Source organism: Litorihabitans aurantiacus (assembly GCF_030161595.1).
Classification (GTDB): domain Bacteria; phylum Actinomycetota; class Actinomycetes; order Actinomycetales; family Beutenbergiaceae; genus Litorihabitans; species Litorihabitans aurantiacus.
This window is the reverse complement of the sequence record NZ_BSUM01000001.1, coordinates 1,267,146-1,322,560: the sequence shown is the minus strand read 5'-3', so window position 1 is coordinate 1,322,560 and position 55,415 is coordinate 1,267,146. Positions and strand designations below refer to the sequence as shown.

At 74.4% G+C, this 55,415-nt stretch carries 59 protein-coding genes, 1 pseudogene and 1 riboswitch (2 of these 61 cut by a window edge); of the genes and pseudogenes, 36 read left to right on the top strand and 24 right to left on the bottom strand.

Features of this window, described 5'->3' with window-relative positions:
• Window positions 1-516, bottom strand: the 5' portion of a protein-coding gene (locus QQK22_RS06215) for an RNA polymerase sigma factor (RefSeq protein WP_284250155.1). It extends 150 nt beyond the left edge of the window; the window shows 516 of its 666 coding nt (coding positions 1-516); its start codon is at window positions 514-516; its stop codon lies beyond the left edge, outside the window.
• A 106-nt stretch (window positions 517-622) separates the two neighbouring features.
• Here QQK22_RS06215 and QQK22_RS06210 point away from each other — a divergent pair, with 106 nt between their 5' ends.
• The 6 genes from QQK22_RS06210 (at window position 623) to rpe (ending at window position 6,840) form a co-directional block, all read left to right on the top strand.
• Window positions 623-982 carry an HAD family hydrolase gene (locus QQK22_RS06210; protein ID WP_284250154.1) on the top strand — a complete coding sequence of 120 codons (360 nt, stop codon included), beginning with the start codon at window positions 623-625 and terminating at the stop codon, window positions 980-982.
• Window positions 964-1,284, top strand: a complete 321-nt coding sequence (locus tag QQK22_RS06205) for an HAD-IA family hydrolase (RefSeq protein ID WP_284250153.1) — start codon at window positions 964-966, stop codon at window positions 1,282-1,284. Before QQK22_RS06210 ends, QQK22_RS06205 begins: the two co-directional genes overlap by 19 nt.
• 21 nt (window positions 1,285-1,305) lie before the next feature.
• A complete protein-coding gene (locus QQK22_RS06200) occupies window positions 1,306-2,346 on the top strand; it encodes a methionyl-tRNA formyltransferase (protein WP_284252581.1) in 1,041 nt (346 codons plus the stop codon).
• Complete coding sequence (locus QQK22_RS06195) at window positions 2,339-4,060, top strand: RsmB/NOP family class I SAM-dependent RNA methyltransferase (protein ID WP_284250152.1); 1,722 nt, start codon at window positions 2,339-2,341, stop codon at window positions 4,058-4,060. The genes QQK22_RS06200 and QQK22_RS06195 overlap by 8 nt, the downstream gene beginning before the upstream one ends.
• A 274-nt stretch (window positions 4,061-4,334) precedes the next feature.
• The gene (locus tag QQK22_RS06190) at window positions 4,335-6,089 is read left to right on the top strand and encodes an HNH endonuclease signature motif containing protein (RefSeq protein ID WP_284250151.1); all 1,755 of its coding nucleotides are present in this window, start codon (window positions 4,335-4,337) and stop codon (window positions 6,087-6,089) included.
• Window positions 6,090-6,174: 85 nt separating this feature from the next.
• Entirely contained in the window at window positions 6,175-6,840 is a 666-nt protein-coding gene (gene rpe, locus QQK22_RS06185; RefSeq protein WP_284250150.1) for a ribulose-phosphate 3-epimerase, read from the top strand.
• Window positions 6,841-7,027: 187 nt separating this feature from the next.
• Here rpe and QQK22_RS06180 read toward each other — a convergent pair whose 3' ends face one another.
• On the bottom strand, window positions 7,028-7,684 hold the full coding sequence (locus QQK22_RS06180) for a hypothetical protein (protein WP_284250149.1): 657 nt from the start codon (window positions 7,682-7,684) through the stop codon (window positions 7,028-7,030).
• A 1,269-nt stretch (window positions 7,685-8,953) separates the two neighbouring features.
• Window positions 8,954-9,847, bottom strand: a complete 894-nt coding sequence (locus QQK22_RS06175; RefSeq protein ID WP_284250148.1) for an ATP-grasp domain-containing protein — start codon at window positions 9,845-9,847, stop codon at window positions 8,954-8,956.
• 145 nt (window positions 9,848-9,992) lie between these two features.
• On the opposite strand from QQK22_RS06175, the gene QQK22_RS06170 reads away from it, so the two are divergent.
• The 8 genes from QQK22_RS06170 (at window position 9,993) to QQK22_RS06135 (ending at window position 15,757) form a co-directional block, all read left to right on the top strand.
• Window positions 9,993-10,406, top strand: a complete 414-nt coding sequence (locus QQK22_RS06170) for a GNAT family N-acetyltransferase (protein ID WP_284250147.1) — start codon at window positions 9,993-9,995, stop codon at window positions 10,404-10,406.
• 122 nt (window positions 10,407-10,528) lie between these two features.
• Window positions 10,529-10,672: riboswitch (FMN riboswitch) on the top strand.
• Between the two features lie 122 nt (window positions 10,673-10,794).
• Window positions 10,795-11,604, top strand: a complete 810-nt coding sequence (locus QQK22_RS06165) for an ABC transporter permease (RefSeq protein WP_284250146.1) — start codon at window positions 10,795-10,797, stop codon at window positions 11,602-11,604.
• 106 nt (window positions 11,605-11,710) lie between these two features.
• Entirely contained in the window at window positions 11,711-12,394 is a 684-nt protein-coding gene (locus QQK22_RS06160; RefSeq protein WP_284250145.1) for an ABC transporter substrate-binding protein, read from the top strand.
• Window positions 12,391-12,720, top strand: coding sequence for a substrate-binding domain-containing protein (locus tag QQK22_RS06155; protein ID WP_284250144.1), 330 nt, complete (start codon window positions 12,391-12,393; stop codon window positions 12,718-12,720). Before QQK22_RS06160 ends, QQK22_RS06155 begins: the two co-directional genes overlap by 4 nt.
• Window positions 12,721-12,730: 10 nt before the next feature.
• Complete coding sequence (locus QQK22_RS06150) at window positions 12,731-12,994, top strand: phosphoribosyl-ATP diphosphatase (RefSeq protein ID WP_284250143.1); 264 nt, start codon at window positions 12,731-12,733, stop codon at window positions 12,992-12,994.
• An 82-nt stretch (window positions 12,995-13,076) separates the two neighbouring features.
• Window positions 13,077-13,919: an ATP phosphoribosyltransferase gene (hisG, locus tag QQK22_RS06145; RefSeq protein ID WP_284250142.1), complete on the top strand. Its 843-nt coding sequence runs from the start codon at window positions 13,077-13,079 to the stop codon at window positions 13,917-13,919.
• A gap of 6 nt (window positions 13,920-13,925) precedes the next feature.
• Window positions 13,926-14,543 (top strand): PH domain-containing protein, encoded by a 618-nt coding sequence (locus QQK22_RS06140; protein ID WP_284250141.1) that lies wholly within the window; start codon window positions 13,926-13,928, stop codon window positions 14,541-14,543.
• Window positions 14,540-15,757 (top strand): GNAT family N-acetyltransferase, encoded by a 1,218-nt coding sequence (locus QQK22_RS06135; RefSeq protein ID WP_284250140.1) that lies wholly within the window; start codon window positions 14,540-14,542, stop codon window positions 15,755-15,757. Before QQK22_RS06140 ends, QQK22_RS06135 begins: the two co-directional genes overlap by 4 nt.
• Window positions 15,758-15,772: 15 nt before the next feature.
• Here the strand turns inward: QQK22_RS06135 and QQK22_RS06125 are convergent, their stop codons facing one another.
• The gene (locus QQK22_RS06125; protein ID WP_348525516.1) at window positions 15,773-17,302 is read right to left on the bottom strand and encodes a DUF3866 family protein; all 1,530 of its coding nucleotides are present in this window, start codon (window positions 17,300-17,302) and stop codon (window positions 15,773-15,775) included.
• A gap of 34 nt (window positions 17,303-17,336) precedes the next feature.
• Between QQK22_RS06125 and QQK22_RS06120 the strand changes: the two genes are divergently transcribed.
• From QQK22_RS06120 to lnt, 8 genes are all read left to right on the top strand, one after another.
• The gene (locus tag QQK22_RS06120; protein WP_284250139.1) at window positions 17,337-18,329 is read left to right on the top strand and encodes a helix-turn-helix transcriptional regulator; all 993 of its coding nucleotides are present in this window, start codon (window positions 17,337-17,339) and stop codon (window positions 18,327-18,329) included.
• Entirely contained in the window at window positions 18,322-19,314 is a 993-nt protein-coding gene (locus QQK22_RS06115) for a helix-turn-helix transcriptional regulator (RefSeq protein ID WP_284250138.1), read from the top strand. Before QQK22_RS06120 ends, QQK22_RS06115 begins: the two co-directional genes overlap by 8 nt.
• The gene (locus tag QQK22_RS06110) at window positions 19,314-19,652 is read left to right on the top strand and encodes a hypothetical protein (protein WP_284250137.1); all 339 of its coding nucleotides are present in this window, start codon (window positions 19,314-19,316) and stop codon (window positions 19,650-19,652) included. The genes QQK22_RS06115 and QQK22_RS06110 overlap by 1 nt, the downstream gene beginning before the upstream one ends.
• A gap of 22 nt (window positions 19,653-19,674) precedes the next feature.
• Entirely contained in the window at window positions 19,675-20,703 is a 1,029-nt protein-coding gene (locus QQK22_RS06105; RefSeq protein ID WP_284250136.1) for a diacylglycerol/lipid kinase family protein, read from the top strand.
• Complete coding sequence (locus tag QQK22_RS06100; protein WP_284250135.1) at window positions 20,700-23,612, top strand: DEAD/DEAH box helicase; 2,913 nt, start codon at window positions 20,700-20,702, stop codon at window positions 23,610-23,612. The genes QQK22_RS06105 and QQK22_RS06100 overlap by 4 nt, the downstream gene beginning before the upstream one ends.
• Window positions 23,609-24,448 (top strand): hypothetical protein, encoded by an 840-nt coding sequence (locus QQK22_RS06095; RefSeq protein WP_284250133.1) that lies wholly within the window; start codon window positions 23,609-23,611, stop codon window positions 24,446-24,448. Before QQK22_RS06100 ends, QQK22_RS06095 begins: the two co-directional genes overlap by 4 nt.
• Window positions 24,449-24,774: 326 nt before the next feature.
• Window positions 24,775-25,113, top strand: coding sequence for a hypothetical protein (locus QQK22_RS06090; protein ID WP_284250131.1), 339 nt, complete (start codon window positions 24,775-24,777; stop codon window positions 25,111-25,113).
• Window positions 25,089-26,378 (top strand): apolipoprotein N-acyltransferase, encoded by a 1,290-nt coding sequence (gene lnt / locus QQK22_RS06085; protein WP_284250130.1) that lies wholly within the window; start codon window positions 25,089-25,091, stop codon window positions 26,376-26,378. Before QQK22_RS06090 ends, lnt begins: the two co-directional genes overlap by 25 nt.
• Before the next feature lie 113 nt (window positions 26,379-26,491).
• Here lnt and QQK22_RS06080 read toward each other — a convergent pair whose 3' ends face one another.
• A complete protein-coding gene (locus QQK22_RS06080; RefSeq protein ID WP_284250129.1) occupies window positions 26,492-26,836 on the bottom strand; it encodes an RNA polymerase-binding protein RbpA in 345 nt (114 codons plus the stop codon).
• A gap of 210 nt (window positions 26,837-27,046) precedes the next feature.
• On the opposite strand from QQK22_RS06080, the gene aroD reads away from it, so the two are divergent.
• Window positions 27,047-27,874 carry a type I 3-dehydroquinate dehydratase gene (gene aroD, locus QQK22_RS06075; protein WP_284250128.1) on the top strand — a complete coding sequence of 276 codons (828 nt, stop codon included), beginning with the start codon at window positions 27,047-27,049 and terminating at the stop codon, window positions 27,872-27,874.
• On the top strand, window positions 27,871-28,422 hold the full coding sequence (locus tag QQK22_RS06070; RefSeq protein ID WP_284250126.1) for a shikimate kinase: 552 nt from the start codon (window positions 27,871-27,873) through the stop codon (window positions 28,420-28,422). Before aroD ends, QQK22_RS06070 begins: the two co-directional genes overlap by 4 nt.
• On the opposite strand, the gene QQK22_RS06065 is transcribed toward QQK22_RS06070, so the two are convergent.
• Entirely contained in the window at window positions 28,380-28,616 is a 237-nt protein-coding gene (locus QQK22_RS06065; protein ID WP_284250124.1) for a PLDc N-terminal domain-containing protein, read from the bottom strand. The two genes, QQK22_RS06070 and QQK22_RS06065, sit on opposite strands and share 43 nt — an antisense overlap.
• A 144-nt stretch (window positions 28,617-28,760) precedes the next feature.
• Between QQK22_RS06065 and QQK22_RS06060 the strand changes: the two genes are divergently transcribed.
• Window positions 28,761-31,166 carry an excinuclease ABC subunit UvrA gene (locus tag QQK22_RS06060; protein ID WP_284250123.1) on the top strand — a complete coding sequence of 802 codons (2,406 nt, stop codon included), beginning with the start codon at window positions 28,761-28,763 and terminating at the stop codon, window positions 31,164-31,166.
• Window positions 31,167-31,286: 120 nt separating this feature from the next.
• On the opposite strand, the gene QQK22_RS06055 is transcribed toward QQK22_RS06060, so the two are convergent.
• Window positions 31,287-31,907: a dihydrofolate reductase family protein gene (locus QQK22_RS06055; protein WP_284250121.1), complete on the bottom strand. Its 621-nt coding sequence runs from the start codon at window positions 31,905-31,907 to the stop codon at window positions 31,287-31,289.
• A 449-nt stretch (window positions 31,908-32,356) separates the two neighbouring features.
• Between QQK22_RS06055 and QQK22_RS06050 the strand changes: the two genes are divergently transcribed.
• The 5 genes from QQK22_RS06050 (at window position 32,357) to QQK22_RS06030 (ending at window position 36,093) form a co-directional block, all read left to right on the top strand.
• Window positions 32,357-32,791, top strand: coding sequence for a hypothetical protein (locus tag QQK22_RS06050; RefSeq protein ID WP_284250119.1), 435 nt, complete (start codon window positions 32,357-32,359; stop codon window positions 32,789-32,791).
• The gene (locus tag QQK22_RS06045) at window positions 32,788-33,675 is read left to right on the top strand and encodes an extracellular solute-binding protein (RefSeq protein ID WP_284250117.1); all 888 of its coding nucleotides are present in this window, start codon (window positions 32,788-32,790) and stop codon (window positions 33,673-33,675) included. The genes QQK22_RS06050 and QQK22_RS06045 overlap by 4 nt, the downstream gene beginning before the upstream one ends.
• Window positions 33,676-33,890: 215 nt before the next feature.
• Window positions 33,891-34,745 (top strand): carbohydrate ABC transporter permease, encoded by an 855-nt coding sequence (locus QQK22_RS06040; protein WP_284250115.1) that lies wholly within the window; start codon window positions 33,891-33,893, stop codon window positions 34,743-34,745.
• The gene (locus QQK22_RS06035) at window positions 34,742-35,659 is read left to right on the top strand and encodes a carbohydrate ABC transporter permease (protein ID WP_284250112.1); all 918 of its coding nucleotides are present in this window, start codon (window positions 34,742-34,744) and stop codon (window positions 35,657-35,659) included. Before QQK22_RS06040 ends, QQK22_RS06035 begins: the two co-directional genes overlap by 4 nt.
• 74 nt (window positions 35,660-35,733) lie before the next feature.
• Window positions 35,734-36,093, top strand: a complete 360-nt coding sequence (locus tag QQK22_RS06030; RefSeq protein WP_284250110.1) for a hypothetical protein — start codon at window positions 35,734-35,736, stop codon at window positions 36,091-36,093.
• A gap of 24 nt (window positions 36,094-36,117) precedes the next feature.
• Here QQK22_RS06030 and QQK22_RS06025 read toward each other — a convergent pair whose 3' ends face one another.
• The gene (locus tag QQK22_RS06025; protein WP_284250109.1) at window positions 36,118-37,218 is read right to left on the bottom strand and encodes a S66 family peptidase; all 1,101 of its coding nucleotides are present in this window, start codon (window positions 37,216-37,218) and stop codon (window positions 36,118-36,120) included.
• 84 nt (window positions 37,219-37,302) lie between these two features.
• Here QQK22_RS06025 and QQK22_RS06020 point away from each other — a divergent pair, with 84 nt between their 5' ends.
• Genes QQK22_RS06020 through QQK22_RS06010 form a run of 3 tightly spaced genes read left to right on the top strand, consistent with a single transcriptional unit; the run spans window position 37,303 to window position 38,583 of the window.
• A complete protein-coding gene (locus tag QQK22_RS06020; protein ID WP_284250108.1) occupies window positions 37,303-38,046 on the top strand; it encodes an alpha/beta fold hydrolase in 744 nt (247 codons plus the stop codon).
• A gap of 4 nt (window positions 38,047-38,050) precedes the next feature.
• Window positions 38,051-38,392, top strand: coding sequence for a DUF1697 domain-containing protein (locus QQK22_RS06015; RefSeq protein WP_284250107.1), 342 nt, complete (start codon window positions 38,051-38,053; stop codon window positions 38,390-38,392).
• A complete protein-coding gene (locus tag QQK22_RS06010) occupies window positions 38,356-38,583 on the top strand; it encodes a hypothetical protein (RefSeq protein WP_284250106.1) in 228 nt (75 codons plus the stop codon). The genes QQK22_RS06015 and QQK22_RS06010 overlap by 37 nt, the downstream gene beginning before the upstream one ends.
• 87 nt (window positions 38,584-38,670) lie before the next feature.
• Here QQK22_RS06010 and QQK22_RS06005 read toward each other — a convergent pair whose 3' ends face one another.
• From QQK22_RS06005 to QQK22_RS05975, 7 genes are all read right to left on the bottom strand, one after another.
• Window positions 38,671-39,261 carry a MerR family transcriptional regulator gene (locus QQK22_RS06005; protein WP_284250105.1) on the bottom strand — a complete coding sequence of 197 codons (591 nt, stop codon included), beginning with the start codon at window positions 39,259-39,261 and terminating at the stop codon, window positions 38,671-38,673.
• 201 nt (window positions 39,262-39,462) lie between these two features.
• On the bottom strand, window positions 39,463-39,966 hold the full coding sequence (locus tag QQK22_RS06000) for a bifunctional nuclease family protein (RefSeq protein WP_284250104.1): 504 nt from the start codon (window positions 39,964-39,966) through the stop codon (window positions 39,463-39,465).
• Window positions 39,967-40,000: 34 nt separating this feature from the next.
• Window positions 40,001-40,759, bottom strand: coding sequence for a transcriptional regulator FtsR (gene ftsR, locus QQK22_RS05995; RefSeq protein WP_284250102.1), 759 nt, complete (start codon window positions 40,757-40,759; stop codon window positions 40,001-40,003).
• Window positions 40,756-41,232 (bottom strand): FHA domain-containing protein, encoded by a 477-nt coding sequence (locus tag QQK22_RS05990; protein WP_284250101.1) that lies wholly within the window; start codon window positions 41,230-41,232, stop codon window positions 40,756-40,758. Before QQK22_RS05990 ends, ftsR begins: the two co-directional genes overlap by 4 nt.
• Before the next feature lie 61 nt (window positions 41,233-41,293).
• Window positions 41,294-42,124 carry a DUF881 domain-containing protein gene (locus tag QQK22_RS05985; RefSeq protein ID WP_284250100.1) on the bottom strand — a complete coding sequence of 277 codons (831 nt, stop codon included), beginning with the start codon at window positions 42,122-42,124 and terminating at the stop codon, window positions 41,294-41,296.
• Window positions 42,121-42,453 carry a small basic family protein gene (locus tag QQK22_RS05980; protein WP_284250099.1) on the bottom strand — a complete coding sequence of 111 codons (333 nt, stop codon included), beginning with the start codon at window positions 42,451-42,453 and terminating at the stop codon, window positions 42,121-42,123. Before QQK22_RS05980 ends, QQK22_RS05985 begins: the two co-directional genes overlap by 4 nt.
• Complete coding sequence (locus tag QQK22_RS05975; protein ID WP_284250098.1) at window positions 42,450-43,403, bottom strand: DUF881 domain-containing protein; 954 nt, start codon at window positions 43,401-43,403, stop codon at window positions 42,450-42,452. The genes QQK22_RS05980 and QQK22_RS05975 overlap by 4 nt, the downstream gene beginning before the upstream one ends.
• A gap of 40 nt (window positions 43,404-43,443) precedes the next feature.
• Here QQK22_RS05975 and QQK22_RS05970 point away from each other — a divergent pair, with 40 nt between their 5' ends.
• Window positions 43,444-44,538, top strand: a complete 1,095-nt coding sequence (locus QQK22_RS05970; RefSeq protein ID WP_284252577.1) for an LLM class F420-dependent oxidoreductase — start codon at window positions 43,444-43,446, stop codon at window positions 44,536-44,538.
• Between the two features lie 7 nt (window positions 44,539-44,545).
• Here the strand turns inward: QQK22_RS05970 and QQK22_RS05965 are convergent, their stop codons facing one another.
• Both QQK22_RS05965 and QQK22_RS05960 read right to left on the bottom strand, forming a co-directional pair.
• A complete protein-coding gene (locus tag QQK22_RS05965) occupies window positions 44,546-44,965 on the bottom strand; it encodes an NUDIX hydrolase (protein ID WP_284250097.1) in 420 nt (139 codons plus the stop codon).
• A gap of 101 nt (window positions 44,966-45,066) precedes the next feature.
• Window positions 45,067-46,421 (bottom strand): annotated as a pseudogene (locus QQK22_RS05960) (UTP--glucose-1-phosphate uridylyltransferase).
• 157 nt (window positions 46,422-46,578) lie between these two features.
• On the opposite strand from QQK22_RS05960, the gene rnhA reads away from it, so the two are divergent.
• Window positions 46,579-47,022, top strand: a complete 444-nt coding sequence (rnhA, locus tag QQK22_RS05955; RefSeq protein WP_284250096.1) for a ribonuclease HI — start codon at window positions 46,579-46,581, stop codon at window positions 47,020-47,022.
• A 148-nt stretch (window positions 47,023-47,170) separates the two neighbouring features.
• On the top strand, window positions 47,171-48,166 hold the full coding sequence (locus QQK22_RS05950) for a siderophore-interacting protein (protein ID WP_284250095.1): 996 nt from the start codon (window positions 47,171-47,173) through the stop codon (window positions 48,164-48,166).
• A gap of 204 nt (window positions 48,167-48,370) precedes the next feature.
• Here QQK22_RS05950 and hemL read toward each other — a convergent pair whose 3' ends face one another.
• The 7 genes from hemL to QQK22_RS05915 form a co-directional block, all read right to left on the bottom strand.
• Window positions 48,371-49,663: a glutamate-1-semialdehyde 2,1-aminomutase gene (gene hemL / locus QQK22_RS05945; RefSeq protein WP_431310137.1), complete on the bottom strand. Its 1,293-nt coding sequence runs from the start codon at window positions 49,661-49,663 to the stop codon at window positions 48,371-48,373.
• Between the two features lie 88 nt (window positions 49,664-49,751).
• Entirely contained in the window at window positions 49,752-50,711 is a 960-nt protein-coding gene (hemB, locus tag QQK22_RS05940) for a porphobilinogen synthase (RefSeq protein WP_284252573.1), read from the bottom strand.
• A gap of 13 nt (window positions 50,712-50,724) precedes the next feature.
• Window positions 50,725-51,381: a uroporphyrinogen-III synthase gene (locus QQK22_RS05935; protein WP_284250094.1), complete on the bottom strand. Its 657-nt coding sequence runs from the start codon at window positions 51,379-51,381 to the stop codon at window positions 50,725-50,727.
• On the bottom strand, window positions 51,327-52,529 hold the full coding sequence (gene hemC, locus QQK22_RS05930; protein WP_284250093.1) for a hydroxymethylbilane synthase: 1,203 nt from the start codon (window positions 52,527-52,529) through the stop codon (window positions 51,327-51,329). Before hemC ends, QQK22_RS05935 begins: the two co-directional genes overlap by 55 nt.
• Window positions 52,526-53,716, bottom strand: a complete 1,191-nt coding sequence (locus QQK22_RS05925; RefSeq protein WP_284250091.1) for a ferrochelatase — start codon at window positions 53,714-53,716, stop codon at window positions 52,526-52,528. Before QQK22_RS05925 ends, hemC begins: the two co-directional genes overlap by 4 nt.
• Entirely contained in the window at window positions 53,713-54,366 is a 654-nt protein-coding gene (gene hemQ, locus QQK22_RS05920; protein WP_284250090.1) for a hydrogen peroxide-dependent heme synthase, read from the bottom strand. The genes QQK22_RS05925 and hemQ overlap by 4 nt, the downstream gene beginning before the upstream one ends.
• On the bottom strand, window positions 54,363-55,415 hold the 3' portion of the coding sequence (locus QQK22_RS05915; RefSeq protein ID WP_284250089.1) for a protoporphyrinogen/coproporphyrinogen oxidase. Its footprint extends 348 nt past the window's final position; only the last 1,053 of its 1,401 coding nucleotides appear in the window; its start codon lies off the right edge, out of view — the gene reads right to left on this strand; it ends in the stop codon at window positions 54,363-54,365. The genes hemQ and QQK22_RS05915 overlap by 4 nt, the downstream gene beginning before the upstream one ends.

The window sequence follows — 55,415 nt, the reverse complement described above, 5'->3', positions numbered from 1 at the left end:
CTCGGGTAGGCGGTCGACGGCCTCGCGCACCGTCGCGCGCGTCGCGATCATCGAGCTGATCCGCGCGCTCGGGAGGAGGTCGTCGGCGGGGAGCGGTTCGGTGGCCCGCAGCCGGCGGAGGTGGTCCACGACGCGCCGCTGTGCGAGGCGGTGCACCCACGTCGTGACCCGGGAATCACCGGCGAACGACGTTATCGAGCCGGCGACGGAGATGAGCGTCTCCTGGACGACGTCGTCGACCGCGTGCTCGTCCAGGAGGGACCGCCGCACGAAGCGGCGCACGGTGCCGGACTCGTCGAGGTCCTCCACCAGCATCTCGACGGCGATCGGCCCGCCTGGCGGGTCGCCCGACGCGGCGATCCGGGCGAGGGCGGCCCACCTCGCGTCGGGGTCGATCTCGGCCGCGCGGACTCGTGCGGCGAAGGCGTCGCCCGCGTGGAGGGCCGCGACCAGCGCGGCGGTCGACGGGGCTGCTGCGCCCGCGGGCGCGGCTGGTGCGGCGTCGTCCCTCGTCATCGCACTCCCCTCGCGCGGCGCCGGTACCGCGGCACCACCCTAGGGCTCGGGCGCGCCGACCGGCGCGAGGACGGGCCCACCGGTCGTGCGTGAGAGCATCCCTGGCATGACTGCACCGGAGACCCCAGGGCCCGACGGCCGGGGCGGCGACGTCGTGGACACGGTGGTGCTCGACCTCGGGCAGGTGGTGCTGCGGTGGGAGCCGTGGCGGGCACACCCCCACCTCTCGATCACCGCGTGGGAGGCGGTCGCCCGCGAGATCGACTTCCCGAGCCTGAACCTCCGCGCCGACGCGGGGGAGTCCTTCGCGTCGCTCGAGGCTGAGGTGGCGGCGTCGTGGCCGGAGCACGCGGGCTTCCTCGCCCGCTACGAGGCCGCGTTCGCGGATGCGATCGTCGGGCCCGTACCGGGGATGCCGGAGCTCGTGACCGACCTGCGGTCCGCGGGGTGCGGCTGCTCGGCCTGACGAACTGGTCGGCCGAGACGTTCGCGCGCGGGGCCGCGGCCGTCCCGACGGTCAGCGAGCTGGAGGCGGTCGTCGTCTCGGGCGAGATCGGCCTGGTCAAGCCCGACCCCGCGATCTACCGGCACCTGGTGGCGCAGCACGACGTCGATCCCGCACGAGCGGTCTTCGTGGACGACCGCGAGGAGAACGTGGTGGCCGCCCGGGCGCTCGGCTTCCACGGTCGCGTGTTCTTGACGGCGGAGCGGCTGCGGGCCGAGCTCGTGGGGCTCGGGGTTCCGGGCGTCGGTGTCGGGCCCACCTAGACTGGACCCGGTGACCACCCCCTGCGCGTGCTGTTCGCCGGCACCCCCGACGTCGCCGTCCCGACCCTCCGGGCGCTCGCCGAGCGCCACACCGTGGTGGGTGCCCTGACCCGCCCGCCCGCGCGGCGCTCGCGCCGCGGCGGTGAGGAGCCCTCGCCGGTCGCGGTCGCGGCCCGCGAGCTGGGGATCGAGGTCCTGGAGTGGACCACCCTGCGGACCCCGGAGGCGCAGGAGGCGGTGCGCGCGCTCGGGGCGGACGTCGCCGTCGTCGTCGCCTACGGGGCGCTCGTCCCGCCCGCGCTCCTGGACGTGCCCGCGCACGGCTGGATCAACCTGCACTTCTCGCTGCTGCCCGCGTGGCGCGGCGCCGCCCCGGTGCAGTGGGCGGTGCGGAGCGGGGACGAGATCACGGGGGCGACGACGTTCCGGCTCACCGCCGGGCTCGACACGGGACCGGTGATCGGGACGATGACGGAGGCCGTGCGGCCGCGCGACACGAGTGGCGACCTGCTGGACCGGCTGTCGGAGGCGGGCGTTCCGCTCGTGCTCGCGACGCTCGACGCGCTCGCCGACGGCTCGGCGAGCCCCACCGAGCAGCCCGAGGACGGTGTGAGCCTGGCGCCCAAGGTCGAGGTCGCGGACGCGCGCGTGCCGTGGCACCTGCCCGCGGTCGCGGTCGACCGGTTCGTGCGGTCGATGACGCCGGCGCCCGGGGCGTGGACCGAGCTGGCGGGGACGCGGGTGAAGGTGGCGCCGGTGGTGCCGGCAGCCGGTGCGTCCGGTGGGGTCGGCGACGACGTCGTGCTCGCGCCCGGTGAGATCCGTGCCGGCAAGAACGAAGTGCTGGTGGGGACGGGGACGTCGCCGGTCGCCCTCGGCGAGGTCGCTCCCGCGGGGCGCTCGTGGATGCGGGCCGCGGACTGGGCGCGAGGGGCGCGCCTGGGGGACGGCGCAGCGTTCGACGGCGTGGTGTCCGGCGGCGACGCCGGTGGCGCTTCCGACAGCGGTGACGCCGGCGCGTCCGAGCGCGCGGGGGACGGCGCGGCGGTGAACCGTGGCTGAGCGCGGCGGCAGGCCCCCGACGGGCCGCGGTGGTGGGCGGGACGACCGGGGTGCGGACCGCCGTCGGGACGGTGGGCGTGACGACCGGGGTGCGGACCGCCGTCGGGACGGTGCGCGCAGGCGTGCCGCGGGGCCGGCGGGAGCTGCCGACCGCGGCCCTCGTACCCGGGCACGCGTCGACCCCGCGCGACAGGCCGCGTGGGACGTGCTGCGCGCCGTCGCCGGCTCGGACGCCTACGCGAACCTCGTGCTGCCGGGCCTCCTCGCCGAGCGGGGGCTGAGCGGACGGGACGCGGGCTTCGCGACCGAGCTGGCCTACGGGACGCTGCGGCTGCGCGGCCGCTACGACGCGGTGCTCGCGATGTGCGCGTCGCGCGGACTGAACGAGATGGACCCGGGCGTGCTGGACGCGCTGCGGCTCGGCGCGCACCAGGTGCTGGGGATGAGGGTCGCGCAGCACGCCGCGGTGTCGGAGACCGTGGACCTCGTGCGGGCGAACGTCGGGACCGGTGCGGCGTCCTTCGCGAACGCGGTGATGCGTCAGGTCACCCGCGCGGACGCGGCCGAGTGGGACCGCCGGATGGCCGAGCGCACGAGCGACCCTGTCGAGCTGCTGGGGCAGCGCCTCGCGCACCCGGCGTGGATCGTGCGCGCGCTGCGGGAGAGCCTCGCGCTGGACCCGGGGACGCCGTCGGGTGATCTCGACGCCGAGCTGGTCGCGCTCCTCGAGGCCGACAACGCGGCGCCCGCCGTCACGCTCGTCGCGCGGCCCGGGCTCGTCGAAGAGCGCGAGCTGGGGGACGCGCAGGACGACGGTCTCCTCGAGCCGGCGGGACTCGCGCCGACGGCGTGGCGGTTGACCGGAGGGAGCCCGGACGCGCTCGGGGCGGTGCGGTCGGGCCGCATGGGGGTGCAGGACGAGGGCAGCCAGCTGGTGGCGCTGGCGCTCGCCGGGGTCGCGCTGCGCGACGCGGGCGAGGCCGGCGACGGCGGTCGTGCGGGTGGCGACAGTGGTGCAGGTGGTGGCGGTCGCGAAGGCGACGGCGGTGCCGCCGACGGCGATGACGTCAGCGCCGTCGGGAGCGACAGCACGTGGGCCGACCTCTGCGCGGGTCCGGGCGGGAAGAGCGCGCTCCTCGGCGCGCTGCTGGCCGAGCGGACGGACGCTCGTGCCGCGGCCGGTGAGCTCGTTCGGGGCAGCGTCCTCGTGGCGGGCGAGGTGCAGCCGCACCGGGTCGGACTGGTGGAGCGCAGCGTCAAGGCGCTGCCGCGCGAGCTCGTGGACGTCGTGCAGTGGGACGGGCGCACGGTCGGCCGCGACCGGGCGGGCGAGTTCGACCGGGTGCTCGTGGATGCCCCGTGCACGGGTCTCGGTGCGCTGCGCCGTCGGCCCGAGGCCCGATGGCGGCGCACACCGGCGGACCTGCGCGGGCTGACGCTGCTGCAGCGCGAGCTGCTCGACTCGGCGATCGACGCCACGCGCGTCGGGGGAGTGGTCGGGTACGTGACGTGCTCACCGCACGTGGCGGAGACGCGGGCGGTGGTCGACGCCGTGACGCGGTCGCGATCCGACGTCGAGGTGCTGGACGCCGCGGCGGCCGTGAACGCGGTGGTGGGGAGTCCGGTGGCCGGTCTCGCGGGACCGTACGCGCAGCTGTGGCCGCACCGGCACGGGACGGACGCCATGTTCCTGGCGCTGCTGCGTCGGGTGTGAGGCGGGTTCGCTTCTCGCGTGTGCGATGCCGTGGCGTGAGGCGGTCGAGGTGAGGTGTCGTGGCGGGCGTGAAGCGGGCTGCCGGGAGTAGGTGCGAAGCGGGCTGCTGCGGTGGGGTGGGGCGGTAGGCGCGAGGCGGCGCCGCAATGCCGCGGCGTGGTGCGGTTGTGGGTTGTCCCCAGGTCGGGTTTGCGTTGCGGTGGCGCCGAAATCTGTGGATACAAGTCTGCTCTCGGGCCTGGTTTATCGAACGATCGTTCGATAAGATCGGGGCATGCAGGGGACGCATCGGGATCAGGGTGAGGCCGCGCTGCGGGCTGCCCGCGAGGCGGTGGCCGCGGCCGAGCCCGGACTGACCGCGGCACTGGCCGCGGCCGATGTGATGGATGCGGTGGAGCTGGCTGAGCAGGTGGAGCAGCTGGCCAGGCTGGTGCACCGGTGGCAGGTGCGTGCGGCGGGTGCGGTGGAGGCGGAGTCCCCGGCGGTGCGGCCGGGTGAGGGTCCTCCGGAGGTGCCGTTCCGGCGGGGGTGTGACTTGCTGCGCAGCCGGTTGCGGATCTCGGGTCGGGAGGCTGCGCGGCGTATCCGTGCGGCGGGTGCGGTGCTGCCGCGCCCGGTCATGAGCGGGGGAGTGCTGGCGCCGCTGGCATCGGTCGCGGCCGCCGGGATCGGGATCACGCCGGTGCCGGCGTTCGGGGTGGTGGACATCGCGCCCGGCCACGGGGCTGAGGGCGACGGGGACGGCGACGGGGGCGGTGTGTCCGGTCTGTTGGCGGATGCGCCGGGGCCGGAGGCGTTAGAGGTGGTGCTGCGCACGCTTCAGGAGGTGGGTCGGGTCGCCCCACCGGAGGTGGTGGCCGAGGCTGAGGTCACGATGGTGGAGCACGCGGCCACGTTCGACCCCGAGACGCTGCGGCGGGTGGGTCGCCGGTTGGTGCACCTGCTGGACCCTGACGGGGTCGAGCTCGATGATCGGGTGCTGCGCAGCCGTCAGGGGGTCAAGGTCGGTGCCAGGTGGCACGGGCTGACCCACCTGGACATCTGGGCCGACCCCGTCCAGACCGAGATCCTCATGACCGTCTTCGACACCGGCACCAACCCCCGCCCCCACGGCGCCACCCAGGACCGGGCCGAGGAGGCCGCAGCGCCCGCGAACCCCACCGACCAGGCCGCCACCCCGGAGGGTCTCGACGCGGAGGCCGGCGCGGACACGGGCGGTCCTGACGTGGGCGCGAATGCCGAGGACCGGTCCGCTGATGGCTCCGACTCGGAGCCGGTCGTCGACGACCGCCACCGTGGTCAGCGGATGCTGGACGCGCTGGTCAGCGCCTGCCACGCCGCCCTGCGATCCGGAACGCTGCCCAGGATCGGTGGGCTGCCACCTCAGGTGCTCGTGACGATCGGGCTGGAAGACCTGCGAGCCGACGTCACCTCTGCCGCACTAGCTCGAACGAGGCACCGACGGACGGCCGGGCCGGAAGAGATCGAGCAGCGTGATCCGGGTCCACCCGGCCACACTCCCGACAGCTCACCCACGAGCCGCGACCGGCACCCGCGACCCATTCACGAAGATCCACGCGCGCCACGCACGGCTCGGACCGGTCGGGGGAACCTGCCGCACGCCGGACCCGTCGCGGTCAGCTCGCTGCGGCGTCTGGCGTGCGACGCCGACCTGATCCCGGTCGTGCTGGGCACCGCCGGTGACGTCGTGGACGTCGGACGCGCCCACCGCCTCGTCCCCGCCTCGATGCGCCGCGCCCTCATCGCCCGCGACGCCGGCTGCATCTTCCCCGGCTGCACCATCCCAGCCACCTGGACCGAGGCCCACCACATCACCCCCTGGTCCCACGGCGGACCCACCTCCACGGCCAACACCACCCTGCTGTGCCCGGCCCACCACCACGCCGTCCACCGCGGCCGATGGGTCATCGAACCCGACACCACCCCCTCACCCCGACCTTTCCGCGTCACCTCACCCTGGACCGCCCGCCCCCACCACACCTGGAACGCCTACCCCCGCGGCGCATGAACACGCCTGATACCGCGTCGCGTCGCGTCGCGGTGCGTCGCGGTGCGTCTCGGCCGCGCGTCCGCGCCGCCGATAGGCTGCCGAGGTGGGTATCCGAATCACGCCGAGCATCCTGAACTCCGACGTCTCCGACCTGCGCGGCGAGCTCGCCAAGATCGCCGGCGCCGACTGGGCGCACGTCGACGTCATGGACAACCACTTCGTCCCCAACCTCACCTGGGGACTTCCGGTGGTGGAGGCGATCCTGCCCGTCAGCCCGATCCCGCTCGACATCCACCTCATGATCACGGACGCCGACCGGTGGGCTCCCGCCTACGCCGAGGCCGGTGCGCAGTCCGTCACCTTCCACGCCGAGGCGGCCGCCGCACCGATCCGTCTCGCGCGCGAGATCCGGAAGCACGGCGCCCGCGCCGGCATGGCGCTCCGGCCGGCGAGCCCCGTCGAGCCCTACGTCGAGCTCCTCGGCGAGATCGACATGCTGCTCATCATGACCGTGGAACCCGGATTCGGCGGCCAGAGCTTCCTCGATTCGATGCTGCCCAAGATCCGTGCCGCTCGCCGCGCCGTCACCGACCGCGAGCTCGACCTCTGGATCCAGGTCGACGGCGGCATCTCGCGGTCCACCATCGAGCGAGCGGCCGATGCCGGGGCCGACACCTTCGTCGCCGGCTCCGCCGTCTACGGCGCCGAGGACGCCGCGGCCGAGGTCGAGGCGCTCCGGTCCCTCGCCCAGGCGCGCCACGAGCACTGATCCGAACGACTGACGCGGCGCGTTCTCCGGAGCCGCGTCGTTTGATCTGACCGCCCTCGGGAGCCGGACCCGTCCGACTCTGCGCGGCCTCAGGATCCGAGTCCGTTCGTTCCTGCACCTGCGGACGTTTCACTGACCCGTCCCCGTACGACATTGGTCTCGGCGCGTCGACGCGCAGCGATCAGTCTCACAGTGCGGTGCAGGTCGACGTGACGACAAGAGTGCCGACCCCCTCGGCGAAGCCCACGTGAGCGAGGTCGATCACGTCGTCCGATCCGTGACCGTCCGAGGTCGGGCCCTGGTACCACTCACCGTGGAGGGGTTCGGCGGGTCCCAGCAGACCGGCCTCCTCCCAGGCCTCCGTGATCGTCACGGCGATCGCCTCGTTCTCCCGCGTGAACTCCAGGAACTCGCCGTTCGTGCGCGCCGTCCCGAGGTCGTGCGCCGTGAACTGTCCGGTGAGCTCGAGACGCCGCCCCGGCACGCCGTCGCCGTCCATGCACTCCGCCTCCTCGACGGACAGCGGGACCGGCCGGAGCGCGGCGTCGCCGATCGCCTCGTCGGCGACGGTGAGCAACCGATCCAGCGCGAGACGCGGGTCCGGCGACCCGCCGCCCGCCTGTCCGTCGGTGTGGTCGACCGACGAGGGACCGTCGGTTCCCGCAGTCGCCACGACCGGGCGATCGGACATCGCTGCCGACTGTGCGAGGACGACCAGGGCGACCACGGCTGCTGTCGCACCGACGACGACGGTCGCCATCGGCTGACGCCGCCACGGGACCGTCTCGCGCACGAGGAGCAGGGCGCCGCACGCGCCCCCACCGACGAGGAGGAGACCAGTCACCGTGCCGACGACGGCGGCGGCCCCCGGCGCCGGCTCCACGGAGGCGCAGCGGTTCGACGGCTCCGCCCTCGCTGCGCAGGTCCCAGCCCCGTCGTGCTCGAGCTCTCCGCCGACCTGCACCATCACCACCAGCGACAACGCGAGACCGAGCAGCGCGACCGCGCCGAACCCCCACCCGAGCCCGCTCGACCGCCACCGGCGTGGTCCGGAGCCGTGCGGCAGAGTCGCTGGCACCCCGGTCCGGCCGCAGCCCGACAGGATCGAGCTGCGGCCGACCGACGGGGCGCGACCCCGACCGACTCCCTCCAGGCGCCGGCACGTCCATCGCGGTCGGGTTCCGGCCGCTCGAGTCGGGGTCGAGCACGAGAACGTCTTCCCGTGCGTAGTGCGACGTGCGAGGCACCGCCATCAGATCGGTCAGGAGCTCCACCGGCGGGGTCCCGGTCGCACGCCACGCACCGGTCGGCCGTGCGCGCTCGTCGAGGGAGCACGCCCCCGTCGACGGCGGCTCCGTCGCGGGCGGCGAGGACGTGCGCCGCTCCGGTGAGACCGTTTCCCGGGGCCGGACCGCACATCTCCCCGAGATCATGGACGGGAGCGCCACCACCGTCCGCTCGGGCACGGGCACCCGCGGGGGCGGCGGGACACGAGGAGGCGTCGACGCGGGTGCTCTCCGCCGCGTCCGCCGACCCCGTGCCGTGCGCCGCAGACCGGTGAGCGTCACCGCCGACCACGCCGTCACCACCTGCCACCAGGGCGGCCCCGGTGTGGTGGTGATCGCGGTCACCAGCTGCAGTCCCGTGAGGTGTACGGCCGTCGCGGCGAGGACCCCCGCAGCGGCGGCCGCCACGACCTCGGTGCGAGGCCGCCCGTGCGTCGCACGGCGCATCGTGATGACGGCGTGCTCGGCCGCGAGCCCGGCCACCACCCCGAGGCCGATCGTCCCCGGGAGCCACGCCACGGCGGTGAGAGCGGAGAGCAGCAGCGACACCGTCACGGACGAGAGGTGCGCATCGTGGACCAGGGTCCCCAGGGCCACGACGGTCGGCCACACCAGCGCGGCCCGCCACCACGTGTGTCGAGCGACGTCGCCGGCGTGGATGCGGGGAAGGGGAGTGATCACGCGACTCATGCTGGATCTCCGCAAGTCCTCGCGGGATCCGTTTCACAGGTTCACCTCGAGCCGCCGCAGGATCCGTGCAGACGTGTGCGCGGGGTGAGGGGTTGGGCGCGTCGGCCGACGCGCCCGCACCGCCCGCCACCGCGGGCTCAGAGCCTCGCGAGCACCGCGTCCGCGAAGGTCTCCACCACGTCCGGCACGAGGTGGAGGTTGAACGTCGGCTCGAACATCTCCGCCTCCAGCAGCACCAGGCCGTGCTCGGCGCTGCGGACCGTGTCGATGCGCGCGTAGAGCGGGACGTCCAGGCCCGTCTCCGCGGCGACGGCGGCCATGACCGCGCGCGCGAACGCGATCTCGTCGTCGTCCGCCGCCACGATCTGCGGCGTCTCCTGGTACGCGCCGCCGATGAAGCCGCCGCCGCGCTCCAGCAGGGCACCCTTGGCGATCGCGTGCGTGATCTCGCCGTCGATCAGGTACAGCGCCTTCTCCAGCCCGCGCGAGAGCTCGGGCACCTCGGGCTGCAGCATCGCCGTCGCGCCGCGGCCCAGGATCCTGGCCACGAGGTCTCTCGCCTCCGCCGAACCGGCCTGGACCAGCGCGGTGTCGTGCGCCCCGGCCGACACCGACGGCTTCACCACCACCCAGCCGTCGCCGTGCTCGGCGAGCGCAGAACCAGCCTCCTCGACCTCGCCGTCACCCGGCTCCAGGTACCGCGTCGGCACGACGCCGATCCCTCGCTCGGCGAGAGCGGCGAGGTAGCGCTTGTCCAGGTTCCAGTGCACGAGCGCCGGCTCGTTCAGCACCCGCGTCAGCATCGCCACCTCGGTGAACCACGCCTCGAACTCGGCGACCCGCGACGGGTAGTCCCACGGGCTGCGCAGCACGAGCACGTCGAAGTCCGACCACGCGACCGCCGCGTCGTGCCACACGACCGCCTCCGCCCCGACGCCGCGCTCGCGCAGGGCCGTGAGCAGCCGCGGCGTGTCGACGTCGGGGTCCTCGATCGGGTAGCTGTCCGTGACGACGATGCCCACACGTGCCATGCCTGCTGCTCCTCGTGATCGTTCCGGGCGACGGCGTCCGATCGTAGCCACGCCCCCGGGTCCCGGCTCGCCCGTGCCCGCCGTTGGGACGATCCGTGCGCCGTCCCGGCCGGGCCGCGCGGCCGGACCCTGTGAGGATGGTCCGGTGACCTTCCGCATCGACGAGGGACGACCGACGCCGGACGAGCTTCTGACCCTCTACCGCGAGGTCGGCTGGACCGCCTACACGGAGGCGCCCGAGACGCTCGTGGCCGCCGTCGCCGCCTCGCACACGGTGGTGCTGGCACGGGCGGCGGACGGCCGCCTGGTCGGCCTCGCGCGCACACTCTCCGACGACCACACGATCGCCTACCTCCAGGACGTCCTCGTGCACCCGGACGTCCGCCGCGAGGGCGTCGGGGGTGCGCTGCTGGACGCCGTGCTCGAGCGGTACCGGCACGTGCGGCAGCTCGTGCTGCTGACCGACGCCGAGCCCGGCCAGCGCCTCTTCTACGAGTCCCGGGGGCTGCGGGAGGTGCGCGACGTCGACCCTCCGCTGCGGTCGTTCGTCCGGATCTGAGCAGCGCCCGCGGGGTGATGGCTGCCCGCGCGCGGCGGGGCGCTCGAGGCCACGATGCGGACGTCACACCCGCGTCGCGCCGGTCGCCCGACGGCGCCCGGTAGGATCGCGGCAGAACACACACGTGCTCCGGGGTCGGTGAAAGTCCGAGCCGGCGGTGACAGTCCGCGACCCGCACCTGCACGCAGCCTCCGCTGCGGGCGGGCGCGGTTGACCTGGTGGAACTCCAGGACCGACGGTGAAAGTCCGGATGGGAGGATGCACGAGGTGCGTCGGCGCTCCGCCGACCGGGTTCACGCCCGGCCGCGCGACGCCGCGCACCTGCGTGGTGCACCCGTGTGCACCCGTCTCCCCGGAACGCGACGACGCTACCCGGAGGGAGACCCACGTGACCGGCAGCACCCGCCCGCACCCCGCGATGCGACGCGACTCCACCCGCAGCCCCGTCACCCGTGCACTCACGACGGCGCTGCCCGCGCTCCTGCTCGCACTGGCCCTGCTCGCGGTCTGGGCGTGGGGCGCCACCCGCGTCGGTCCGCTCCTGCTCCCGGCCCCCACCGCCGTCGTCACCGCCCTCGTCGAGCTGGCCGGCACCGGCGACCTGTGGCCGGCCGTCTCCGCCACCGGCGGGGTCGCTGCGCAGGGGGTCGCACTCGCCGTCGTCGTCGCCCTCCCGCTGGCGTGGACGATCGTCCACTCGCGCCGCGCCTCGGCCGCGCTCGAGCCCTACCTGGCCGCGTCCCAGGCCGTCCCCGCCGTCGCGATCGCGCCGCTGCTCGTGCTGTGGTTCGGGTACGGACCGGGCACGACGGCGCTGCTGGCGGCCCTGCTCGTCTTCTTCCCGATCGTCATCACCACCGCGCTGGGGCTGCGCGATCTCGACCGCGAGGTGCTCGCCGCGGCCCGCGTGGACGGCGCCGGGACGTGGCGGCTGCTGCGCCACATCGAGGCGCCGCTCGCACTCGGCCAGGTGCTGGCCGGACTCCGCGCCGGTGTCGCCCTGGCCATGACCGGTGCGGTCGTGGGGGAGTTCGTCATCGGCGGCCGCGGACTGGGACAGCTGCTGGAGACCCAGCGCACCCGCGGCGACACCGCCGGTCTCTTCGCCACCCTCGTCGTCCTCACCGCGACGGCGATGACCGCCTACCTCCTCGTCCGTCTCCTCGAGCGGCGCGCCGTCTCCATGGCGGGGCGATGAGGACGCACCCCGCCCCGGTGGTTCGCGACCCTCTTCCCGGACCGCCGTCGCCCCGCAGCACCCACACCCGCACGACCACCCACCCGATCCCCGTTGGAGCCCAGACGTGACCCGATCCACCCCCCGCACCGACCCCGCCACCCGCACGAGCGTCACCCGCTCGGGCGCGCTCGCCGTCGCCGCCGTCCTGGTCCTCACCGCCTGCACCGGGGAGGGCGACGGCGACACACCCACCGACGGCGCCGCTCCCGTCACGCTCGGCCTCACCTACGTCCCCGACATCCAGTTCGCGCCGTTCTACGTCGCCGAGGCGAACGGGTACTACGACGAGGCGGGTCTCGACGTCGAGCTGCGCCACCACGGTGCCAACGAGGGCCTGTTCACGGCGGTCGAGCAGGGTCAGGAGGACGTCGTGGTCGCCAGCGGGGACGAGGTCCTCGCGCAGCGGGCCGGCGGTGGCGACCTGGCGCAGATCGCCACCCTGTACGGACGCTCGCCGGTCGCCCTGCTCGTGCCGGAGGACTCCGACGTGACCGGCCCCGCCGATCTCGCAGGCCTCCGGATCGGGGTGGCCGGCGAGTTCGGCTCCACCTGGCTCGGGCTGCTCGAGATCCTCGACGCGGGCGGTCTGACGACGGACGACGCCGTCGTGACCTCGATCGGCTTCACGCAGACGACCGCCCTCCTGAGCGGTGAGGTCGACGCCGTGATGGGGTACGTCAACGGCGACGCGGTCCGGCTCGCCGCGGCGGGGAGCCCGTCCGGGCGATCGAGCCGCCCGCTCTCGTGAGCGTGGGCATCGCGGTGCCCGACGCCTCCGACCTGACGCCGCAGCAGCAGGAGGCGTTCGTCGACGCGACCCTGCGCGGGGTCGAGGCCGTGATCGAGGATCCGGAGGCCGCCGTCGAGATCGCGGCCGACGTCATCCCGGGCATGACCGACGGCGCCCGCCAGGAGGCCCTCGCGGTGCTCGAGGCGACCATCCCGTACCTGAGCACGAGCGGCGAGACCGACCCGGCGCAGTGGGAGGCGATGGCGCAGGCGATGCTCGCGGCGGGCATCGTCGACACCGTCCCGGACGGTGGTCACCGGAGCCCCGCGGACGCGCCCCGGTAGACTGCCGGCCGTGAAGACGTTCGATTCCCTGTTCGCCGAGCTCTCCGAGAAGGCGCAGACGCGCCCGGCCGGATCCGGCACCGTGGCGGAGCTCGACGCCGGCGTCCACTTCATCGGCAAGAAGCTCGTCGAGGAGGCCGCGGAGGCCTGGATGGCCGCTGAGTTCCAGTCCGACGACGAGGCGGCCGCCGAGCTGTCCCAGCTGCTCTACCACGCGCAGGTGATGATGATCGCGAAGGGCCTGACGCTGCAGGACGTGTACCGACATCTGTGAGGACGAAGCGCCCCACCGATCGCCGACCGACCGGTCGCCGACCCCACGTCCGTCACCCCACCACCGTCAGGAAGCTCCTCCCGTGCTGCGCATCGCCGTTCCGAACAAGGGCTCGCTGAGCGAACCCGCCACCACCATGCTGACCGAGGCGGGCTACCGCCAGCGCCGTGACTCCCGCGAGCTCGTGCTGACCGACGCCGAGAACGAGGTCGAGTTCTTCTTCCTCCGACCGCGCGACATCGCGGTCTACGTCGGCGCCGGCACGGTCGACGCCGGCATCACCGGCCGCGACCTGCTCATCGACTCCGGGGTCGAGGCGATCGAGCACCGCGCCCTCGGCTTCGCCCGCTCGCGGTTCCACTACGCCGCGCCGCCGCAGTCCATCTCCCGCGTCGAGGACCTCCAGGGCCGCCGGATCGCGACGTCGTACAAGGTCCTGGTCGAGCGCCACCTCGCCGAGCGGGGGATCACGGCCGACGTCGTGCGTCTCGACGGCGCGATCGAGTCCACCGTGCAGCTCGGGGTGGCCGACGCCGTCGCCGACGTGGTCGAGACCGGCTCGACGCTGCGCGCGGCAGGGCTGGCCACCTTCGGCGACCAGATCCTCGCCTCCGAGGCCGTGCTGATCCGCCCGCCGGGCGAGCCGCGCGCCGGTTTCGACACGCTCGACCGCCGCATCGCCGGCGTGCTGACGGCGCGCGAGTACGTGCTCATGGACTACGACATCCCGGCGGACCTGGTCGCGCGCGCCGTCGAGGTCTCGCCCGGGCTCGAGTCGCCCACCGTCTCGCCGCTGCACGATCGCGAGTGGGCGGCCGTGCGCGTGATGGTTCCCCGCCGGGCGAGCCACCGCATCATGGACGAGCTCTACGAGATCGGCGCCCGGGCCATCCTCGTGACCCAGATCCACGCCACGCGCCTGTAGGTCGCCGTGACCGAGCAGCACCCCCGTCCCGACCGCCCCCACCGTCACCGTCCGCTCGCCGGGCACGACCGGTGGGCGCCGTTCGCGCCCCGCGGCGCGAAGGTGGTCGCGGCGGTGCTGGCGGTGGTCGTGCTCGTCGCCGTCGTGGCGCTGTTCGCCTTCGTCCGGCCGAACTCCGCCACCCGGCTCGGGCCGCTGGACTACCTGCTGATGATCGCGTTCTGCGGTGTGCTCTGGGGGATCCTGTGGCGCCAGGCGACCGTGAGCGCCGTCCCCGACCCCCGTGGCCTCGTGGTGCGTAACCTCCTGACCACGCGCCGGCTCGAGTGGGCCGAGATCATCTCTGTCCGCTACTCCGCGGACCGCGCGTGGGCGCAGCTCGACCTCGCCGACGGTGACGAGATCGCCGTGATGGCCATCCAGCGGGCCGACGGTCGGGCCGCCACGGCCGCGGCGCAGCGGCTCGCGGCGCTCGTGGACGCCTACGGCACGGCGCCCGAGCGTGGCGCGCCACCCGAGCACCCAGCCCCCGACGGGCCCGCCCCCGACCAGCCCGCCGCCGGTCCCTCCACCGCCGACGCCGACCCCGACCAACCTGAACCTCACGAGGAGGATCGACCGTGACCACGCCCCCGACCACGCCCCCGATCCCGCCCGACACCACCACCACCACCGACACCGGTGCTGACACCGGCATCAGCACCCGGGCAGGAGGGCTCCCGCCGACCTCGCGGTTCGCCGCCGCGCCGAGCGACCTGCCCGCCGACCAGGCGGCCGAGCTCGACGCGCTCGTCGGACGCCTCCCGGCGGGCTGGTCGCTCGTGCGACCCGACGGCACCGACCCCGCCGTCGTCGCCGCGCTGACGTCCCTGCTGCGCGAGCACGAGGAGCACGGACGCGGCTGGCCGGGTGCGGACGAGTCGGTCGTCGCCGCCGAGGTCGGCCCCGACGCCGAGCGCACCCGCGCGAACGTCGTCCTGCTCGACCCGGACGGCGCGGTCCGGGCGTGGGGGAGCGTGCACGACCGCGCGGGCGGGCGGATGCTCTTCGTGCACGTCGTCGCGCGCGACCTCGTCACCGAGGTCGCCGACGCCGCGTCCGCCGTCCTGATCACCTGGGCGGTCGCGCAGGCGGTCACGGTCGGACGCGCCCGCGGCATCGCGGTGCAGCAGATCGACACCGGCGCCTTCGCCGCCGACGACCGGCAGCACGCCTGGCTCGGCGGCTCCGGGTTCGCGCTCGCCCGCACCTGGTGGCAGATGGGGCGCGCAGCCCACGCCTCCGACGTCGACCTGGTCCCCGACCCCGCGAGCTGGGAGCGCCGGGGCGTGCGCTTCCGCCTCGTGCGCCGCGAGGGTGACGGGATGCCGCACGCGGGCGACCTCCGTGACGTCCACGCGGTGCTCGAGGGCGCGTTCGCCGACCACTTCAACTCGTGGGAGGAGAGCTTCGACGAGTTCCTCCACCGGTTGCGCGAGGACCCTGGTCACCGCTGGGACCACTGGTGGCTGGCCGAGCTGCTCGACGACGACGCGACCGACGGCCACGCCGCGCCTCGTCCGGTCGGCGCCCTGGTTGCGACCGTCTCCGGGAGCGGTCCGTCCCCCGACGGCTCCTACGTCTCCTACCTCGGCGTCCTCGAGGCCGCCCGCGGGCGCGGGGTCGCCAAGGGGCTGCTGCACTCGGTGGTGGCCGACGCCGTCGCGCGCGGTCGCGACCGCGTCGCGCTCGAGGTCGACGCCGACTCGCCCACGGGCGCCCACGGGCTCTACCGCTCGCTCGGGTGGGAGACGCGGTACACGACCCAGTCGTGGCACCGCGACGTCGCCGTCAGCTGACCAGGTTCGTCTCGGTCAGCTGACGTCGTCGGTCGCCCGCACGCTCCCGCGCCACGGCCGCACGGCGCGCACCGCCGCCGTCGGGATCGCGCCGTAGACGTGCGGGAACCGCTCCGCCCGCGGTGACGCGTTGCGCGGGTCGCCCGGTTCGGCCACGACGGCGACGCCCGCCTCGCGCAGCGCGTCCGCGTCGACGTCGAGCAGCACCGCACCGCCGTCCGCGAGGTCCGCGTAGAAGGCGTCGGCCACGCCGTCGACCTGGTCCGCGCGCGAGGCGTGCACGAACCCCTGCGCCGCGAGCGGCACACCCCGGGTCGAGACGGCGTAGGTGCCGCCCGAGACGGCGTCGTCCCAGTCCGCGGCCAGCGCCAGGTGGTGCACCGTCCCGGTGACGGGGGCGAGCAGCCGCGCGGCCCAGCGCCCGGCCGCGGCCGCCGCGAGGAACGGCGAGGGGTCCTGCTCGATCGACCGCCCCATCGTCGACAGCCGTACCGGGACCTCGGCCAGGGCCTCCGTCAGCCCGGCCAGCGGCTGGGCCACGAACCGGTGCGGCGTGCGCGGGTGCGTGATCGCGCGGGCCGCGGCCACGACGTCGTCCTGCAGCGCCCCGCTCCAACCGGGGACGTCCGCCCCGTACGCCGACGGCACGACGACGTCGGAGGCCGCCAGGGCGACGCGCCCGTAGGCGGTCGCGCTGTGGTGCGACACTCCGCGGTGCCGCCCGCGCGCGTCGGCGTCGGACACCCGCAGCGACGCGATCCCGCGACCGCGCAGGACCCCCGCCGCGTTCAGCACCTCGCCCGCCGCCACGCCGGAGAACCCCCAGCGCGTCCCCGTGCCGAGATTGCCGGGCCCCTGCGCGACGACGACGGCGTCGACCCCCAGCACGTGCCGCGCCGCCAGCAGACCCGAGTGGACGGTGACGGCCTCGAGATCGCCGCCGAACGCCTGCCCGACCGTGATCGACGCCTCCAGCCACCCGGTCTCCCGCAGCCGTGCGAGCGAGCGCGAGAACCACGCGGGCAGCGCGCCGCCGTCGGTCATGAGGTAGGCCACGCGCGGGGCCGGACGGTCGGCCGCCGCGGCCTCGGCGCGCATCCCGGCCAGGATCGCGGGGACGGCGGAGTGCAGGTCGGCGACGACGACGGGTATCCCGCCCAGGTCGTCCGCGTCGGTCAGGAGGGCGTGCGCGTCGGACTCCTGCTCGTCCACGCCCAGCACCATCGGCTGCAGCGGTGTGTACCGCGCCTTCACGAGGTGCCCGGGGGAGGCGGGCGGGTCAGCGGGAAGGGCGTCGGGGACCGCGGCGACCATCGCGTAGCCGCCCGTCCCCAGGCCGCGTGCCAGCGCCGAGCACGTGAGGCTGACGCGGTCACCGACGGCCGGCGTCCCGACGAGGTCCGTGTAGGCGAGGGCCTTGACGCTGGTCCCCGGCCCGACGGCGGCCGGCTCGGCCGGTCCGGCCGCGATCTCGACCTGCAGCTCCAGCGCCCCCCGCCACGCCGCTCCGGTGCCGGTCACCACGCCGTCGCGCCAGATGATCATGGCCCCCATCATGCCGCCCACTAGGCTGGAGGCGATGTCCACAACGGTGACGCCGGCGGAACGGCTGCTCGACCTCGTCATCGCGCTCACCCACACCGAGCACCGCATGACGAAGGCCGACGTGCGCCGCCACGTCAACGGCTACTCCCACGCCGGCAACGACGACGCGTTCGAGCGGATGTTCGAGCGGGACAAGGTCACGCTGCGCGAGCTCGGCATCCCGCTCGTCACGCTCACCGACGACGCCCACGGCGACGACATCGGCTACCGCATCGACCTGGACGGGTACGACCTGCCCCACGTCGACCTCACCCCCGCCGAGATCGGCGTCCTCAGCGTCGCCGCCCAGGTCTGGGACGGCGAGCACCTCGACCTGCCCGCCCGCCGCGCGCTGACCAAGCTGCGCGCCGTTTCCCCGGCCGCCTCGGGCGAGCTCAGCGGTCACGTGCTCCGGATCCCGCCGCCGTCGGCCACGTTCGACCCGCTGCTCAGCGCGATCGCCGACCGCGCCGTCGTGACGTTCACCTACCGGGCGGCGACGTCGCGCGCCGCGTCCCAGCGACGCGTCGAGCCGTGGCGGCTGGTGGTGCGCGACGGCGCCTGGTACGTGCTCGGGCACGACCTCGTGCGCGACGCCGAGCGGCTCTTCCGCCTCACGCGCATCACCGGTGCGGTGCGGGTCGGCGCGGCGGGGTCCGCGGTGCACCCGCGGTCCGCGGCGACCGACGAAGGCGCCGCGTCGGTCGACGGCGCGAGTGGGACGACCTCGACGGCGCGGGTCGCCGTCCGCCCGGAGCGCGCGGCGCAGGTGCGGCTGCGCGCGACGTCGGTCACGACCGGCGACGGGCGCTGGGCGGGCTGGGACCTCCTCGCGCTGCCGGTCGGCGACGTCGAGGACCTCGCCGGCCTCCTCGCGGGTCACACCGACGCCGTCGTCGTGCTGGACCCGCCCCACCTGCGCGACGCCGTCGTGAGCCGCCTGCGCGCGGCGGCGGCGCTCGCCGGCCCGGAGGCGCCCCGTGGCTGAACCGACCTCGACCCGACTCGCGCGCCTCCTCGCGATGGTGGCCTACCTCGCCGAGCGCGACGACGTCCCCGTCGCGGAGCTCGCCGAGCACTTCGGCGTGCCGCAGGCGCAGATCATGAAGGACGTCGACACGCTCTGGGTCTCCGGCACGCCCGGCTACCAGCCCGACGACCTGCTGGACTTCTCGGCCGACTCCTACGACGCGCAGCGCATCACGCTGACGAACGCCCGCGGCATGGACCGGCCGCTGCGCCTCGGCCCCGGCGAGGCCGTCGCGCTCATCGTCGCGCTGCGTGCCCTCGCGAACCTGCCGGGCATGGGTGCGGACCCGGCCGTCGCCTCCGCCCTGGCCAAGCTGACCGCCGCGGCGGGCGACGCCGCACAGGCGGCCGACGCCGTCGCGCTCGAGCGGGCCGACGCCGTCGACGCGCCGCTCGAGGACCACCTCGCCCGTGTCCTGGCGGTCGCCCGCGCGGCCCTCGCGGCGCGTGAGCGCGTCCACCTGCGCTACACCGCGGCGTCAGACGCCACGACCGAGCGCGACGTCGACCCGCTCGAGCTGCTCAGCGACGGCGAGTCGTGGTTCCTGCGCGGCTGGTGCCTGCTGGCCGACGGCGTGCGGCACTTCCGCCTCGACCGGGTCGGCGAGATCACCCGCACCGGCGTGGCCGCGGCCGCGCACGAGGTCGCACCCGGCACGGGTCGCGTCCGCCCCGAGTCCGGGGCGCTGAGCGCCCGGCTCGCGCTGACACCGCGCAGCCGGTGGGTGGCGGAGCGGTTCGGCGGCGAGGTCGTCGCCGAGGACGACGCGCGCATCGTCGTCGCGCTCGACGTCGCCGACGAGGCCTGGCTCGCCCGGCTGGTGCTCGACCTCGGCCCCGACGTGCTCGGCCTGGAGCCCGCGGACGTCGCCGCCGCGATCGCCGGGCGCGCGTCCGCCGCCCTGACGGCCTATCCCCTGACAGCCGACGAGGAGGTGGGCTGATGCCCTGGTGGTTGATCTGGCTCGTGCTGGCGGTGGCCGCGCTCGGGGTGCTCGCGCTGATCGGGTGGCGCCTGTACCGGTCCTTCCGCGCGCTGATGGCCGAGGTGGGGCGGGCGCAGCAGGTGCTCGAGCGCCTCGAGACGCGGCTCGCCGAGCTCGAGGAGCTCGCGGCGGCCGGCGGCGCGATCGTCCCCGAGATCACCGCGGACGACGCCCGGCGCGAGCAGCTGCGCGGTGTACGCGCGCAGGTGCGCTCGGTGCGGCGCGCGCGCAAGGTCGAGCGCCACGAGCGCGCGAGCCGGCGCTGGGCGGACATCACCGGCGACACCGGGGCCTGAGGGGCGCGAGGGGAGTCGGACCGTGACGCGTATCGGGCTGCTGGTCAACCCCACGGCGGGGCGGGGCCGGGCGGCCGGGGTCGGTCGGGTCGCCCTCGAGCAGCTGCGGGCTGCGGGGCACGACGTCGTCGACCTCACCGCGTCCGACGGCGGGGCCGCGGCCGGGAGCGCGCGGGAGTTCCTGCTGGGCGGCGGCACGGGGGACGACCTCGCCCTCGTCGCGGTGGGGGGCGACGGCGTCGTGAACCTCGCCGCGAACGCGATCCTCGCGCACGCTCCGCACGTGCCGCTCGGTCTCGTGCCCGCCGGGACCGGTGACGACACCGCGCGGGCGCTCGGGCTCCCGCGTCGTGACCCGGTCGCCGCGGTCGCGCGACTGCTCGCCGCGCTGGCCCGTCCGCCGCAGGTGGTGGACGTCGGCGTCGTCGGGAGGGCGGGCGAGGGTGGCGACGGCGACGCTGAGGACGGCGGCGTCGCCCCGCCGCACCGCCGCTACTTCGTGGGTGTCCTCAGCGCGGGGATCGACGCGGCGGTGAACGCCCGCGCCAACCGGCTGCGGTGGCCGCGGGGACCGCTGCGCTACGTGGTCGCCCTCGCGGTCGAGCTCGCGGGTTTCCGCGGGTTCGCGATCCGCGTCGTGGCCGACGGCGCGGACGCGGGAGGAGCCGGCACCCTCGTCGCCGTCGCCAACACGCGCTCGATCGGTGGCGGCATGCGCATCGCGCCGGACGCGTCGTGGACCGACGGGCTGCTCGAGGTGGTCACCGCCCGGACCATCCCGCGCCGCACCCTGGCGGTGATCTTCCCGCGCGTGTACGCGGGCACGCACGTGGGCCACCCGGTCGTCCAGGTCACGCGCGCGAGCGAGGTGCTGCTCCTCCGTGGCGAGAGCACGAGCACGGGCGCCGGTACCGGTCGGGCGGGTGGACGCCGTCGGCCACCCGCCCCCGCACCCTCGTGCACGCCGACGGCGAGCCGGTCGGGCACGTGCCGCTGCGGGTGCGCGTCGTGGCGGGAGCGCTGCGGGTGCTCGCCTAGGGTGGAGCCATGAGCTCTCCGGCCGAGCGGTACGCGGCCTCGCGCCGTCGGGCGAAGCAGACCTCCGCGATGGGGCCGCTCGCGCAGGCGCTGGAGGACTTCGAGCGCTCGCTCGACTTCCCCCTGGACGACTTCCAGAGCGAGTCCTGCCGGCACCTCGCCTCGGGGCAGGACGTGCTGGTGGCGGCCCCGACCGGGGCGGGCAAGACCGTCGTGGGGGAGTGCGCCGTCCACCTCGCGCTCGCGTCCGGGCGCAAGGCCTTCTACACCACGCCGATCAAGGCCCTGTCGAACCAGAAGTACCTCGACCTCGCCCGCGTGCACGGCGCGGACCGCGTGGGCCTGCTGACCGGTGACGTCTCGGTGAACGCGGACGCACCCGTCGTCGTCATGACGACCGAGGTGCTGCGCAACATGATCTACGCGGGCTCGTCCGCGCTCACCGACCTCGGCTACGTCGTCATGGACGAGGTGCACTACCTCGCCGACGCGTTCCGCGGCCCCGTGTGGGAGGAGGTCATCCTCCTGCTCGTGCCGACCGTGCGGCTGGTCTCGCTGTCCGCGACCGTGTCCAACGCCGAGGAGTTCGGTCAGTGGCTCACCGCGGTGCGGGGCACGACGGCGGTCGTCGTCTCCGAGCACCGGCCCGTCCCGCTGTGGCAGCACATGATGGTGCGCAGCGAGGTCGTCGACCTCTACACCACCCGCTCCGACGGCACCGATCCCGCGGGCGCCGTGCTGAATCCCGACCTCGTGGAGGCCGTCCGGCGGGCCGAGCGCAGCGCCGTCGGCCCCGGCGACGGCGACGGCGGCGGTCACGGCGGACGCGGTTCTCGGGGGTCGGCCGCGCACCGGGGCCGCGGTCGGGGCGGACGGCCCGACCGCGGCGGCCACGGCTCGCCGCGCGGCCGCTCGGACAGGGCCGGCGGGGTGCGACCGCCGCGCCGCGACACCGTCATCGAGCGCCTCGACGTCGCCGCGCTGCTGCCGGCCATCGTGTTCGTGTTCTCGCGCGCCGGCTGCGAGGCCGCCGTCGACCAGGTCCTCGCCTCCGGCATCCGGCTGACGACGCAGGCCGAGCAGCGCGAGATCGGCGAGATCCTCGAGCAGACCTCGGTGCGGATCCCCGCGGAGGACCTCGACGCCGTCGGCTTCTCCTCCTTCGCGGCCGCCGCGATGCGCGGGGTCGCGGCGCACCACGCCGGTCTGCTGCCGGTCTTCAAGGAAGCGGTCGAGGCGCTGTTCGGCGCCGGCCTCGTCAAGGTGGTGTTCGCGACCGAGACGCTCGCGCTGGGTGTGAACATGCCGGCGCGCTCCGTCGTCGTCGAGCGCCTGGTGAAGTGGGACGGGCGCGAGCACGCCGCCCTCACGCCGGGGGAGTACACGCAGCTGACGGGCCGCGCGGGGCGCCGCGGGATCGACGTCGAGGGCCACGCGGTCGTGCTCTACGCCTCCGGGGTCGACCCGAACGCGGTGGCCGGGCTCGCCTCCCGACGCACCTACCCGCTGCGGTCCCGGTTCACGCCGACCTACAACATGGCGGTCAACCTCCTGACGACGGCGCCGTACGGGCGCGTGCGCGACATCCTCGAGCAGTCCTTCGCCCAGTTCCAGGCCGACCGCTCCGTGGTGGGGCTGGCGCGGCAGCTGCGCAAGCACGAGGACGCGCTCGCGGGCTACCGCGAGTCGATGGCGTGCGACCGCGGGGACATCGGCGCCTACCTCGACCTGCAGCGCCGCCTGTCCGACGTCGAGGCGGACGGGCAGCGGCAGCGGTCCCAGGCGCGCCGGCGCGCGGCCGCCGAGTCGCTCGCCGGGCTGCGGACCGGTGACGTGCTCGAGATCGCGCGCGGTCGGCGCTCGGCGTGGGTCGTGGTGGTCGACCCCGGTACGCCGGGGTTCGACGGACCCCAGCCGCAGGTGCTCGGTGAGGAGCGCCAGGTGCGCACGCTCACGGCGCACGACGCACCGCACGGCGTCAGCGTCGTCGGCCGCGTGAAGGTGCCGCGCGCGTTCACCGCGCGGGACGCGCAGGCGCGCCGCGACCTCGCCTCGAGCCTGCGCAACGCGCTCGCAGCGGGTTTCTCCGGGAAGGCGGCACCGCGGGCCGACGCGGCCGGCGCCGCGACCGCGCCGGGCACGACCGACGACATCGCGCGGCTGCGGGCCGCGCTGCGCGCGCACCCGTGCCACGGCTGCCCGGAGCGCGAGGACCACCTGCGGTGGGCCCGACGCGCGGAGGGGCTGCAGGCCGACCACGACCGCCTCAGCGCCCGCATCGCGAGCCGGACCGCGTCGATCGCGCGCGACTTCGACCGGGTGTGCGAGGTGCTGCTCGAGCTCGGCTACCTCGAGCGCGACGACGACGCGCCCGAGCCGAATGCCGGGCCCGAGTCGGCACCCGCCACGCACGTCACGGCCTCCGGGCGCTGGCTGCGACGCATCTACGCCGAGCGCGACCTGGTCCTCGCGCAGTGCCTCGCCTCCGGCGCGTGGGACCAGCTCGACGCCGCCGAGCTCGCCGCCGTCGCGACCACGATCGTGTACTCCTCCCGGGGCGACGACGACGGCGGGCCGCGTGCCGTCCCCGGCGTCTCCTCACGCCTCACGCAGGCGCTCGAGGCCACCACCCGGATCGCCGCCCAGGTCGACGCGCTCGAGCGCGAGGCGGGCCTGACGCCGGCCCCGCCGGTCGACACCGGGTTCGTGCGCCTGGCGCACCGCTGGGCGCGGGGCGAGAGCCTCGGTGACGTGCTCAGCCACGGGGACCTGGCCGCCGGCGACTTCGTCCGCTGGTGCAAGCAGGTCCTCGACGTCCTCGACCAGATGGCGGGCGCCGCCCCGTCGCCCACCCTGCGCCGGCACGCCCGCGAGGCCATGGACCTCGTGCGGCGCGGCGTCGTCGCCCAGGAGCTCGTGTGACCGGATCCCACCCCAGCCGCCTCGACGCGTCGGCCCCCGCCGCACCGGCCCCGGCGGGCGGTCCCGCCGATCCGACCCTGTTCCGGAACGGGACCGTCTACTCCGACGCCGACCGGTTCGCCACCGCGATCCTCCTGGCCGCCGGCGCCGTGATGTGGCTCGGTGACGAGACCGGCGCGGACGCGCAGGTGCGCGCGGCGGAGCGCGACGGCGGCGGGCTCGAGGTCGTCGACCTCGCCGGTGCGCTCCTGACCCCCGCCTTCGTGGACGCCGTCGGCGGCAGCGGCGCCTCCGGGTCCGCGCTGGCCGGGCAGGGCGTCGTCGCGTCGCTGTCGTCGGACTCGCGTGCACCGTGGGCCGCCGTCGTGGGGGACGCCGCCGAGCTGGACGCGCTGGACCCGGGCACGGTGGTCTGCCTCGACCCCACGACCACCCGCCTCGACCTGGCCGCGCTCGCCTCGGCCGGCGTCCCGCTCGCCCTCGGGCTCGCGACGCCGGACGGCGGGCCGTGGCACCGCGTGCAGCACGCCCTGGCCGCCGGTCTGTCGGCCCGAGCCGCCTTCCTGGCCCACACCCGCGGGGCGTGGCGGGCGAGTGCGCGGCCCGACGGTCCGACCCTCGGGCGGCTGGCCGTGGGTGCTCCGGCGACCGCCGTGGTGTGGGACGCCGAGGAGCTCGTCACCCAGGCGGCCGACGCCCGCCGGTCGGAGTGGTCGCTCGACTCGCGCTCGGGCCTCGCGCCGCTGCCGCGGCTCGGCGGTCTGGACGAGACCGGGTGGCGCGCGCCCGTGGCGGTGCTCACCGTGCGCGACGGGGTCGTGCTGCACCGGGCCTGACGGGTGGCTGCGACCCGCACGGTCGGCCGCGCTTGCGGATCGGAGTCCGACACGCCGTCCCGACACGCCGGGCGACCTGATCGGATCGCGGCCCCGGGCGCTGCCGCTGACCTGCACGAACGGTCGTCACCTGCGATGACGCGCCCTTGACACGATCTCCGCCCGCGAGGTTGTGTGCACGTGCACCGCGGATGGGGGACGTCCGCCACCGCAGTGGGGCGGACCGTGGTCCGGTCCGCGTGAGGCCCTAGACAACGTCGCCGACGGCGACGGCCCGAAGTCTCACGCGGACCGACCCGGTCTCGCTTCCCCCGTATCCTGGCGGGGTGCCGCGCCCCGCCGATCTGCCCGTCCCGTCGCGCGTGACGACCCTCCTCCTCGCGGTCCTCGGTGGCCTGGTGACCGACGCCGCGTTCCCGCAGCGGGGGCTGTGGCCCGCCGCCGTCCTGGGGCTCGCGCTGCTCGTGATCGCGCTCCGCCGGGACAGCGCCCGGTGGGCGTTCCTCGTCGGCCTCCTCTGGGGCCTGTCGTTCTTCCTGGTCCACCTCTGGTGGGCGCACGAGTCCGTGGGCGCCGTGCCGTGGGTCGCACTCTCGACCGCGCAGGCGATCGCCGTCGGGCTGGTGTGCGTCACGTGGGCGTGGGTGCGTCGCACCCCGCCCTGACCCACCGCGCGTGGCTCGCCGCACCGGCGTTCGCGCTCGTGTGGACCACCGGCGAGATCGTGCGCTCGCTCGTGCCCTTCGGCGGGTTCCCGTGGGGCCGGATCGCCTTCAGCCAGACGGGGTCTCCGCTCCTGCGCCTGGCCGCCCTCGGGGGAGCGACCCTGGTCTCGACGGTCGTCGCGCTCCTCGCGCTCGTCGCCGCGACGGCGTGGTGGGGCCTGCGACGCCGGCACCCCGCCCGCGCCGTGGGCGCGGCGCTCGTGGTCGTGGCCGTCCCGGTGGCCGCCCTGGCCGTGCCGCTGGACGTGCGGGCGCAGGAGGGGCGCGCGAGCGTCGGCATCGTCCAGGGCAACGTCTCCGAACCCGGCCTCGGGGCGTTCCACAACGCCCGCGAGGTCATCGGGAACCACTCCCGCGGCACGATCGGCCTCGCCGGGGAGCACGCCGGGGAGCTCGACGTCGTGCTCTGGCCCGAGAACGCGGCCGACTACGACCCGCGCACGGACGACCAGGCGCGCGACGCCGTCGAGCTCGCCGCCGAGACGATCGGCGCACCGATCATGCTCGGGACGCAGAGCTACGCGTTCGACGACGAGGGCAGGGCCACGGCACGCTACAACGACGTCGTGCTGTGGGAGCCGGGGGTGGGAGCGACCGAGGTCTACGCCAAGCAGCACCCGGCGCCGTTCGCCGAGTACGTCCCGCTGCGCGACCTGGCGCGGCGGTTCTCCGACGCCGTCGACCTGGTCTCCGTCGACATGGCGCCCGGGCGCGAGGTCGGGATCGTCCCCGTGGAGGTCGACGGCAGGTCGGTGCCGTTCGGCGTCGCCATCTGCTTCGAGGTCGCGTACGACGCTCTGGTGCGCGAGTCGGTCGCCCAGGGCGCCGAGGTGATCGTCGTTCCGACCAACAACGCCTCCTTCGGCGACACCGCCGAGTCCGAGCAGCAGCTGGCGATGACGATCTTCCGGGCGGTCGAGCACGGCCGCGCCGCGGTCCAGGTCTCGACCGTCGGCGTCTCCGGCGTGGTGACGCCGAACGGCGTCGTCACCCAGCGCACCGAGCTGTTCACCGCCGACGCCCTGACGGCGGACCTCCCGCTGCGGACGTCGCTCACGCTCGCGACCCGGCTCGGTGTCGTGCCCGACGTCGTCGTCGGGGGACTGACGGCGGTGCTGCTGGCACTCGGGATCGGTCTCGGTCGGATGAGGGGCGCCGACCGCGAGCGCGGCGCACGCGCCGGGAGCGGATCGCGACGGCGCTGACGGCGTCGCGCTGAGCCGACGCCCGCGGCGGAGTCCGACGAACCCGAGGACGAGGAGGGCCCCGACGTCGGTGACGTCGGGGCCCGTGGATCGCCCGGTGTGCGGACGGGGTGTCAGGCGCTCTTGCGCAGCGCCCCGGACCGCAGGAGGTCGAGGCGCTCGTTGAGCAGGTCCTCGAGCTCGGCGATGGAGCGGCGCTCGAGCAGCATGTCCCAGTGGGTGCGCTGCGGCTTGACCGGGCCGGGCTCGGGGCGCTCGGCGTCGCGCAGCAGCGCCTCGCCGCCGTTCGGGGCCTCCCAGATCGGCGGGATGTCGGCCTCGGCCGAGAACGGGATGACCAGGACGGTGCCGTCCGGGCAGTCGTAGACGGCCTCGACGCGCGGCGCGAACTCCACGCCGACCTCGGACTCCATGCTGTTGGCGCCGATCTTCATGCCCCGCAGGGTGCGCTCTGCCATGGTGCTCTCCTCACTTCGGGCGTGGAGGGCCCGTGCTCAGGGCGACGGGGTCGGGTGCAGGCTCCACGCAGGCTTCCACGTCGTCCAACGTCGGCGCACCGCCAGATGTTCCCGCCGGATCGATGCAACCCGCGTGCTCGGGGTGACCTCGGCCACGTGCGCGCCCGGACGCGAGCAGCTGCGGCGGCCGGTCCGTGGTGGGATGGGGCCGTGCCCCTGTTCAGCCTGCCGCACGCGTCCTCCTCGGCGCCACCCAGGATCGTCGTCCCCGTGCTGGGCGCCGACGAGCACGCGGTGCTCGCGCACGCGGTCGAGGTCGCACGGAGCGGGGCCGACGTCGCCGAGTGGCGGCTCGACGCGTGGGGCGCGCACGACGGCGTCGGTGCGGTCGCCATGCTCCCGCGCCTGCGCGCGGCGCTGGACGGGCTGCCCGTTCTCGCCACCTACCGCTCCCGCGGCGAGGGAGGCCCGGGCGCCCTCGACGACGACGGGTACGCGGCGCTGCTGACGTCGCTCCTGGAGGGTCCGCACGATCCGCCCGAGGGGATCGACCTCGAGCTGACGCGCGAGGGAAGCGTGGTGGCCGAGCTCACGACGCGGGCGCGCGCCCACGGCGTGAGCGTGGTCGGGTCGAGCCACGACTTCGCCGCGACCCCGTCCGACGACGAGCTCGACACGATCTTCGATCTGCTCGCGGCGCGTGGTTCCGACGTGCTGAAGGTGGCAGTGACGCCCGCGGACCGGGGTGACGTGCTGCGGCTGCTCGACGCGGCGCACCGGGCCGCGCGCCACGGGGTGGCCGTGCTGCCCGTGGCGATGGGGGAGGCGGGCGCCCTCACGCGGGTCGCCGGTCAGGGGTGGGGCGCGCCGGCGACCTTCGCGATGGTGGGGGCGGGGTCGGCGCCGGGGCAGGTGCCGGTCGCCGTGCTCCGGCGGGCGCTGGACGCCGTCGACGACGCGCTGCGAGCTGCCGCGGGTCCGGCCGGCGTCGGTGTCCGCGCGACCTGCGAGGCGCACCCGACCGGGGGAGCGGCGTGAGCGCGCGCCCCGCCGTCGTGCTCTGCGGGCCGATGGGCTCCGGCAAGAGCGCGGTGGGCCGACGCCTCGCGACGCGCCTCGCGACCGGGTTCCTGGACTCGGACACCGAAGTCGAGGAGACCGAGGGGCGGACCGTGGCGGAGATCTTCGCGAGCGACGGCGAGCCGCGCTTCCGCGACCTCGAGCACGCCGCCGTGGCTCGCGCGCTGACGGGGCACGACGGTGTGCTCGCCCTGGGAGGCGGCGCGGTGATGGACGCCCGCACACAGGAGGCCCTCGCCGACTACCGCGCCGCGGGTGGGGTGGTCGCGTACCTGCAGGTGGGCGTGCGGGACGCGATGCTGCGGATCGGGTCGGCGGCATCGCGACCGCTCCTGGCCGAGGACCCCCGCGAGCGGTGGTCGCGGCTGGCGAGCGAGCGGGAGGGCACCTACCGCCTCGTGAGCGACCTCGTCGTCGTGACCGATCGACGCTCACCCGGCGCCGTGGTGCGGGAGATCGCCGATCACCTCTCCGGCGCCGAGGAGTGGCGCGCCACCACGAGGTAGACCACCGGTCCGGCGATCGGGAACGCCAGGATCCCGAAGAACCACAGCAGGTGCGTGAGCGACGCGTCCCGGCGTCGCCCCCAGCCGACGAGCGCGAGGACCGCCAGGACGAGTGCGCCGCCGACCACCAGGGTCCACACGACGTCGTAGGTCGCGGGGGGAAGCAGGGAGGCGGGGCCGTCGGGGACCGTCATCCGTCCACGCTAGGACAGGGGTGGTCCCGACGCACCCCGGACCGACGCGTCCCGGCACCAATGAGTCGGGTCGACGCGAGGCGTCATACTGCTGCAGCCGCCACATCGACCCGGTCCTGCCGACCGACCCCGAGGAGCTCCGCGATGACGACGACCCCGACCGCCTCGAGCGCCACCACCTCCGTCCGGGCGAATGACGGCGCCCCCGCCGACGCGCACGACCTGATCCGCGTCGTCGGCGCGAGGGAGAACAACCTCACGGGCGTCGACGTCGAGATCCCCAAGCGCCGTCTGACCGTCTTCACGGGTGTGTCGGGCTCCGGGAAGAGCTCGCTGGTGTTCGGCACGATCGCCGCGGAGTCGCAGCGGATGATCAACGAGACCTACAGCGCCTTCCTGCAGGGCTTCATGCCGAACCTCGCCCGGCCGGAGGTGGACCGGCTCGAGGGGCTGACGACGGCGATCATCGTCGACCAGGAGCGCATGGGCGCGAACCCGCGCTCGACGGTCGGGACGGCCACCGACGTGAACGCCATGCTGCGCATCCTGTTCAGCCGGCTGGGGGAGCCGCACATCGGCTCGACCAACGCCTTCTCGTTCAACGTGCCCTCGGTCAGCGGCGCGGGCGCGACGACGACCGAGCGCAACGGCCGCGTGGTCAAGGAGCGACAGTCGTTCACGATCACGGGCGGGATGTGCCCCCGGTGCGAGGGTCGGGGATCGGTCTCCGACATCGACCTGAGCGAGGTCTACGACGAGAACCTCTCGCTGGACGAGGGCGCGATCAAGGTGCCGGGCTACACCGCCGACGGCTGGATGGTGAAGATCATCGGAGCCTCCGGGTTCGTGGACCCGACCAAGCCGATCCGCGACTACACCCCGCGCGAGCTCGACGACTTCCTGCACCACGAGCCGACCAAGGTGAAGATCGACTCCTCGAGCATGACCTACGAGGGGCTGATCCCGAAGATCACGAAGTCGTTCCTCGTGAAGGACCGCGAGGCCCTGCAGCCGCACGTCCGCGCGTTCGTCGACCGCATCGCGACCTTCGCGACCTGCCCGGACTGCGACGGCACCCGGCTGAACGCCGGTGCCCGGTCCTCGAAGGTCCACGGGCGCAGCATCGCCGACGTCTGCCAGATGCAGATCAGCGACCTCGCGGCCTGGGTGCGCGCGATCGACGAACCGTCGCTCGCGCCGCTGCTGGAGGGGCTGCGGGACACGCTCGACTCGTTCGTCGAGATCGGTCTGGGCTACCTCTCGCTCGACCGGCCCTCCGGCACGCTCTCGGGCGGCGAGGCGCAGCGCACCAAGATGATCCGTCACCTCGGCTCCTCGCTCACCGACGTCACCTACGTCTTCGACGAACCGACGATCGGCCTGCACCCGCACGACATCGAGCGGATGAACCAGCTCCTGCTGCAGCTGCGGGACAAGGGCAACACCGTGCTCGTCGTGGAGCACAAGCCGGAGACGATCGCGATCGCGGACCACGTCGTCGACATGGGCCCGGGTGCGGGCACGCGCGGCGGGCAGGTGTGCTTCACCGGCACCGTCGAGGGGCTGCGGCGCAGCGACTCCGTCACCGGGCGGCACCTCGACGACCGCGCCGCGCTCAAGGGCGAGGTCCGGATGCCGACCGGAGCCCTGGAGATCCGCGGGGCCACGCGGCACAACCTGGACGGCGTGGACGTCGACGTCCCCCTGGGCGTCCTGACGGTGGTGACGGGTGTGGCTGGGTCGGGCAAGAGCTCGCTCGTGCACGGATCCATCCCCGGGCGCGACGGTGTCGTGGTGATCGACCAGGGAGCCATCAAGGGGTCGCGCCGCAGCAACCCCGCGACCTACACCGGCCTGCTCGACCCGATCCGGAAGGCGTTCGCGAAGGCGAACGGCGTGAAGCCGGCGCTGTTCAGCTCCAACTCGGAGGGCGCGTGCCCGGCGTGCAACGGCAACGGGCTGATCTTCACCGACCTCGGCATGATGGCGACGGTCTCGACCGTGTGCGAGGAGTGCGAGGGGCGCCGGTTCCAGGCCGAGGTGCTCGAGTACACGCTCGGGGGCCGGTCGATCGCCGACGTGCTCGCCATGCCCGTGGACCAGGCGGTGGAGTTCTTCGCGGCGGGGGAGGCGCGCATCCCGGCCGCGCACGCGATCGTGACTCGCCTGCAGGACGTCGGTCTCGGCTACCTCGGCCTCGGCCAGCCGCTGACGACGCTGTCGGGCGGTGAGCGGCAGCGTCTGAAGCTCGCGACGCACATGGGGGAGAAGGGCGGCACCTACGTCCTGGACGAACCGACCACGGGTCTGCACCTGGCCGACGTGCAGCAGCTGCTCGGGCTCCTGGACGCGCTCGTGGACACCGGTCGGTCCGTCATCGTGATCGAGCACCACCAGGCCGTCATGGCGCACGCCGACTGGATCATCGACCTCGGGCCGGGCGCCGGGCACGACGGCGGTCGCGTCGTGTTCTCGGGGACCCCGGCCGACCTCGTGGCGCAGCGCTCGACGCTGACGGGGGAGCACCTCGCGCGCTACGTCGGTGCCTGAGCGGGGTCAGGCCCGCGAGTTCGGGACTGACGCTCGAGTTCGGGGCCCGTGGGCCCGAGCTCGGCGCGCCGCCCCGAACTCGGCGGTCACTCCTCACGCGGGGGCTCGCCGCCGGGGGAGTCACCCCAGCGGGGCTCCGTCGCCGTCGCCGTCGTCGGTGGCGGTCCGGTCGCGGTCGTAGGTCAGCATCACGACGCCGTTGCCGTAGACGTGCTGCTCGACGAGGTGCCACCGCGTCGTCGCGACTGGTGCCTCGCCGTCGAACAGCGGCGTGCCGGCGCCCGCGACGACCGGGTTCACCTTGAGGACGAGCCGGTCGACGAGCGGCGCCAGCGTGGCGGCCAGTCTGCCGCCGCCGCACAGCCACACGTCGCCGCCGGGGCGGCGCAGGAGGTCGGCGACGAACGTGTCGGGATCACGGTCGACGATCGTGACCGCCGGGTGGTCGGCGGGCTCGAGCGTGGTCGAGACGACGTACGTGTCCAGGTGGGCGTAGGGGTCGGCGAGACCGGCGTCGATCGCCGGCTGGAACGTCCCGCGTCCCATCACGACGGCGTCCCACCGGCTGCGCGGCGGCGTCAGGCCGGACGCGGCGAGCGCCGGCGTCGGCAGCGCGTCGCTCCAGTCCCGTGCCAGCTCGCGTCCGTAGTCCTCGTCGAACGGGAAGATCGTGACGTCGCCGTCCGGTCCGGCGATGAATCCGTCGAGCGTCGTGGCGACGAAGTAGATGAGACGACGCACGGGGGCTCCTGACGTGACGGGGAGGCGGACGGTGCGACCGTAGGACCGAACCCGCGATGGGCGCACGATCTTTCCGGTCGATCGGTGTCCCGGCACTCGCTGCGCTACCGCCGATAATGGACATTATGTCAGTATGTCTCGGTGCAGCGGTTCCCCGCGCGCCAGGTCTCGGCGTCAGCCGCCCGACGAGTCCGCGCTCGGAACGCGCGATCGCACCCACCGCGTCCGTCGCACCGTCGGTCCGGCCCCCTCGGGCAGGTGCGGGCGTCGAGGTCGACTGCGGGACGCAGGAACGACGCACGCGGGCTTTGGTGCCCGAACGACAGAACACTGCAACGGCGCAGTTGGCATCCATAACATCTTGACGCTTCAGATCTTCTGCTGTTGTTTCGGGGACGAACCTCCCCGGGTGCACCGCACCCGGGCCCCTCCTCTCAGAGAGGTACGACATGACCGGTTCCATCCCACGCCGTCGCTATGGGGCGACCGCCGCCGTGGGTCTCGCCAGCCTGGTGCTGGCCGCCTGCGGCTCGGGCTCGAGCGACTCCCCCACGAGCGGTGAGGGCGGCGGCACCGACGCCGACGCCATCACCTATCTGCACCGGCTCCCGGACGGTGAGGGCATGACACCCGTCTCGGAGATCGTCGACCGGTGGAACGCCGAGAACCCCGACAGCCAGGTCGAGGCGACCAAGTTCGACGGCGCCGCGGCGGAGATGGTGCTCAAGCTCGAGACGGACATCAAGGCGGGCAACGGCGTCTGTCTGGCACAGCTCGGGTACGGCGAGGTACCTGACATGTACGTGAAGGGCCTGGTCCAGGACGTGACCGAGGAGACGGCCCCCATCTCGACGACTTCGCGGCGGGTGCCGTCGCCGGGATGACGGTCGGCGAGACCGTGGTGGGCCTCCCCCAGGACACCGGACCCCTCGTCTACTACTACAACGAGGCGGAGTTCGAGCGCCTCGGACTGACCGTCCCCACCGACGTCGCGAGCCTGACCGTGACGGCCGAGGCCGCCGCGGCCCAGGGGCACTACGCCGCGGCGTTCACACCGGACGAGGCGTGGAACTGGCTGGCCGCTCAGTCCGCCGCGGCGGGCGACACCTGGTTCTCCGCGGTCGACGGCGAGTGGAAGGTCGAGACGGACGGCCCTGGTTCGCAGGTGGTCGCCACGCTCTGGCAGGGCCTGATCGACAGCGGCTCGGTCCCGGTCGAGGAGCGGTGGGCGGACGCTTTCACCCAGATGCTGACCGACGGCCGCCTCATCGGTCACGTGGGAGCCGCCTGGGAGGCCGGCTTCCTCCTGGACCCGCTCGACGGCACCCCGGCCGAGGGACAGTGGCGCGTCGCGCAGCTGCCCGACCTAGGAGCCGGCCCCGTGACGGGTCCGGACGGCGGTTCCGGCGTCGCGGTCATGGAAGGCTGCGAACGCCCGGCCGAGGCCGTCGAGTTCGCGGCGTGGTTCAACACGCAGATCGACGACCTCGCCTCGCAGGGCCTCGTCGTCGCCGCGACCGGCACACCCGCGACCCCCGAGAAGATGACGCGTCAGTTCGGTGGCCAGGACGTGCTGGGCGAGCTCGCGACGGCGAACGCGAACCTCGCACCCGACTTCCCGTACGCACCGGGCTTCGGGTCGTTGATCGCGATGAACGAGCAGGCCGCCAAGGTCACCTCGGGCGCCACGGTGGCGAGCGTCTTCGACGTCGCACAGACGACCGCCGTCACCAGTCTGACGAACCTCGGGCTTCCGGTCTCCGAGTAGAGCGCATGGTCCGGGGCGGGCCCTCCGCCCGCCCCGGACCGCGAGGACGAACAGGGGTGCACCGCGTGACCACATCGACCGACCTCACGGCACCGTCCCGGGCCGGCGGCCCGACGGCCTCCACGGCTGCCGGCGCCTCGCCACCGGGGACGGGGACGTCCGCTCGACGCCGGTCGCGACGCAGCCGTCGCGAAGCGAGGACCGGATGGGCCTTCATGGCCCCGTTCGTGATCCTGTTCGCGCTGGTGTTCGTGATCCCGATCGCGGTGTCCGTCCGCGCGGCGTTCTACGGTGCGGCGCCGGCCGAGAGCACGCTCTTCGGCGGCGGCGAGCTCGTGGAGACGTTCGTCGGCCTCGACAACATCGTCGCGGCCGCCACGAGCGAGATCTTCTGGTCCGGCATCGGCCGGGTGGTGCTCTACGCCGCGTTCCAGATTCCCGTCATGATCGTCGCGGCCCTCGCTCTCGCGCTGCTCCTGGACTCCTTCCTCGTGCGGCGGGTCGCGTTCTTCCGGCTCGCGTTCTTCCTCCCCTTCGCGATCCCCGGGGTGATCGCCGCGATGATGTGGCTCTACCTCTACACGCCCGAGCTGTCGCCGTTCCTCCCCTACCTCCCCAGCGGCATCGACCTCATGTCTCCGCCGACGATCCTGGCCTCGATGGCCAACATGACGACCTGGACGTACACGGGTTACAACATGCTGATCTTCCTCGCCGCCCTGCAGGCGGTGCCCAAGGAGCTCGGGGAGGCGGCACGTCTCGACGGCGCGTCCGGCTTCCAGATCGCGGTGCGGATCAAGGTGCCCATCGTGCGGGGCGCGGCGCTGCTCGCGGTCCTGCTGTCGATCATCGGGACGATCCAGCTGTTCAACGAGCCGGTGGTGATGGAGACGGAGAACCCCTGGATGGGCAAGAGCTACACGCCCATGATGGCGGCCTACGCCTCACTCATGGGCACGGTCTCGCCGTCGGGTAACGGCCCCGCGTCGGCCCTCTCGCTCCTCATGGCCGGCGTCGCCGGCGTGCTCGCCGTCGGCTACGCCCTGATCCAGCGCCGGAGGACCTCATGACCACGCTGACCACCCGCGTCGCTCGCGTCGCCCGGACCACCCGGCGGACCAGGGAGCCCGAGGACCTGCCACCCCGCTCGATCGCCCCGCGCCCCCTCGCGCGCGTCCTGACCATCGCGGTCCTCCTGGTGGCCACGGCCTACTTCGTGCTGCCTGTCGTGTGGCTCCTCATCGCCTCGACCAAGAGCAACGGCGACCTGGTGAGCACGTTCGGGTTCTGGTTCGCCGACATGAACCTGGCCGCGAACTACACGAGCCTGATGGGGTGGACGCAGGGGCTGTTCTGGCGATGGGTGGGCAACTCGATCTTCTACAGCCTGGCAGCCGGGCTCGTCGGGACGCTCGTCTCCGTGATGGCGGGATACGCCGCCGCGAAGTTCGCCTTCCCCGGCAAGCGCCTCGTGCTGGGAGTCACCCTCTCCGGGCTGCTCCTGCCGACGGTTCTCCTGACCATCCCGCTCTACCTCGTGTTCCAGGCGATCGGGCTGACGAACACCCCGTGGGCGGTCATCATCCCGTCGGCGGTCTCGCCGTTCGGCGTGTTCCTCGCGACCGTGTACGCACAGACCTCGGTGCCGGACGAGCTCATGGAGGCAGCGCGGCTGGACGGGGCGGGTGAGGCGAGGATCTTCTTCGACCTCGTGCTGCGACTGCTCGCCCCGGCGATGGTGACGATCTTCCTGTTCATCTTCGTCGCGACGTGGAACAACTTCCTCCTGCCGCTGCTCATGCTGTCCTCCCCCGAGCTCAAGCCCGTGACGCTGGGCCTGTACGGGATGATGAGCTACTTCGACCCCGACAAGGGGGCCGTGATGCTGGGTGCCCTGCTCGGCGTCGTCCCGCTCGTGGTCCTCTTCATCGGGCTGCAGCGCTACTGGCGGTCGGGACTCGCGGCCGGCGCGGTCAAGGGGTGAGGCACGGGGGTCGAGAGCACCCCCGTGCCGTGACCGGGACACCGGGGTCCGTCTCCGGGCGTGATGATGGACCGGTGACGAACCACGAGCGCTCGCCCGCCTGGTGGTTCAGGTTCGACGCCGGGGCCGTGCGTCCAGCCACCGTGCCGACGCTCCACCAGCGCGTGCTCCTGGGACGCGTCCGTGCGCTCGCGGTCGCGCTGCACGAGAGTCATGCTCGCGACGGCGACGGCGACGGCGACGGCGACGGCGCGGTCGCCGTCGTCCCCGCGCGCCGTGACGCGGGCGACCTGCTGGCCGAGTGCTCGACGACGGTGCGTGCGCTCGTCCGTTCGGGGTTGACGACGGACGAGATCGCGACGCACGCGTCGATCAGCGTCGGTTTCCTCGACCGTGCGCTCGACGGCCGCGACGAGCCGGCACCTCGTGACTGAGCCGAGGCCGGTGGCCACCCGCCCTCACGACGCTGCTGCCGCCGGTCCGTAGTCGGCGCTCACGCGCCGCGTGACGCCGTCGAGCGTGACGGTGCCCCCGTAGGGCACGATCCACTGCGGGCGCGTGTGTCCGAACGGGACCCCGACGCACACCACCGCACCGGGGTTGTACCGCGTCACGACGTCGACGATCGCCTCGCGCTGAGCCTCACGGCGGCGCTCCCGCTCGGCCGGGTCCGGCCTGTCCTCGAACGAGCTGACCGGCGGCCTGGCCGCCAGGACGCCCGCGATCTCGCCCAGGATGCCCCGCTCCCCCAGGTTGCGCAGCATCCGGCTGACCGCACCGGCGTCGGGCAGCTCCTCCGAGGTCTCGAGCAGCAGGACGTGGCCGCGCAACGACGACGGCGGGCGCCCCATCCGCCCGGCGGCCAGCACCTGCTCGACCACCTCGAGGCACCCGCCCCACGTCGGTCCGCTCACGGCGGTCTCCGGGCCGTGCCACGACCAGGGCGCCGTCGGCTCCCGGTCGCCGTGCTCGGTCAGCGCCCGCGGGTCCAGCCAGTCGTGAACGAGGTCCTCCGACTCCCCCGGGTCGGTCAGCTCCAGCGCACCGCCCTCGATCAGGGCCGCCCGGAGCGAGCGGACGTGGACGTCGTCGAGCCCCGGCCCCGGTCCGCGGTGCACCTGCGTCGAGCCGCCGTAGAACCCGGCGACGCCCGGGCCCGCGAGCCAGTGCAGCAGGTGGGTGTTGTCGCTGTAGCCGAGGAACGGCTTCGGGTCGGCGCGCACGACGGCCGGGTCGAGGTGGGGCGTCACCGTGATCTGGTCGTCCCCGCCGACGGAGGCGAGGACCGCCCGGATGCTCAGATCGGTGAACGCCGCCTCGAGGTCGTGCGCCCGCGCCCGCGGGTCCGCCCCCACCTGTCGCGTGGTCGGGTACTCGACCGGAACCAGACCCGTCGCCTCCTCCAGGCGGCGCATCGCCTGCTCGTGCACCGCCGGCGCGAACCCCGGCGCGGCGAACGACGGCGAGAGAACGGCCACGCGGTCCCCCGGGCTCGCCTTTGGCGGTTGTCGGAGATCGGGCGCAGGGGCGGCGGCCGCGGTGGTGGTGGGTGCCAGCATCGGGTGAGCCTAGCGGCGTGCGCGATCGTGACGTCGGACCGGGGAACCTTCCACGATGTCGGTGCCCCGCCCTACCCTGGCGCGATGGACGTCATCCTCATCCCCGGGTTCTGGCTCGACGCGTCGTCGTGGGACGCGGTGACGCCCGCGCTGGTGGCCGCGGGCCACCGTGTCCACCCCGTGACGCTGCCCGGCGCGGAGGCGGCGAACGACCGCCGTGCCGAGGTGACCCTGCGCGACCAGGTGGCGGCCGTCGTCGCCCTCGTCGACGAGGTCACCGCCGGTGACGGTGGGGTGGTCCTGGTGGGCCACTCGGGCGGGGCCGCCGTCGTGCACGCAGCGGTGGACGCCCGGCCCGCCGCCGTCGTGCGCGCCGTCTACGTCGACGCGATGCCGCTGGCGGACGGCGAGGTGGTCAACGCCGACCTCCCGGTGGTGGACGGTGTCATCCCGCTGCCCGCCTGGGACGTGTTCGACGACGACGACCTCGTCGATCTCACGCCCGAGCTCCGCGACCGGTTCCGGGAGGTGGCCGTCCCCGTGCCGGCGCACGTCGCGAACGATCCGCAGGTCCTGACCGATCCGCGCCGCTACGACGTGCCCGTGACCGTCGTCGCGTGCGAGTTCGCCTCCGCCGACCTCCAGGTCATGCTCGACCCGGCCCACCCCTGGCACTCCTACGTCCGCGAGATCCCACCGATGCGCGACGTGACCTGGGTCGACCTGCCCACCGGGCACTGGCCGCAGCTCACGCGGCCGGTGGACCTCGGGCGGGTCCTCCTCGAGATCGTCGACGGCGTCACCCACCCCGCGACACCGGGCGCGTGACGACGTGGCCCGGCGATTCGTCCTGCTGCTGCGGGGCGTGAACGTCGGCGGTGTGACGGTCAGGTCGGCGGACCTCCGCTCGACGCTCGAGGACGCCGGCTTCACGGACGTGCGCACGGTGCTCGCGAGCGGCAACGCCGTCGTGGGTTCGGACCGGTCGGAGACCGAGGTGCGTGGTGCCGCGCAGGACGCTCTGCACCGGCGCTACGAGCGCGAGGTACCCGTCGTCGTGCGGACCCTCGACGACCTGACCGGGATCGTCCGGGCGTCCCCTTCCCCGGCGACTCCCCCACGCACCACTGCTACGTCGTGCTCACCGCCGATGCGGGTGACGCGAGCGCGCTGACGCGGCAGCTGGTCGCTCCGGCGGGTGACGGGTCGGAGGAGCAGGTGGCCGGCGGCGAGGGCGCGGTCTACTGGTGGTGCCCCCGCGGAGCGAGTCTGACGACGCCGGTCGCCGAGGAGCTCGCTCGCCGTTCACGCGGTCACGTCGTGACGACGCGGAACCTCCGCACGATGGTGCGCCTGACCGCCTGAACCGTCTCGCCGCCTGAACCGTCTGGCCGTGGAACGCATCGAGCCCGCCGCACGGGGCGACGGGCTCGAGAGCGATGAGGTACGGCGTCAGCCGGCCTGGGCCTTCGCGGCCCGACGACGGGCCAGCTCGTCACCCGGGTGCGGCGCCGCGGCGAGCGACTCCTCGGTCGACTCGACGGGGAAGGTGACGATCGTGGCCTCGACCTCGCGCCACACGCGACCGACGGCGATCCCGAACACACCCTGGCCACCCTGCACCAGGTCGAAGACCTCGTCGGCCGACGTGCACTCGTACACCGAGGCGCCGTCACTCATCAGGGTGATCTGCGCCAGGTCCTCGACGCCGCGCTCGCGCAGGTGCTCGACCGCCTGCCGGATCTGCTGGAGCGAGACACCGGTGTCGAGCAGACGCTTGACCACCTTCAGCATCAGGACGTCGCGGAAGGAGTACAGGCGCTGGGTGCCGGAGCCGGTGGCGGCACGGACGCTCGGCTCGACGAGACCGGTACGGGCCCAGTAGTCGAGCTGGCGGTAGGTGATCCCGGCGGCGCGGCACGCGATCTGGCCGCGGTACCCGGTGTTCTGGTCGAGGTCCGGGAGCTCCTCACCGAAGAGGAGACCCTGGCTGATCTGGTGGGTGGCCGGGGCCGCACCTGCCTCGCTGCTGGACACCCGCATCTCCTCCCGGTCACCGACCGTGACGCCTCATCGTATCGCCCTCGCACGTCGTGGAGAGCTTCCACCCGCCAACCTAGGGACGGCGCCGGGGTGCGTCAACGACGTCCGGCGCGACACGCCGAACGCGTCTTCGTGCGGTGCGCCGCGGCGTGTCTCAACCTCTGGTCGAGGGTCAGACCGGGGCGGCTGGCGGCGCGGTCCTCAGGAGTCGGCGTCGCCGAAGTCCTCGGGCTCGACCCGGTCGAGGAACGCTCGGAACTCCGCCAGCTCCGACTCCCCCGGAGCCCCCGTCGAGGCCGACGAACCCTGGTGTCCGCCGTGGTCCAGGGGCCTCTCCCCCGCCGCCGCGAGGACGTCCGGCGCGCACAGCACGGCCACGTCGGCGCGCAGCGCGATCGCGACGGCGTCGGAGGCCCGGGAGTCGACGCGGGCGCCGTCGTCGAGGACGACCTCGGCGAAGAAGACGCCGTGCCGCAGCGCCACGATCTCCACGTGTGCGACCTCGCCTCCGGCGGCGCGCACGAGGGTCAGCAACAGGTCGTGGGTGAGCGGACGCGGCGGCGCGATCCCCGCGAGCGCGGAGGCGATCGCCGCTCCCTCGCGCGGACCGATGGTCACCGGCAGGACCGTGCCGTCGACGTCGTCGACCAGCGCGAGGACCACCTCGCCGACGTCCGCGTGGACGTCCACCGTGCGCACCGTCATCCGGCGCATCAGAAGAGCCGTTCGACCCCGGAGGTCACCAGGGCGCCGTGCAGACGGGAGAGCAGCGTCGACAGCTCGGTGCCGGCCTGGACGGCCCGCTCCCGGCTCCGCGCGTCCTGCGGCGTGTTCGGACGGCCGCGCAGCGGGAGGTCAGCTGCGCGACGACGTCGACCTGACGGTCGGCGGCGCTGCGCATCAGACGCAGGTGACGCGTGTCGAGGCCGTGGACCGCGAGCTCGGAGGCCAGCTGGACGACCGTGAGGCTCGAGGCCGGGTAGCGGCCCCCGGCGTCGGTCGAGATGAGGCCCGCGCGGTCGAGCTCGGCCACCTGCTCGGGGCTCGCGCCGGCCAGGGTCGCCAGCTCGTCCGGGAGCATCCGACCGCCGCCGGCCGCCGCGGGCTGCGCGGGCAGGGGGACGTCGTCACCGAGCCCGGCGTCGAGCGCCGCGAGCCGCTCGCGGATGACCCGGAGCGGGAGGAAGGAGTCGCGCTGCGCGGCGAGGGCGAACCGCAGCCGCTCGACATCGGCCTCGGAGAAGACCCGGTACCCCGCCGGGGTCCGCTGGGGCGTGACCAGTCCCTGCTCCTCGAGGAAGCGGATCTTGGAGTGGCTGACCGCGGGGAACTCGCGCTTGAGGACGGCGAGCACGGCGCCGATGTTCATGGTCGCCTTGCGCGACGCGCCACGCGGCCACGGCTCGTGCGCGAGCGACGTCAGAGCGGGCCGCTGGCCCGCCTGCTCCTCCTGCCCCGGCGCGCGCGGGGTGTCCGCCTCGCGCGGGGCGGGGCTCACCGACCCTCCGGCGCCCGGTGGGGGCTCGGGTGGAAGGTCAGGCGGAACTTGCCGATCTGGACCTCGTCGCCGCTGCGGAGGGCGGCGCCCTCGATCCGCTCCCGGTTGACGTACGTGCCGTTCAGGGATCCGACGTCGCGGACCTCGAACCCGTCGCCCACGCGGCGGAACTCCGCGTGGCGGCGGGAGACGGTCACGTCGTCGAGGAAGATCTCCGAGCGCGTGTCGCGGCCCGCGGAGGTCACGTCGGCGTCGAGCAGGAAGCGGGCGCCGGTGTTGGGGCCGTGCTGGACGACCAGGAGGGCGCTGTCCGGCGGGAGCGCGTCGATCGCGGCGGCCGCCTGGACCGGGGTGCCGCCGTCGCCACCCTGGGGCAGCCGGTCGCCGTCGGAGACGGCCTCGAGGTGCGCCGTCGTCGGACCGTCGACCGCACCGGGCGTGTGGCCCTGGTCGGTCCCGTCGTACCCAGTCATCGGTTGACTCCTTCGGCGTGCTCGCAGGTCCTCCTCGCCCCTCGCGGGGCGCAGCGCCACCCTATCCCGAACCTTCTGCGCCGTCCGGTGCGCGCGAGGCCCGATCGGGCGTGACGAGGTCGCGGACGGCGAGGATCTCGACCCGGTCGCGGCCCTCCAGCGTCGTGAGGGCGTCGTTGGACCGCAGCGTCGCGAGCGCGCCGCCCGGGATCTGGAGCGCGACCTCGAGGGTCTGCGGGTCGCCGATCGCGCGCACCGTCACCGGGCTCGAGAGTGGTTCGCCGTCGACGACGACCCCGCCGTCCGCGTCGGCGAACCAGGTCGCCGCACCCACGCGCACGCCGTCGATCTCGATCGCCTCGGCGCCGGCGTTGCGCAGCTCCTCGACGAGGTTGACCCACGCGGAGGACGGGACGGTGCTCGCCTGCTCGCGGACGAGGAGGTCGATCCCCGGGCCCTCGACGGCCACGGTTCCCGCGAGGATGCCCTGCACCTGCGCGGTGCGCTCGGCGACCTCCTGCGCGTCGGCACCGGTCCGCAGCTCGTTGCGGTCCAGCGTCAGCTGAGCCTGCTCGGCCTCGAGCTGGTCGTTGCGCAGCGTGATCTCGTCGAGCAGCCGCACGAGATCGTCCTGCCGCATGAGCGCGAGCTCGTCGCTGCGGGTCTGGCGGACCTGCACCACGATCGCGAATCCGAGCAGCGCGCACAGGAGCGCGACCAGGAGCTGCGAGCGGGTGCCCCACCCCGAGCGCGTCGGCCGGTGGGCCGCGGCGCCCGGGCCGGCGTGCGCGGGGTGGTGGACGGCGCCGTGGGCGCGCCCGGGGTCCTCCGCGGTCGCGGGGCCGGCGGGGGTCTCGCCGCCGTCGGGACCGGGTCGCTCCGCCACGCTCATGCCTTGAACAACGAGCGGCGGATCGAGGCGGCGTTGGAGAAGATCCGGATGCCGAGCACGACGACGACGGCGGTGCTGAGCTGGGACCCGACGCCCAGCTGGTCCCCCAGGAACACGAGCAGCGCGGCGACGACCACGTTGGACAGGAACGAGGTGATGAAGACCCGGTCGTTGAAGACGCCCTCGAGCTGGGCCCGGACACCGCCGAAGAGCGCGTCGAGCGCCGCGACCACGGCGATCGGCAGGTACGGCTGGAAGGCCGGCGGGACGTCGGGCGAGAACAGCAGCCCGACGAGGATCCCGAGCGCCAGCCCGATGACGGCGATCACGTGGTCGTCCTCCCTGCTCCCGGGGGCGCCGGAGGCGCGTCGGGTCCGTCGGTGGTGTCGGTGGTGTCGTCGTCGGCCGCCGGGCCGACCGGGACCGCGAACCGGGGCGCGCTGGTGCGGGCCGCCGGCATGGTGACCTCCTCGCGGCTGCCGCTCGTGACACCGATGCGGTAGCGGTCGCGCAGCACGGACAGGTGCGCGGCGGCGCTCGATCCGGTGACGGAGCGACGGATCCGCTCGACGTCGCCGATCGCGAGGACCTCGTAGGGCGAGGTCACCGGGACGAGGTCGATCAGCACGGCCTGGCCGGCCCCGCGGATCGCCCCGGACCCGCTCACGCGCGTGCCGTTGACCGTGATCGCCTCGGCGCCACCGGCGCGCAGGGCGTTGACCACGATCTGGACGTCGACGGCGACCACCTGCTCCTCGGGGTGGGCGCCCGGCTCCTGCGTCGCCTGGGCCGAGTCGCTGAGCGTGATGGCGTAGGCCGGTCCGGTCACGGGTGCGGTGCCGGAGACGACGGCGAGCACCTCGAGCTCCTCGACGAGGGCCGGATCGCTGCCGGCGAGGGCGCGCGAGGAGAGGTCGGAGATCTCGAAGCCGAGCTCGGCGTTCTGCGCGGTGAGGGAGTCCTGGAGCGACGAGCGCTCCTGCACCTGCCCCACGAGCAGGTCGCGGGCGCGGTCGCGCACATCCGTCGGGGCGCGCAGCGCGGTGATCGCGGTGACGAGGCCGGCACCGAGGGCGACGGCGAGCGCCCCCACGGCCACTCGCTCCGCACCGCGGGTGCTACGGCGAGCGTGGGTGTGACCGCGCCGGGCGGCCACCTCGGCGTAGGCCGGGTCGAGCGGGGTCTCCGTGACCTCGCGCAGCAGCGTCATCGAGGCGTCGGGTCGACGCACGAGGTCGATGCTCGGGGAGCCGTGGCTGCTCCCGCCGGTGGCGCTCACCCTCGCAGGCTAGTCGAGCCGTCAGTAGGCTCGGCGCATGATGAAGGCAGGCGTGTTCATTCCCCAGGGCTGGCGATTCGACCTGGTCGGCATCGACCCCGCGCAGCAGTGGGAGGCGATGGCCTCGCTCGTGCGGCGTGCCGACGCCGGCCCCTGGGAGAGCGTCTGGGTCTACGACCACTTCCACACCACTCCCGTCCCGAGCGAGGAGGCCACGCACGAGGCGTGGACGCTGATGGCGGCGTTCGCGGCCATCACCGACCGCGTGCGTCTCGGGCAGATGTGCACGTGCATGGCGTACCGGAACCCGGCCTATCTGGCGAAGGTGGCGGCGACGATCGACGTCGTGAGCGGCGGCCGCGTCGACATGGGTATCGGCGCCGGCTGGTACGAGCACGAGTGGCGCGCGTACGGCTACGGGTTCCCGCGGGCGGGCGAGCGGCTCGCGATGCTGCGCGAGGGCGTGCAGATCATGAAGCAGGCCTGGGAGACGGGCACGGCCACGCTGGACGGCGAGCACTACCAGGTCGACGGCGCGATCGTGCGGCCGCTGCCGCTCCAGGAGGGCGGGATCCCGCTGTGGGTCGCGGGTGGCGGCGAGAAGGTCACGCTGAGGATCGCGGCGCGCTACGCGACGCACACGAACTTCGACGGGTCGCTCGAGGGCTTCACGCACAAGTCGCGCCTCCTCGAGCAGCACTGCGCCGACGTCGGCACCGACTTCGGGGCCATCACCCGGAGTGCCAACTACAACGTCGCGATCGGGACCGACGAGCGCGAGGTGAACGAACGGCTGCGCGTGCTGCGCGAGCGGCTCCTGCCGCACCTCGGCGACGAGCGGGCGGACGACGCCGTCGCCGGCTACCGCGACTCGCTCGCGACGGGGACCCCGGAGCAGATCGTCGAGCGCCTCACCGAGGTCAACGAGGCCGGGATGGGCTACGGCATCTTCTACTTCCCCGAAGTTGCCTACGACACCTCGGGCCTCGAGCTCTTCGAGCGCGAGGTGCTACCGCACCTGGTGGGGCCGCCGTCGGGCTCGGACCTGCGGGTCCTCGAGGCCGACGAGACCGTGCCGCCCCGCCCCGAGGAGGAGGTCGCCGACGTCGCGCGGGCCACGCCCGACCCGCACTGACGCGCGGTTAGGGCGTGCTCGGCCCGGGAACGGTGAGTCCGGCCCACGCGAGCGCCGTGCGCGCGAGCTCGACCAGCGGGAGCGACCCCAGGCGCGGCAGCGGGATCCAGGCGGCCTCGTCGGTGGAGCCGTCCGTCTCGGGGCGCAGCCTCCCGCCCGTCACCGTGCCGCGGTAGACGATGCGCAGCGCGTGCGCCCGGCCGTGCGAGCTCTCGTGCACGAGCGAGTCGATCCCGAGCAGGTCGCCGACGGCGATCGTCAGGCCGGTCTCCTCGGTCACCTCGCGCACGGCCGCCGCGCTCGGGTGCTCGCCGTGCTCGAGACCGCCGCCGGGGAGCGTCCAGGCGTCGGGGAGGTCGCGGCCGGGCGCCTGCGAGAGGTGAGCCAGCAGCACCTCGGTGGCGCCGCCGTCGCCCTCCCGCGTCACGACGGCGTAACCCGAGACCCGCGGGCGGTCGCCGGGGTGGGCACGATCAGTGTCCGTGACGGACCCGGTGTCGTGTCCGTCCGTGCCCGCCCCCGGACGACTCACGCGAGGCCGTCGGGTCCGATGTGCGCGCCGTCGGGCACGGCGTGGGCGCCCTCCCCCGGGGCCACGAGGTGAGCGTCGCCCGTGGCGACGACGTCGGCTCCGAAGATCCAGTCGCCCCGCACCGTGAGCGAGTCCGCGCCGAGGAGCGACGGCGGACCCGACGGCGTGCGCGCCTCGAAGTCCGCGATGAGCTTGTAGTGGTCGTCGAGCTGGACCAACGGGGCCGGCTTGCGCGCGATCAGGTGCTGCTGCTCGGTGATCTCGTAGACGTCCGAGCGCAGGAGCATCAGGTCGTTCGTCGTCTTCACGGGCAGGAACCGCTTGCGCTCCACCTCGATGACGCGGGCACCGGGGAAGACGTTGACGGCGGACCCCATCGCGGTCTCGATCTGGACGACCTTCGTGGAGGACTTGTCGCTCGGGTCGACCGTCTTGAGGTTGCGGATGAGCGGGAGTGGCATCACGCCGTCGTGCTCCGCCAGCAGCCCCGCGAGCTGCTCGAGGTCGAACCACAGGTTGTTGGCGTGAAAGAACGGGTGGACGTGGCGGTCGTTGGCGACGTCGAGCTCGCCCGGGACGACCTGCGCCGTCTCGCGCTGGATGATCTGGCCGTCGCTGCGGCGCACGACGAGCTGGCCGCCCTTGACGTCGGCGTCGGTCTTGGCGACGAGCTCGGCGGCGTAGGGGCGCCGCTCGCGGCGAACCACGCGGCGATCTCGGCGTCGGGCACGGCACCGAGGTTGTCGGCGTTGCTGACCGTGGCGTAGCGGAAGCCGGCGTCCAGGAGGGTCTGGAGCATGCCCGAGGTCTGCAGGGCGGTGTAGAGGTCGCCGTGACCCGGCGGGCACCACTCGAGATCGGGGTTGGCGGGCCAGCTCACCGGCTCGAGGGTCTCGGCGTCGAGCTTCGGCTCGCGGTTCTGGAGGAAGTCGGCCGGGATGCCGTCGACGGCGAGCTCCGGGTGCGCCGCGAGTGCGGCGAGCGAGTCCTCCTGCGTGCGGAACGAGTTCATCAGCACGAGCGGGAGACGTGCGCCGTAGGCCTCGCGGGCCGCGAGGACCTGGCGTGCGATGAGGTCGAGGAAGGACGCGCCGTCGCGCACCGGGAGGAGCGACTTCGCGGCCTCGAGGCCCATGGAGGTACCCAGGCCGCCGTTGAGCTTGATGACGACGGTGCGAGCCATGGCCTCGGCCGCCTCGGCGCCGCCGATCTCGAGGTCGGCCTGGCGGTCGATCCCGGTGAGGGGCTCGATGTCGGCCTCGGGGATCAGGCCCGTGGCGCCCGCCTCGAGCTCGCCGTACAGGCGCACGAAGGTGGCGATCGCGAGGTCGGGGACGCCGCCCTCCCGCATCCGCTCGATCGACAGGGCACGTCCGGATTCGCTCATGGGCACAACCCTACGGGGGCGGTGGGGCACGGGTGGAGTGGTGGCGGGGTGGTGACGCGGGCGTGACGTGGCGGCGCCGGGCCGTGTCGGGTGCGGTGCCGGGGTCACCTAGGTTGGCGGGGTGAGCGAGACGCGGCAGGACGTGGAGATCTGGACCGACGGGGCCTGCAAGGGCAACCCGGGCCCGGGCGGGTGGGGCGCGCTGCTGCGGGCCGACGACCGTGAGAAGGAGCTGTGGGGCGGCGAGGCCGCGACGACGAACAACCGGATGGAGCTGACCGCCGTCATCGAGGCGCTGCGGGCGCTGAAGCGGCCGTGCGCCGTGGTGCTGCACGTGGACTCGACGTACGTGATGCAGGGCATGTCCAGCTGGATCGTGGGGTGGAAGAAGAACGGGTGGCGCACGGCGGCGAAGAAGCCCGTGAAGAACGACGACCTGTGGCGGGCGCTCGACGAGGAGGTCGGGCGGCACGACGTGCGCTGGGTGTGGGTCAAGGGCCACGCCGGCGACCCCGGGAACGAGCGGGCCGACCAGCTGGCGAACCGGGGCGTCGCCGAGCTCTGACGTCGTCGCGAGGTACTTGTGGGGGCCCGCGAGGTACTTGTGGGCCGAGTGTGACGTCGCCCGCACCGGAGGGGGTGTCGAGCACCGAACGCGGAGGTTAGGCTTACCTGCAGAAGCCGACCCTTCCCCCACCTGTCGAGGAGGACCGATGTCCGTCGCCACGACGACCGACTCCCCCGCCGCGATCGCTGCAACCGCGAGCACGCCCAGCACGAGCGCCGACCGCCCCTGCCACCGGCCCTACCGCGCGGTGGTCGCATCGGTCTCCCGGGTCTCGGAGAGCTTCGTCCGCGTCGTCTTCACGTGCCCGCGCTTCCGCTGGTTCGGCACCGACCGCCTCGACCAGCGCGTCAAGCTGCTCTTCCCGCTCGACGACGGCACGCTGCACGACCTCGGCGCCGACGGCGAGGACGAGGGCGAGCCCTACGCCTGGTACGCCGCGTGGCGCGAGCTGCCCGAGCACCTCCGCAGCCCCATGCGGACCTACACCGTGCGCGCCGTCGACCCCGATGCGCGCACCGTGACGGTCGACTTCGCGTGCCACGGCGACGTCGGTCCGGCGACCCGGTGGGCCCAGCGCGCCGTCGCCGGCCAGGAGCTGCTCATCTGCGGTCCGGACTCGCGCTCGGAAACCTCCCACCTCGGGATCGACTTCAAGCCGGGCCTCGCCGAGCACCTGCTGCTCGCCGGGGACGAGACCGCCGCTCCCGCGATCTGCGCGATTCTCGAGCAGCTGCCGGCCACGCGCGACGTGCACGCGTTCATCGAGGTCCCGACCGACGGCGACGTCCTCCCGCTGGACGTCCCGGCGTCCTTCAACGTCACCTGGCTCCCCCGCAACCACGACCGCGTCGGCGAGGAGGTGCTGCCCGCCGTCACCCGCTGGCTGGACGAGCACCCCGAGCTTGTGCAGGCGGCGACGGCGCCGCGCGTGCAGCAGCTGGACGACGTCGACGTCGACTCGGAGATCCTGTGGGACTCCCCCGACCCGACCGTCCCGGGCGAGTTCTATGCGTGGCTCGCCGGCGAGTCGGCCGTGATCAAGACGATGCGCCGCGCCCTGGTGAGCGCCCGCGGGATCGACCGGCGCCGCGTGGCTTTCATGGGGTACTGGCGCCAGGGGCAGTGCGAGCGCTCCGCCTGATCATCTTTCGCGAGAGACTTCTGGGCGTTCCCGAGAGGGTTTCGGGCGTTCTCGAGAGACTTCGGGGCGGCCCCGCTCGCCCGTGACGTTCTCGCGGCTGTGGACATGCCTGCCGTTACCCAGAATGTCTCTCGCGGGTGCCCCGAAGTCTCTCGCGGGCTCCCGGAAGTACCTCGCGACGAGTCCGCGTCAGGCGGCTACGCGTCAGACGGCGGGGGGACGTGCCTCCACCGCGGCGCGGGCCGCGCGCGGGAGCGCCGCCAGGATCGTGTCGATCGTCGCGTCGTCGTGCGCCGCCGAGAGGAACCACGCCTCGAACACGCTCGGCGGCAGCGAGATCCCCTGCTCGAGCATCGAGGCGAAGAACGCCCGGTAGCGCCAGCCGTCCTGGTCGCGCGCGTCGTCGTAGTCGCGCACCACGCCGTCGCGGAACGCCAGCGAGAAGAGGCTCCCGGCCCGGGAGATCGTCACGGGGTGCCCCAGCGCGGCGAACGCGTCGGCGAGCCCCGCCTGCACGGCGCCCGAGGCGGCGTCGACACGCGCGTACACCGCGTCGTCGGCCAGCCGCAGGGTCGCGAGCCCGGCGGCCACCGCGAGCGGGTTCCCGCTGAGCGTCCCCGCCTGGTAGACCGGACCGAGCGGAGCCAGGAGCTCCATCACGTCGCGCCGCCCGCCGATCGCGGCCAGCGGCATCCCGCCACCGACGACCTTGCCGAACGTCACGAGATCGGGCGTCCACGACGTCGCGCCCTCGCCGCCCTCCAGGCCGGCGGCCTCACGCCCCCACCACCCGGCGGGACCGACGCGGAAACCGGTCAGCACCTCGTCGAGGATCAGCAGCGCGCCGTGCTCGCGCGTCCGCGCGGCCAGCGCGGCGTTGAAACCGTCGCGGGGCCGCAGCACCCCCGCGTTCGCGCCGGCCGCCTCGGTGATGACGGCCGCGATCCGCCCGGGGTGGGCGGCGAACGCGGCGTCCACCGCGCCCAGGTCGTTGTAGGGCAGCACGAGCGTCTGCGCCGCCACCTCCGCCGGGATGCCGGCGGACCCGGGCAGCCCCTGCGTCGCGACGCCGGAGCCCGCCTCGGCCAGCAGGCCGTCGGAGTGCCCGTGGTAGTGCCCCGCGAACTTGACGACGAGGGGGCGGTCGGTCGCGCCGCGTGCGAGCCGGATCGCCGTCATGGTCGCCTCGGTGCCGGTGGAGACCAGGCGCACGCGCTCCAGCGCGCGGCGGCCGCCGACGTCGAGCCGCGCCACGATCGCCTCGGCCAGCTCGGTCTCGCCGTGCGTCGGCGCCCCGAAGGAGAGCCCGCGCGAGGCCGCCTCCTGCACCGCCGCGACCACCTCGGGGTGCGCGTGCCCGAGCAGCGCCGGACCCCAGGAGCACACGAGGTCGACGTAGGAGCGCCCGGCTACGTCGGTGACGTGCGCACCGGCGGCGCGCGAGACGAACCGGGGCGTGCCGCCGACCGAGCCGTAGGCGCGCACGGGCGAGTTCACGCCGCCCGGGATGACGGCGCGCGAGGCGTCGAACTCCCGCTCGTTGCTCGAGCGGAGCTCCCCGTCGGCGTGGTCGAGGATCCGGTCGTCAGCGCAGCCATCCGGCCACCTCCGTGGCGTAGTAGGTCAGGACCGCGTCGGCGCCGGCGCGGCGGATCGCGGTGAGGGACTCGGTCACGGCACGGCGGCGGTCGATCCAGCCGTGCGCGGCCGCGGCCTCGATCATCGCGTACTCGCCGCTGACCTGGTACGCCCAGACCGGTACCGGCGAGACGGCGGCGGTCGCGGCCAGCACGTCGAGGTAGGAGCCCGCGGGCTTGACCATGACGACGTCGGCACCCTCCGCGATGTCGAGCTCCGCCTCGCGCAGGCCCTCCCGGGCGTTGCCGGGGTCGAGCTGGTAGCTGCGGCGGTCGCCCTGGAGCGAGGAGTCGACGGCCTCGCGGAACGGCCCGTAGAACGCCGACGCGTACTTGCCGCTGTAGGCGAGCAGCGCCGTCGTGGTGTGCCCGGCCTCGTCGAGCGCGGTGCGGACCGCCTCGACCTGGCCGTCCATCATCCCCGAGAGCCCGAGGACGGCCGCGCCCGCATCGGCCTGCGCCAGGGCCATCGCGGCGTACCGCTCGAGCGTGGCGTCGTTGTCGACGGCGCCGCGGGAGTCGAGCACGCCGCAGTGGCCGTGGTCGGTGAACTCGTCCAGGCACAGGTCGGTCTGGACCACGAGGGCGTCGCCGACCTCGGCGGCGGCGGTGCGCGCCGCGGCGTTCAGCACGCCGTCGGGGTCGTCCGCGCCGGAGCCGCGGGCGTCCTTGGAGGTCGGGACGCCGAACAGCATGACGCCGCCGATCCCGGCCTCGGCCGCGTCGGTCAGCGCGCGGCGGAAGCTCGCGTCGTCGTGCTGCAGCACGCCGGGCATCGACCCGATCGGCTGGGGCTGGGTCGCTCCCTCGCGCACGAACATCGGCAGCACGAGCTCGCGCGGGTGCAGGCGGGTCTCGCGCATCAGCTCGCGCAGCGCGGGCGTCGCGCGCAGCCGGCGGGGACGCAGGTGGGGGTGGGGATCACGTCGGTCGCTCCCGGTGGTCGTGGGTGGTGGTGATGGAGGTGGCGAGGGGCGCGAGGTGGGCGGCCAGCGCGGCGACCGTCCCGGCACCCGTCGCCCGGGTCGCCACGACGGCGACGGCGAGCCCCGCCTCCCGCGCGGCGCGCGCGCTCGGCTCGCCGATGCACGCGACGGCGAGCCCCGCCGGCAGCGGGGCGAACACCGCCGCGACCCGGCGCGCGATCGAGCCGGAGGTGACGAGGACGGCGTCGACCTCGCCGCGCGCGAGCGCCGCGACGACGACGGGGTCGGGGTCGACGTCGGCCAGGTCGTAGGCGTCCACGCGCACCGGGGCGAGGCCGAGGTTCACGAGGCCGTCGGCGACGGTGTCGGCCGCTCGTGCCGACAGCGGGAGCAGCACGGGCGTCCCCGCCGCGGCGCCGGTCGGCAGGGCCGCGAACGCCGCCACGAGCCCCGTGGCGTCGTGCCGGTCCGGGACCAGGGCGACGTCCCAGCCGGCGCGCCGCGCGGCGCGTGCGGTCTCCTCCCCCACGGCGGCGACCCGTGTGGCACCCGGCTCGGCGCCGCGGTCCGTCAGTGCGGCCACGGCGTTCACGCTGGTCAGCACGAGCCAGCCGAACCGCCCGCCGTCGAGGTCGGACAGCGCCTCGCGCAACGGCTCGTCGTCGGCCGGCGGGACCACCTCCACCAGGGGGCGAGCACCGCGCGACCGCCCCGGTCGAGGACCTCCTGCGCCCACGCCCGACCGCGCGGACCGCCCCGCGGCACGAGGACGGTCCGCCCGGCCAGACCGGTGGCGCCGGTGCGCTCGTCGGACCCGGGCGCCGCGCTCACGCGACCACCCGACCGTCCACGCACCCCGGTCTCATGCGCGCGCGGCCCCAGCGGGGCGAGCCCGGCGGCCCCGGCGGCGATCAGCTCGCGTGCGAGCCGCTCCCCGAGGCCGGCGGCGCGCTCGCGCGACTCCTGTGCGGTCACGGTGACCTCGTCGGAACCGTCCAGCGCGTAGACGCTCGCGCGCACGTCCACCCGGTCGGCCACGACGGCGGCGCTCACCCCGAGCGGGGCGGCACACCCGGCCTCGAGCACGCGCAGGACCTCGCGCTCGAGGTCGGCGGCGAGGCGGGCGTCGGCGTCGTCCGTGGCGGCGACGGCGGCGCGCAGGTCGGCAGCGGCGTCAACTCGCATCTCCACGGCGAGAGCGCCCTGCGCCGGCGCCGACGGCCACTCCTCGAGCCCCAGCAGCTCGGTCACGACACCGTCGCGCCCCAGGCGCGCGAGCCCCGCCGCGGCGAGCACGACGGCGTCGAGCCGGCGCTCCTCCTCGACGTCCGCCCCCAGCACGCGCCCCAGGCGCGTGTCGACGTTCCCCCGGATGTCGACCACGTCGAGGTCCGGGCGCCGGCGCCGCAGCTGGGCCCGGCGACGCGGCGACCCCGTCCCGACCGACGCGCCCTCGGGCAGCCCCTCGAGCCGGAGGCCGCCGGCCGCCACGAGCGCGTCGCGCGCGTCCTCGCGCGGCGGGACGGCCACGACCTCGAGGCCGTCGGCGGGCGCCGTCGGCAGGTCCTTGAACGAGTGCACGATCGCGTCGACGCGCCCGTCCAGCAGCGCGTCGCGCAGCGCGGAGACGAACACGCCCGTGCCGCCGAGCGAGGCGAGCGACGCGCTGCTGCGGTCGCCCTCCGACGTGATGCGCACCAGCTCGTACCCGACGCTCAGGTCGAGCGTCTCCGCCCAGGCGGTGGTCTGCGCCAGCGCGAGGGCGCTGGCGCGCGTACCGATCCGCAGCGGCGCGGTCACGGGAGGACGCCGGACGCGGCCGGCTTGAATCCGGCGCGGACGTTCTCGCAGCACCCCGGGCGGCACACGTCGAACCACGGTCCGAGGTTCGTCATGGCGGGGCGCTCGGCCTTCGGCGTCCCGTTCACGCGCTCGAGCACGAGGTCGACCAGCCCGGTGACGTAGGCGGGGTCGACCCCGGGCGTGGGCGTGCGGATCGAGCGCAGCCCGTGCTCGGCGGCCGTCTCGGTCGCCTCCTCATCCAGGTCCCACATCACCTCCATGTGGTCGCTCACGAACCCCAGCGGCACGATGACGACCGCCTCGACGCCCTGCGAGGGGAGCTGCTCGATCACGTCGTTGATGTCGGGCTCGAGCCACGGCTGCGAGGGCGGACCCGAGCGCGACTGGTAGACCAGGTTCCAGGCGATCTCCGTCTCCTGCGCGGCCATGACGACCTCGGCGACCGCCAGGTGCTGGGCCTCGTACGCGCCACCCTCGCCGAGGTCGAGGTGGGCCGGACCGGAACGCGTGGCGTCCGCCGTCGGCACGCTGTGCGTGGAGAACAGGACGCGGATCGCACCCGGGGCCACGCCGTCGGCCGTGAGGGTCGCGACGGCGTCGCGCACCCCGGTGATGAACGTGTGGACGAACCCGGGGTGGTCGAAGAACGGCCGCACCTTGTCGATGGTGACGCGGCCGCCGAGCCCCGTCTCGGTCAGCACGCGCGCGAAGTCCTCGCGGTACTGGCGGCACGAGGAGAAGCTCGAGTAGGCGCTCGTGGCGATCGCGACGAGGGTCGTGTCGCCCGCGGCCTCGGCCTCCGCGACCGCCTCCTCGAGGTACGGCGCCCAGTTGCGGTTGCCCCAGTAGACGGGCAGCGCGATACCGCGTGCGGCGAGCTCGGCCTCGAGCGCGGCCTTGAGCTCGCGGTTGTGCTGGTTGATCGGGCTGACGCCGCCGAAGTGGCGGTAGTGGTGCGCCACCTCCTCCAGCCGCTCGTCCGGGATGCCGCGGCCGCGCGTGACGTTGCGCAGGAACGGGATGACGTCGTCCTGACCCTCCGGCCCGCCGAACCCGGCGAGCAGGATCGCGTCGTAGGCCGTGGGGACCTCGACGTGCTCCGGGCCGGCGGCGGCGGCCGCCGACGCGAACATGACGGTCGGCGCCGACGTGGTTCCGGTGTCGGGTGTGGTGGTGCTGGTCATGCGACGACCTCCGCGATCTCGTCGACGCCCACGAGGCGTCCGGTGAAGAAGGGGATCTCCTCGCGCACGTGCAGCCGTGCGTCGGTGGCGCGCAGGTGGCGCATCAGGTCGACGAGGTCGACCAGCTCGTCCGCCTCGAGCGCGAGGAGCCACTCGTAGTCGCCGAGCGCGAAGCTGGCGACGGTGTTGGTCTGCACCTGGGGGTAGGCGCCCCCGGAGCGGCCGTGCTGGCCGAGCATCGCGCGGCGCTCCTCCTCCGGCAGCACGTACCACTCGTAGCTGCGCACGAAGGGGTAGACCGTGAGCCACGGCTTGGGCGGGAGGCCCTTCATGTACGCCGGCGAGTGGTTCGCGGTGAACTCGGCCTCGCGGTGCACGCCGAGCGCGTTCCAGGTGCCGGGCATCGACGCGAACGGCTCGAGGCGGCGCAGCACGCGGAACGCACGCTGGATCGCGGCCGGCTCCTCACCGGTCAGCCAGACCATGAGGTCGGCGTCCGCGCGCAGACCCGAGACGTCGTAGATGCCGCGCAGCTCGACGCCGAGCGCGCCGATCTCCTGGGCGGCGCCCGCGAGCTCGTCGGCCACGGGGTGCGCGCCGTCGCGGCGGAACACCGCCCAGAGCGCGTATCCGAGGCGTTCGGTGGTCATGCTGGTGCTCCTTCGGTGAGGGGTCGGTCGACGAGTGCTGCGGCGCTCGCACGCGCGTGCGCCACGATCGCGGCGAGGCCGGTGCGTCCCGAGGCCTCGCCCACGAGGGTGGTCGGGACCGTGGTGGGAGAGGTGGGCGTGAGCGGGTCGACGGCGATCACACGCGTCCACGTGCGGGTCAGCGTCTCGAGCACGACGGCGTCGCCCACCCCGGTCAGGGCGCGGACGTCGCGCTCGACCTGGTCCCGCGTCGGCGTGGCGGAAGCGATCGCGTCGGCGTCCGCGTCGGGCGCGTCGTAGGACAGCCGTACGAGGTGGACATCGTCGCGGGCCGCGAGCCACGACCACTTGGCGCTGGAGTGCGTGAGCGCCCGCGCGCGCGTCGCGCCGCCACCGCCGGTGCCGCCGCCCCCCGACGCGACGAGGACGCCGGTCCCGCGCGGCGTGGCGTCGAGGCCGGATCCGCGAACGGCGGCAGCCACGACGGTGATGCGCCGCGTCAGGGTCGGGCGCGAGGCGGGTCCGGTCGCGGCGACGACCACGTGGTCGGCGGCGAGGTGCTCGGTCGTGAGGCGCTCGGTCGTGAGGTGCTCGGCCGCACCCGCGCCGTCGCCGTCGCCGCCACGGCTGCCAGCACTGACGAGGACGTCCACGCCGTCGGCCCTGATCCCGGTGACGCGAACGCCGGTCCGTACGGTGCCCCCGGCCGCCAGGATCGCGTCGTGGAGGTACTCCACCAGCGTCGCCATCCCGCCGCGCACGCCCGCGACCTGCGAGCCCGACGGCGAGGCGGCACGCACGCGGGCCGCGGCACCGGCGAGGGTGCGCGCGGTGGTGAGCTCGCGCGCGAGGGCGGGAGACGCCGTCGCGAGTGCGAGCGAGGAGGCCGGCGTCGAGTAGACGCCGCGCACCACGGGGTCGACGAGCCGGTCGCGCACCCGCGCACCCATGCGCGCGGCGACGACGTCGCCCACGGTGGCGTCGGCCGCCGGTCGCACGGGCGGGAGGAACCGGTCGGCGCCCGCCCGCAGAACACCCCACGGCCCCAG

What these genes read in the sequence shown, in the direction of transcription:
- QQK22_RS06210 (WP_284250154.1), top strand. Translation starts at nt 623, where the DNA reads ATGACTGCACCGGAGACCCCAGGGCCCGACGGCCGGGGCGGCGACGTC.
- QQK22_RS06190 (WP_284250151.1), top strand. Translation starts at nt 4,335, where the DNA reads ATGCAGGGGACGCATCGGGATCAGGGTGAGGCCGCGCTGCGGGCTGCC.
- QQK22_RS06175 (WP_284250148.1), bottom strand. Translation starts at nt 9,847, where the DNA reads ATGGCACGTGTGGGCATCGTCGTCACGGACAGCTACCCGATCGAGGAC.
- QQK22_RS06125 (WP_348525516.1), bottom strand. Translation starts at nt 17,302, where the DNA reads ATGATCATCTGGCGCGACGGCGTGGTGACCGGCACCGGAGCGGCGTGG.
- QQK22_RS06120 (WP_284250139.1), top strand. Translation starts at nt 17,337, where the DNA reads ATGTCCACAACGGTGACGCCGGCGGAACGGCTGCTCGACCTCGTCATC.
- QQK22_RS06110 (WP_284250137.1), top strand. Translation starts at nt 19,314, where the DNA reads ATGCCCTGGTGGTTGATCTGGCTCGTGCTGGCGGTGGCCGCGCTCGGG.
- QQK22_RS06100 (WP_284250135.1), top strand. Translation starts at nt 20,700, where the DNA reads ATGAGCTCTCCGGCCGAGCGGTACGCGGCCTCGCGCCGTCGGGCGAAG.
- QQK22_RS06080 (WP_284250129.1), bottom strand. Translation starts at nt 26,836, where the DNA reads ATGGCAGAGCGCACCCTGCGGGGCATGAAGATCGGCGCCAACAGCATG.
- QQK22_RS06065 (WP_284250124.1), bottom strand. Translation starts at nt 28,616, where the DNA reads ATGACGGTCCCCGACGGCCCCGCCTCCCTGCTTCCCCCCGCGACCTAC.
- QQK22_RS06060 (WP_284250123.1), top strand. Translation starts at nt 28,761, where the DNA reads ATGACGACGACCCCGACCGCCTCGAGCGCCACCACCTCCGTCCGGGCG.
- QQK22_RS06050 (WP_284250119.1), top strand. Translation starts at nt 32,357, where the DNA reads ATGACCGGTTCCATCCCACGCCGTCGCTATGGGGCGACCGCCGCCGTG.
- QQK22_RS06045 (WP_284250117.1), top strand. Translation starts at nt 32,788, where the DNA reads ATGACGGTCGGCGAGACCGTGGTGGGCCTCCCCCAGGACACCGGACCC.
- QQK22_RS06040 (WP_284250115.1), top strand. Translation starts at nt 33,891, where the DNA reads ATGGCCCCGTTCGTGATCCTGTTCGCGCTGGTGTTCGTGATCCCGATC.
- QQK22_RS06035 (WP_284250112.1), top strand. Translation starts at nt 34,742, where the DNA reads ATGACCACGCTGACCACCCGCGTCGCTCGCGTCGCCCGGACCACCCGG.
- QQK22_RS06025 (WP_284250109.1), bottom strand. Translation starts at nt 37,218, where the DNA reads ATGCTGGCACCCACCACCACCGCGGCCGCCGCCCCTGCGCCCGATCTC.
- QQK22_RS06020 (WP_284250108.1), top strand. Translation starts at nt 37,303, where the DNA reads ATGGACGTCATCCTCATCCCCGGGTTCTGGCTCGACGCGTCGTCGTGG.
- QQK22_RS06005 (WP_284250105.1), bottom strand. Translation starts at nt 39,261, where the DNA reads ATGCGGGTGTCCAGCAGCGAGGCAGGTGCGGCCCCGGCCACCCACCAG.
- QQK22_RS06000 (WP_284250104.1), bottom strand. Translation starts at nt 39,966, where the DNA reads ATGACGGTGCGCACGGTGGACGTCCACGCGGACGTCGGCGAGGTGGTC.
- QQK22_RS05990 (WP_284250101.1), bottom strand. Translation starts at nt 41,232, where the DNA reads ATGACTGGGTACGACGGGACCGACCAGGGCCACACGCCCGGTGCGGTC.
- QQK22_RS05985 (WP_284250100.1), bottom strand. Translation starts at nt 42,124, where the DNA reads ATGAGCGTGGCGGAGCGACCCGGTCCCGACGGCGGCGAGACCCCCGCC.
- QQK22_RS05970 (WP_284252577.1), top strand. Translation starts at nt 43,444, where the DNA reads ATGAAGGCAGGCGTGTTCATTCCCCAGGGCTGGCGATTCGACCTGGTC.
- QQK22_RS05950 (WP_284250095.1), top strand. Translation starts at nt 47,171, where the DNA reads ATGTCCGTCGCCACGACGACCGACTCCCCCGCCGCGATCGCTGCAACC.
- QQK22_RS05925 (WP_284250091.1), bottom strand. Translation starts at nt 53,716, where the DNA reads ATGACCAGCACCACCACACCCGACACCGGAACCACGTCGGCGCCGACC.
- hemQ (WP_284250090.1), bottom strand. Translation starts at nt 54,366, where the DNA reads ATGACCACCGAACGCCTCGGATACGCGCTCTGGGCGGTGTTCCGCCGC.